The sequence below is a fragment of the Agarivorans sp. QJM3NY_33 genome, from assembly GCF_050870865.2.
GTDB lineage: Bacteria > Pseudomonadota > Gammaproteobacteria > Enterobacterales > Celerinatantimonadaceae > Agarivorans.
In genome coordinates, this window is the sequence record NZ_CP194039.2 from 2,509,285 (window position 1) to 2,566,955 (window position 57,671).

Genomic DNA, 57,671 nt, shown 5'->3' on the forward strand with positions numbered 1-57,671 from the left:
CATCACCAATGGGCAAACTTAATGCCCTTGGCAAAAGCAAGCTTTGATTATTTTTTGTCACAAGCTCCTAGTCTGCCTCTCATGATATGCCAAGCAGCCAGTTACCTACAGCATCAGTCAATACTTCAAGCCCTGTTGCGCTCACCAACTGTAACCAGCGACTATGTCATGTTGTACCGGCCAAAAACGCCCTATCAGCCCAGTTATTTTCAGCTTAAATCAGGGGCTCTACCGTTATTTAAGCAACTCATGCAACAACTAAACGAACTCATCAGAGCTGAGCCTACATCGAGCATAAGCGTACAAGCTGAAGCCAATAAGTCGCTATTTATACAGTTACACAGCTGCCAGCAACAACTCGGCTTAGTTGATGCTGTTCAAGACTTGTATCATGCTTTAATTGAACAACAGCCGGCGAATGATATTTCAGCTTATTACAAAGTTTGGCAAAGCCAACATCAGCCAATACTGTGTCCAGAATTTTCAAGAGCTGCTCTGTTCGGCTCAATTCGCAGTGGTAGCTCTGCTGCCGATTTAACAGGCATCGACTTAGGTTTGTTCCAACAATCCCCGCACGGTGTATTTGTGCTCAATAGTGATGATGTTATAGCAGATCCCGGATTGTGGTTTGAATTAAAGGCTTGCTTAAAATCATCCCGTTTGGATTGGTCTCGAGCGAAGAGTCACAAAGCGACAATGATACCAGAAGCCTCAGACTTCAAACCGAAGCTCGTATTACTCGGTGAGCCGATGGCTATCTCTGCTTTGTTAGAACTCGACCCAGAAATATATCAACTCAGCTTGATTGAAACCGAACTACCCAGTGAAGTTGAACTAAACAGTGTCAATATCGAAGCCTATCTAAGTCAGATTAATGCTACGCTGAGCGATACGAAACTAGCACCACTCGATGCTAAACTTTATACTTCGGTACTTGGTTATGCCTCACGCTTGTGTGAACATAACGACTTGCTCAGCCTCGATATTCACCACATCATCAAGCCACTTCGTTTATTGGCCCATTTACAGCTGAACCATAATGCCGAGGGCTTCGCCAGCGCATTAAATACACTACATAGAAACATCAATAGCCAGCAACAATTTAGTGATCTAGCATATCGAGATCAACAAACTAAGATTGAGCTTTCTGGTGAAAAAATAGGTCAAATCAATGGCTTATCAGTTATTGACTTTAACGGTCTCGGTTTGTCTTTTGGAGAGCCAATCCGGATCACTGCGACCGCTCACCAAGGCGAAGGTGATTTTACCGATGTTGAACGCAAAGCTGAGCTAGGCGGCAATATTCATGCAAAATCCATGATGATTATTCAAGGTTATCTCAGCGAGTTATTTGCCAAAGAACACCATTTCCCGCTGTCTGGTAACATCGTATTTGAACAATCTTACCATGAGATCGATGGTGATAGTGCCTCAATGGCGGGCGCTTTGGTGATGATGAGCGCATTGGCGAACCTTCCCATTAAACAAAGCTTCGCCGTAACCGGAGCGCTCGACCAAAAAGGTAATATTCTCGCAGTTGGTGGGCTTAACGAAAAAATTGAAGGCTTCTATCGGATAGCTCAACAAAGTAAGATTGCTGGTCCCTTTGCATTGATACTTCCCAAAGCCAACCTTAATCAGTTAAATTTGAATCACGATGTGATACAGGCCTGCACTCAAGGTAAACTTAAGTTGTTTGCTATTGAGCATATTGAACAAGCCGTTCAGTTACTCTTTAATCAACCTGCCGGTGATGTATATGATGCGCAAAGTGTCTATGGACAGATCCATAGAAACATTCATCCTGAAGGCCAAAACAACAGTTTTTTCGCTTACTTACTTAGAAAAATACTCGGCTTATTCAAACTCTAACAAATTTATTAGTCATCGGACTTGTTTAGCGCACACCTGTTCGCTAAAGTAGCGGCAAATTTTTTAAAGGTTTAAATCATGACTCAGGTTTCACAAAAAGATCTAGGTAAAACTAGCTATGAACGCCAAGAATTACTCGACTGTAGCCAAGGTCTTTTATTTGGTGAAGGAAATAGTAAGCTTCCTGCCCCCAATATGTTAATGATGGATCGCATTCTCAAAATTAGTCATGAAGGTGGTGAATTTGGAAATGGTGAAATTATTGCCGAATTAGATATTGATCCAGATTTATGGTTTTTTGGTTGCCACTTTCCTGGCGACCCAGTGATGCCAGGTTGTCTCGGGCTCGATGCGATGTGGCAGTTAGTTGGGTTTTTCTTAGGTTGGAGTGGCGGTCCAGGAAAAGGACGAGCACTGGGTGTTGGTGAGGTTAAATTTACTGGACAAGTCTTACCCACAGCAAAGAAAGTGACCTATAAAATCCAAATGAAACGCGTAATCATGCGCAAATTAGTGATGGGTATTGCCAATGGTGTTGTAGAGGTCGATGGGCGAGAAATTTATTCCGCAAATGACCTGAAAGTTGGTTTATTTACTGACACATCAAGCTTCTAAGTAAATCATCTCCTATAAAAAAGCCCTGTTAACCAACAGGGCTTTTTTTATTCATTAATGATTGTCTAATCCTGAAACGCGTTCTTCAAGCGCCTCGCGCCATCCTCCGTACCAATGCCCTCTCGCGTCAACTCCTCCGTACGGACAGGTCTCCTTAGAACGACCAGATAACCCTGCTTGATAACCTTTGGCATGCGCTCTTTCTAAACGATCGCGTTTTTGTCTTTTCATAGACTATTCCTCATCAAGATCAGAAAATAAACCAGCGGTCCGTTTAGGACCACCGTTCTACTATCGCCTATCGTTTTACAAAGATCAAAAACAAATTTTTAAGTATTCGCTAAGCATTTGATCTTTTTGTTACAACCAACAAAAAGATTAACGTTTTTTGAAGCGTCTCACATAAATTAAGGGTAATAACAATAAACCAAACCAAGAAACGCCTGCGCCTTGGCGCTCATAAGACGCTTCTTCAAGCATTGGGCAACTAGCAATATCATTGATATCAGTGACTACAGGGTTACGCTCTAAACGCAATAACACGGGTCTCGGATTAACACCATGAATAAGGTCATCCGGTGTTTCGTAGTGATACCCACTCGCGTAAACAGTGCCGTCATCGAGGATTTGAGAAGCATACTCAATCCGATATAGTGGCATCCGTGGTTGTCCGTCTTGTTCATAACAAGTTAAGGAATTGAGGCTCCAGTTATAGGTACTTTCACCATTCTTATAACGATCAAAATCTAGCAAAATTGCACTCTGCCTACGAGTCGTACCACTATAAGAAGGCTGTTCTTCACCATCTGCATCAACCCAACCGACAATCAAATTATCATTATTAATATCACTAAATTCGCTATTAGCGCCATTAAATGGCAAGTCACGCAGTGGCCAAACCACTTGTTGATAAGAACTAGAAGCTTGATCATTATCATAAACAAAAGCTTCTACTGGGCGATTACGTGATTTCACTTGCGTATAACGCAAGTTGCCAACCATCAATTCCGCATCATTAACGGCATTTGCCCAAGTATGTGAGACCGAGTCTTCAAAGTCTGCACTATCACCACCGATGTTAATGTTAGGGATTTGATTTAGTGAATAACTTCCATCGTCATTTGCGCTATAAAATACCGCTCGTCCGCGAGAACCCGTGGTTGAATCATAAACATCGTCAGAAGAGATCCCAACAAATATATCCGCATGACTGTTGTAGTCCTTGATGAAATTATAATTGGGTGCATCGCCATATTGAGAACGAACGTAACCTTCAACCAAGGGCACGCCTTCCACCGCATCGCCATCGTCGGCGTTAGTAATATCCCACACCCAAGCCTGCGTATTAAAACCAGAACAGCGATAATAATAATCCTGGTCACCAGTTTGACATTCGCCAAAACTATCGCTATTCGAGTAACTAACACTACTCAAACCAATCACAAGCGTCTTACCGTCTTTCTGAATGACTTGTAAACCCGACGAAACACCACCTTTGTCGCTACTCAATTGTCCATCACTACTAAATGGCGTTGGTAATAAAGTAATTTTGGCATCGTCACTAAGGCGCAGCGCAAACCCGCGTTGAATAAACTCTCGAGTATAGACCGAGCTAGAGCCATTACTAAAAGGTGCGGAATCGTAACCGACAGCCCAACCAAGCGAACTATTAATACGATTCACTCGAGTATCTGTCGTATAAGTTTGCTGACTACTATCGTCAAAAATGAACAACTTATCGTTAACGGTGTCCCAGGTCGGGATCTCACTGTTAGTTCCGTTAAGGTGAGCCCCTGTCACATTGCGCTGCGCAATGAATGCTAATACATTAGACTTATATAAGACCGAGGCTTGATTAAATAAACGATGTCGATAGGTACCATAAAAACTATTGTCACCTTCAAAAAACAGATCACATACTTCTACAGCATATTGACAGCCGTAGTCAAAACTAGTGCGGTCGGAGAAATCATAAAAACGAAATGGGTTACGAAAAGTTAAGGCATTGCCCGCAACATACTCCCCATCCTCACTAACAGCGGTGACATTAAAACTGCTATTCGCTTCTGCTAAGCCATTCGCCATTTCAATAGGAATTTCTTCAACCAAATAGTACGCCTCAACTTGCGCGGCATGGACCATACCAGCAGAAAGTAATAAGGGCGCAAATACCAGCGATAACGAACGATTAATAATAGACTTCTTCATGAATTTTTTAATTCTTCCAATTCTTCCCAACGTGAATAAAGCACTTCTAATTCTGTTTCAGCTTCATTCAGTTGGCTTAGGGTGGTCTGAACCAAACTTTGTTCTAAACTATAAAACTCTGGCTCATTTACTTGTTTTTGTAGCTTTTCGAGTAAGTTTTCGGCAGCTTCTAACTTTTGAGGCAATTGGTCAAGCTCAAGTTGTAATTTATAAGATAACTTTTTAGTGGGCTTAACACTACGGCTACCCACTTCTGTTTTCTGTACCGAGTTGCTGCGTTGCCCTTGCTGCTGTTGCTCGATATAAGTCTGTACTTCCGAATAGCCGCCGACATAAGTATCGACTTGCCCTTCACCGGGAAAATACCAAACATGACTGGCAGTATTATCGATGAAACTTCGATCGTGACTCACCAACAGTACAGTCCCCGGATATTGGCTCACTAATTCTTCCAATAACTCCAGCGTTTCGACATCGAGATCATTGGTTGGTTCATCAAGCACCAATAAATTTGCTGGTTTTAAAAATAGCTTGGCGAGCATCAGGCGATTTTTTTCACCACCAGACAATGCCTTGACCGGGGTAAACGCACGTTTTGGGTGAAACAAAAAATCTTGTAAATAGCCCATCACATGGCGCTTCCCACCATTGATCTCGACCTCCTGTTTACCACCGGCCAAATTATCGATAAGTGTTTTCTCGGGATCAAGTTCTTGGCGATATTGGTCAAAGTACGCAACACTGAGTTTTGTGCCTACCTTCACATGACCGCTGCTCGGCTGCAACTGGCCGAGTAATATCTTAATCAATGTAGATTTACCACAACCATTGGCACCCACAAGGGCAATTTTGTCACCGCGCATCACCAATAAATCAACCGGAGAGATAATTGGCTGTTGATTAGGGTAACTAAAACTAATGTTCTCGGCTTCAAAGACTATTTTCCCTGAACGCAAACCATCATCGATTTGCATCTTGCTGGTACCCAAACGGTTAACCCGCTCTCCACGCTCGTTACGCATTGCCTTAAGTGCACGAACGCGCCCCTCGTTACGGGTTCTACGGGCCTTAATACCTTGACGGATCCAACTCTCTTCCTCGGCGAGGCGTTTATCGAATAAGGCATTTTTCTCTTCTTCAACCCGCAACCATTCGATTTTACCTTCGAGATAGGCATCATAGTTACCGGGCCAAGAAGTGAGAACGCCACGGTCAATATCTACAATCCGCGTGGCAATTTTTCGAATAAATGCTCTGTCGTGACTAATAAAGACAATGGTGCCTTTAAAGTTAATCAAAAAATCTTCTAACCACTTAATCGTCGTGATGTCTAAATGGTTCGTGGGTTCGTCTAGCAACAAGATATCCGGCTCACCGGCCAAGGCTTTAGCCAATGCAACTTTACGTAGCCAACCCCCAGATAAACCCTGTAAAGGCTTATCACCATCCAATTTCATGGTTGTAAGTACTTTTTGGATTTCACTATCAAATTGCCAGCCATCAACGACATCAATATGATGCTGAACATCTTGCAAACGTTTTAGTAATTTTTCATCACTACCATCCCCAATATGGTTAGCTAGGTGATGAAACTCACTGAGCAACTTACCGATATGTGGCTTACCTTCAGCAACATAATCAAAAATACGTTGATCACTGGCTTGCGGCGGATCTTGTTGTAATCGAGTAATCACAACATCATTCACCAACTGCCGTTGCCCAGAATCGAGTAATACGGCACCTTCAATCACTTGTAATAAAGAGCTTTTACCTGCGCCATTACGGCCGACCAAACATACTCTTTCTGACTTATTAATTTGTAAATTGGCTTTGTTTAGCAGAGGTGTATCACCATAAGCCAAAACTGCATCTTGTAAGTTAATTAACACGTACAACTCTCTATAAATTGCTCTAACTGACTCGCATCAAAAGGCCAGCTTAACTGTTGCTGGCTAGGCGCATGACACAGCACCGGAATACTATAGCGAAACTGCTCAGTCAAAGCTTCATCATCAATAATATCTTGTTCACTCAGTTCGCTGATATTAGGACTGGCTAATATCAATGCTTTGGCATCTTCACACAAATGACAACCATCGGTACTGTATAACACCCAAGTCATAGCGCTATTCCTTGTGGATCATCCAACAATTGTGGATATGTTTATTGCGTTCGAAATCTGCAGACAAAGACTTCGAGGAGATATTTTCCAGGCTCAAACCATGTTTAACTAAAGCCTCTTGGTCAAGCTTAAAGTGACGTTTATTATTGGAGAATATTAAATCACCCCCCTTATTAAGCAAGCGCGCCACCGACACAATCAAATCAACGTGATCTTTTTGAATATCAAATACTTCATCCATTTTCTTTGAGTTAGAAAATGTGGGCGGATCAAGAAAAATCAGATCCCAGCGCTGAGATATTTGGGTTTTTAACCAGGCCATACAATCAGCACGAATAAACTCGTGTTTATTGATTGGCAATTGGTTTAAACGGAAATTATCTTTGGCCCAGTTCAGATATGTATTCGACATATCAACTGTGGTGACCTTTTTAGCCCCCCCTAAAGCCGCATGCACACTTGCCGAGCCCGTATATGCGAACAGATTAAGCACGCTCTTCGCTTGACTGTGTTGCTGAATATAATGCCGCATATTTCGATGGTCCAAAAAGAGTCCGGTATCGAGATAATCGGTTAAGTTAACGTAGAACTTAGCTCCATACTCTTGTACCACAACCCGCTCTTTTTCATCGCTATGACGTTGGTATTGTTGTTTCCCTTTTTGCTGAGCACGTTGTTTAATCACCAGCTTATCGTTGTCCACTAAACCGCTTTGCAAAAGTCCGGTAAGCAAATCCAGTAAGCGTCTGCGAGCCTTGTTAGGATCAATGGTTTTTGGAGCTCGATACTCTTGGACAATCATATAATCGTCGTAACGATCAACTGCAACATTATACTCGGGTAAGTCTGCATCATATAAGCGATAACAGCTGATCTGCTCGCGTTTAATCCACTTTTGTAACTTTTTTTGATTCTTGGTTAAACGATTGACAAAATCAGCCGCATATTGGCGATTTTCCGCTTGACCACTTTCGGCAATTTGATAAATCTTTAATACACAAGCCAACGAACCATTGAAAAACTTATAGGTTTTATCGGCACGTAAGCGCAAGTAATCAAGTAATTCGGGCGCACCGGTAAATAGCGATAAACGCCAACCACCGTAGTTTTGTCGAACGCTGGCACCAAAAGAAAGAAACAAGCCAATCAATTTGGTTAACTCACCTAATCGCTCCCCATAGGGGGGGTTTGACAAAATTAGCCCTGGTTCACTCGGCGCTACAGGCAAATTGGCAGCATCATGTACATGTACTGAAATCAACTTATCTAAACCTGCACGCTCGATATTGGTTTTGGCTATCGCCACCATTCGTTTATCAATATCGTAGCCAATCAATCTTTGTTTACAATTAGCCAAGCCAAGTTCAGCTCTCGCTTGCGCATCGGCTTTAATATCCCGCCAAGCAGACGCTGCAAAATTACTTAAACGTTCGAAGCCAAACTGGCGCTGTAGACCCGGCGCGATATCGGCAGCCTGCATCGCCGCTTCAATCAGTAAGGTTGCCGAGCCACACATCGGATCGATGAGGTATTTTTCTGTCCAAGCACTTCTTGTGACCAAGGCTGCTGCAAGGTTTTCGCGTACCGGAGCCTCACCCTGTTCGGTTCGATATCCGCGTCTATGTAAGCCACTACCTGATAGATCTAAAGAAATAGCCAAATGTTTACCTGCGATCCGCACCACGATCCGCGCATCTTCATCTATCTTGGCAACATTAGGCCGAGTACCGCAGTTCTCTTTATATTGGTCGACAATAGCGTCTTTCACTTTCAATGCGCCAAACTGACTATTGTCTATGAAATGATTGGTGCCACTACAATGCACGGAGAAGGTTTGATCGACACTAAAGTACTTATCCCAAGGCACTTGATAGGCACTATCGTATAAGTCATCTACTTTGTCCGCTTGGGTTTCCACCAAACGTAACAGGATCCGCGAAGCAAAACGTGTCCATAAACATATTTTATAAGCGGTAGGCCAATCACAGGTAAAACTCACACCCGCGACGGTTTGTTTGCAGTTGTCGGCCCCTAAGGCCACTAACTCATCTAAACATAAGCTTTCTAAACCTTTAGCGGTCGAAGCGAAAAAATCTGCCATTTTGATACTCAATTAAATTAACCCAAGGATTATACCTGTTTTAACGAGGATCAGTAGTAAAAGGGGCTTTCGGACAAATATTCGGCAGTTGGTTAAGAACAGGAAATTATCTCTTGTAATCTAAGCGAGCTCTGCGTAATATCCGCACCTCGTTACGGACGCGGGATGGAGCAGTCTGGTAGCTCGTCGGGCTCATAACCCGAAGGTCGTTGGTTCAAATCCGGCTCCCGCAACCAATTTCTACTTCGGTAGCGATTGACTAGTTTGAATAGCTAGGCCAAATAATTATTCACTATCACTTAACTTTTATAGTTAAGACCGGACGCGGGATGGAGCAGTCTGGTAGCTCGTCGGGCTCATAACCCGAAGGTCGTTGGTTCAAATCCGGCTCCCGCAACCAATCTCTACTTCGGTAGCGATTAACTAGTTTGAATAGCTAGGCCAAATAATTATTCACTATCACTTAACTTTTATAGTTAAGACCGGACGCGGGATGGAGCAGTCTGGTAGCTCGTCGGGCTCATAACCCGAAGGTCGTTGGTTCAAATCCGGCTCCCGCAACCAATCTCTACTTCGGTAGCAATTAACTAGTTTGAATAGCTAGGCCAATTAATTATTCATTATCACTTAGCTTTTATAGTTAAGACCGGACGCGGGATGGAGCAGTCTGGTAGCTCGTCGGGCTCATAACCCGAAGGTCGTTGGTTCAAATCCGGCTCCCGCAACCAATCTCTACTTCGGTAGCGATTAACTAGTTTGAATAGCTAGGCCAATTAATTATTCACTATCACTTAGCTTTTATAGTTAAGACCGGACGCGGGATGGAGCAGTCTGGTAGCTCGTCGGGCTCATAACCCGAAGGTCGTTGGTTCAAATCCGGCTCCCGCAACCAATCTCTACTTCGGTAGCGATTGACTAGTTTGAATAGCTAGGCCAATTAATTATTCACTATCACTTAGCTTTTATAGTTAAGACCGGACGCGGGATGGAGCAGTCTGGTAGCTCGTCGGGCTCATAACCCGAAGGTCGTTGGTTCAAATCCGGCTCCCGCAACCAATTTTTGCCCAATCAAATCCCTTTTTATTTTGACTCGTTCGCTTTCCCTAATATGAATCCGGAAAACTCTTAGCACAAATCAACAGCTTCAATGCTGCCTGGCCACACAGCAAAACTAGTTAAAGACTTCGAACGGCCTCCTTCTATTTAATATTTTCTAATACTAATCTGACTCATTATATGATCAACTTATTGCGCAGAATAAATCTGCCGATAACTAGGCATGGAGCGCAGTCACTCGTGGCTCTCATGACAAGATACATGACGCAGTTAGCGGTGATTCAGACAAGCAAGAATCAAGCGATAATGAGTTCGATTGCTATAATTTACTGCGCAAACTCCCCTTGCCTGGTTAATCGATGCGGTGCATTCCCATGATGATGTTGTTCGCAGTTCTCAAGAGAAGGACTGAACCGTCTGGCAAGCTTAGCTTGACTTAACCATCACCGTGAGACGGGAACTACAGACCAATTGCTGCTGTTGAGTAATATTGATCTGCCAAACTTGAATCGATTTGCCTAACTGGATTGGCTGAGCTTTCGCTGTGACCTCGCCATTCCTAACCGCTTTAATATGATTCGCATTAATTTCCAAGCCGAGTACCATTGCGCCGTCCCCCGCAACACAATAGGCCGCACAACTTGCAATACTTTCAGCAAGAACCACGCTAGCCCCGCCATGTAACAAGCCCATAGGTTGCTTTACTTTGGCTGTCACAGGCATCGTTGCCACCAAATAATCGTCACCAATCTCGATAAACTCAATACCTAAATAAGCGAGCATATTGCCCTCGCCCATGGCATTCAGCTTTTCCAGAGACATCGGTAACTGCCATATACTCAAACTAAAATCTCCAATAATATCTGCAGCGGATGTTTTGGTTTGTGACCTTCGATGCGTTTCACCTGGCTACGACAAGAATAGCCAGTCACCATAATACGTTCTACCGGTAAAGTTGCCATTTTATGTTTCCAGCTTAAATCATAAATCGCTTTAGAAGTTGCCAACTGCTTGGCATCATGACCATAGGTACCAGCCATTCCACAACAACCAACAGCAACATCTTGCAGCTGAGCATCGAAGTATTGAAACACCTGTTGCCACTGAGCAAAAGCATCTGCTTTTAATGCTTTTTCGGTACAGTGACCAAATAAGTACCACGGCTCATGATCACTCACGCCAAAGCTCAAATCTTGAGAAACTTGAACCTGCTGCAGCCATTCTTGAACAACTTGAACCTCAAAGTTGCCGCGTTTATCTCCCAAAGCATGCAAATATTCGTCGCGATAACACAATACCAAGGCAGGCTCTACGCCCACCATTGGTATATTTAATTCACTCACCTGATTCAAAAAGTCAGCCGAAGTTTGCGCAGATTTTTCAAATTTACTTAAAAAGCCTTTAATATGCTGAGGTTTACCATTGGGCTTAAATGGTAACAATACCGGATTAAACCCTAATTTCTGGGCTAACTTTATAAAATCTTCCACCAATTCCGCTTCATAAAAACTGGTAAAGGGATCTTGTACAATGAGTACTGTACGTTGCTTTTGTTGCTCGCTTAAATTTTGCAATATTTTATAGTCATACTGACTAACTAAGGATTCGGGGATCCGTTGTTTTAAGGTTGGAAAACTAAGCTTGGGAATATCAACCATACCAATGGTTTTGGTCACCAAGGCGTCAACCCACTGCGGTGCCATCAACTGATTAAAGAGTCTTGGCGCTTTTGCCATCAGTGGAGCATAGCTTTCAACATAAGCAACAAAATAATCTTTAATAGGTCGTAGATAACGGCCATGATAAATATTTAGGAAGCGCGAACGAAAAGTCGGCACATCAACCTTAATTGGACAGCCCGTAGTACAGGCTTTACAAGCCAAACAGCTTTGCATCGCATCATATACTTCATGGCTATAGTCATACTCACCTTTACTCTTGGCGATGCTATTTCGAATTTTTAACAACAAATTATCCGGAGCAACAAAGCGAGTTTTAAGTTTTTGCTCTTGCTCTAATGGATCTATTTTTAAGTTCGCTAATTGCCGTAACCATTCGCGCATCAAACCCGCACGACCTTTGGGAGAGTAGCGTCGGTCTCCTGTTGCTTTAAAAGATGGGCACATCGGGCTAGCCGTATCATAATTAAAACATAAGCCATTACCATTACAATCCATGGCATTTTTATAGCTATCTCTTACTTCAATGGCGATCTCTCGATCGTATTGACCTCGTTTTGTGCCATCAACTGAGACTAAATGCTCGTCGCTGTGTAAAGGAGTACAGATTTTTCCGGGATTAATTTGGTTATGCGGATCAAAGGCGGCTTTGATTTTACGTAATTCTGCAAATAGCTCATCCCCAAAAAAATCGGGACCATACTCCGACCGAAAGCCTTTACCGTGCTCTCCCCACATTAAGCCTTTGTATTTAGCGGTTAAGGCAACCACTTGGTCAGAAATTTCGCGCATCAAAATTTCTTGCTGAGGATCGCACATATCCAAAGCAGGGCGAACATGCAATACGCCAGAGTCAACATGGCCAAACATGCCGTATTGTAAACCTTTTGAGTCCAATAACTCGCGGAACTCAGTAATATAGTCAGCGAGGTTCTCTGGTGGGACGCAGGTATCTTCGGTGAAAGCAACAGGCTTTGCAGCACCATCGGTATTCCCCAGTAAACCTACAGCCTTTTTACGCATATTGTAAATCGCGTTGATGCTGGTTAAATCGTCACAGCGTTGAAAACCAATCACTCCAAGTTCGCGAGCGTCAGCTTGAGATAGTATCGCTTCCAGTGCCGCAATTTTTTGCCCTTGAAGTTCAATATCGTTTTCGGCAAACTCAACAATATTAATACCTTGCAGATCATGCTCTGGTACATCTCGGATCAATTCTTTTACACTCTCCCAAACGACATCTTGGCGAGCAAGATTAAGCACTTTCGAGTCAACCGTTTCGACCGATAATGCTTGAGCAGCAACCAAACTGGGGGCGTGCTGTAGCGCTGAACTAAAGGCATCATACTTAACCGTAATTAGACTTCTGAATTTGGGAATTTCGGTTAAATCAAGTGTAGCTTCAGTAATGAAAGCTAAAGAGCCTTCAGAGCCACATAAGATACGCGTTAAATCGAGGCTATCACTCTGCGCATGGTAGGCATTTTTTAAATCGTAGCCAGTTAGAAAACGGTTTAACTGAGGAAACTTATCTTCTACGAGCTGCCGTTTATCGATACAGGCATGCTTGACCGCATCAAATATAGGACGAAGCGAAGGACGCTGCTGATCAAGCTGATCAACAGCCAATCTGCCGGTTTTTAGTTCCTCACCATTGGCCAACACCGCAATGACCGACAATACATGATCACTGGTTTTGCCATAAACCATCGAACCCTGTCCTGAGGCATCAGTATTGATCATGCCTCCAAGAGTTGCCCGATTACTGGTCGAGAGTTCCGGCGAGAAGAATAAACCATGGGGTTTTAAAATTGCATTAAGTTGGTCTTTTACGATGCCAGTCTGCACTCTCACCCAACGTTGTTCAACATTTAGCTCTAATACCTGGTTCATAAACTTGGACAAATCAACCACAATACCTTCGGTTAAAGATTGACCGTTGGTACCAGTACCGCCACCACGCGGTGTTAATTTAATACTTTCAAAAGACGAAGCTGAAGCGATCCGACAAAGCTGCTTGATGTCCGCAGTGCCTTTCGGGTACACCACCGCTTGTGGTAAATACTGATACACCGAGTTATCTGTCGCCACAGACAAACGACTCGCGTAAGAGGTTGCTATCTCACCAGTGAAAGATGATTGTTCAAGTTTTTGTAAATAATCTAAATACAGAGACTCAAGAGAATTCTTAGGGCTTAACTTCGGGATCATAAATCCGTTGTCCCAACACAAGGTATTAAAATTTGACGGGATTATATCACGCCAAAAAGCCCTTCTGCATGCCTTTCGTTGTAACAAATCAATCATCTAAAAATCATTTAAACAACAGCGCTTCCTGTTAAGCAGATGGTTGAATATAAAAATTTAACTCTGTAGAAATCAAACCTGATTATATATCATTCAACTTTCTTGCAAATTTATTAAACCAGCTTCCCAGAAACATACGCCCGGGAAAGCGACTGACGACTCATTTTTTTTACCAACAGAACTGCGCGTTGACCGATGGCAACTTTATCATTTGGAAAAACTATTGCTTTCGGACCGTCCTCAATAACGATATTGTTTACGCCATCACGGGCTAATAAATAGCCACTTGGATACTCACTAAAATTGGCTTGTTCTGGGCTAAAATTAAACCGAAATTCTGAACTGGTTTTTTCAATCACATCGCTCACTTCAAACAGCTGAGCCTGCTCAGCTTGAAAATTCCATATATCCAATGGCTCAGCACTCATTAAACGAATCAGGCTGCATTGTAAGTCAGCCAAGTTTGACAAATCATTTTCCCCAAAAGGCTGGACTTTACCCAATTCCACGGTAAATGCTATTGCGCCATGAACAAAACTACTATGGAAACTAAATGTTGCCGCTGCTTGATTTGAGAATAATACGCAATTTACACCACAGGCTTGTAACAGCGCTAAGCTACTAAGCTTCCAAGCTTTTGCATGAGTGTAAGGGTAAACTGCAAACTTAGGGTATTTGGATGCGCGTATTGCGGTGTGTAGATCAAGATGATAACGCGTCAGCTTAGGATATAGCTGGTAAAAATCCGCCACCATTTGTTCCAGTTGTTTTGCCCGATTCACTTCATAACATACCGGGTACTGTTGATATTGTCCGGTAAACAAACGATTGAGGTTCACCGATAATTCTCGTTTTGCTTCAATCATGGCTGGCGGATTTCCCAAAATAATTAAAGTCGGTTGAGAAATAAGCCATTGCTCGCTCAATATCTGAGAAGCCAAAACATCTAAACACTCAATCGGCCCGGTTTCATTACCATGGATCCCCGCAGATAAAATCACCACCCGCTGGGCAGTCGTCTTCGGTTCAAATAAAAATAACCCTGCTCCCTTCACTGTAACCTTGGTTTTATTCTGCAAGTAAAAGCTAAAGGTGTCTGTACTTCGTGGTGATGCGAGCGTATAGGCCAATATACCTTGTTTTAATAATGCGGTTTTTGACACTTCTCATCCCTTCATTTCTGTTAAGAACAACACAGTATGCGGTTTTTATAGACATAAAAAAAGGGAGACCAAGTCCCCCTTTTGTATCTCATAAACTGAGCTTAGTTAGGCAAGACTTTTTCAAGATGCCAGATACGATCAACATAATCTTCAATTGAGCGGTCAGAGTTAAATTTACCGACAGACGCTGAGTTGATAATTGCTTTACGTGCCCATTCTTTTTTGTCGCTGTATAGCTTATCAACTGCGATATTTGCTTCAGAGTAAGACGCAAAATCAGCCAAGCATAGGTAAGGGTCACCACCTTCTAACAGGCTGTGCTTAATCGCTGACAACTCACCTGGTGCGCCAGGCGTAAAGAAGTCAGTTTCTAACCAATCAAGAACCGCTTTCAATTCTGGGTTACCGTAATAGTAATCCCATGGATTGTAGCCAGCTGCTTTAAGTGCCTTCACCTCGTCACAATTTAAACCGAAGATGAAGATGTTGTCTTCGCCCACTTCTTCAGCAATTTCAACGTTCGCACCATCAAGAGTACCTAAAGTTAATGCACCGTTCAGCGCAAATTTCATGTTACCAGTGCCGGAAGCTTCATAGCCGGCAGTAGAAATCTGCTCAGAAACATCTGCAGCTGGGAATAATTTTTCAGCCAGTGTAACCCGGTAATTCGGTAGGAATACGACTTTCAACTTACCTTGAATACGCTCATCGTTATTAACTTTATCAGCGATCTTGTTGATAGCGTAAATGATATCTTTAGCTAGCTTGTAACCCGGTGCCGCTTTCGCACCGAAGATGAACACACGTTTGTTCATTTCATAATTAGGATTTTCCAACAAGCGACGGTATAGGGCCAAAATGTGTAGCACGTTTAGATGCTGACGTTTGTACTCGTGAAGACGCTTGATTTGAATATCGAAAATCGCATTTGGATCGACTTCAACATCACATAGCTCTTGGATTACTTTAGCCAGTTGAACTTTTTTGGTGTGTTTAATATCCATGAATTGCTTCTGGAATTTAGCATCATCCGCAAAAGCGTTGGCTTTACTCAATAAAGTCAGATCACGAGGCCATTGATCGCCAACTAAGTCGGTATACATACTAGCCAACTCTTCATTACAAGCGAGCAACCAGCGGCGAGGCGTGACACCGTTTGTGACGTTTTCAAAACGTTCTGGCCATAATTCACTGAATTCGGGGAATAGATCCTGTTTTACCAATTCAGAGTGCATGGCTGCCACACCGTTGGTTTTGAAACAAGTGACAACACATAAGTAAGCCATGCGGACCATCCGTGTTTCACCTTCCTCGATGATAGACAAATGGCGCTTCATTTCATCGTTACCAGGCCATTTTGCTTCAACTTGATCTTCTAAAAAGCGACGGTTGATTTCATAAATGATTTCAAGGTGACGAGGTAAGACTTTCTCGAACAAGTAAACAGCCCATTTTTCTAAAGCTTCAGGCAATAGAGTGTGGTTAGTATAAGCGAAGGTTTCGCTACATACTTTCCAAGCGTCGTCCCATACCAGCCCTTCTTCATCGATCAGAATACGCATCAATTCAGGAATAGCGACAGTTGGGTGAGTGTCATTTAACTGGATTACCGCTTGCTTAGAAAACTGTGAGAAGTCGGTGTGATTACGTTTATAACGACGAATAATATCTTTCAGTGAACAAGCACAGAAGAAATATTGCTGAATCAAGCGAAGCTCTTTACCTTGTTCACTTTCATCGTTTGGATAAAGTACTTTAGAGACCGCTTCGGCTTGAGATTTTTCCGCCTGAGAATCGATATAACCACCGGCATTAAATACATCCCAATCAAAGAAGTCAGCGGCTTTAGATTCCCACAAACGTAATACGTTCACAGTTTTAGCCTCGTAGCCAACCACTGGAATATCCCATGGCACACCTTTAATTTGACGACCCGCGTGCCAAACTTTACGCATTTTGCCATCTTCACCGAATACGGTTTCTACATAACCGTACAAAGGGACTTCCTGAACTGACTCTGGACGGCAAATTTCCCAAGGATTACCATACTCGCGCCAGCTATCGGGGCGTTCAATTTGGCGACCGCCTTGAATTTCTTGACGGAATAAACCATGTTCATAGTGAATGCCATAACCGACCGCGGGGTAATTTAAAGTCGCTAAAGAGTCAATGAAGCAAGCCGCCAAACGACCTAAACCACCATTCCCAAGGGCCATGTCTGGTTCTTCATCGCAGATGTCATTAATATCTTTTCCTAAATCGCTCAACGCATCACGAGCGGCTTCGAAAACACCAACATTATGCAGATTGTTGACCGTTAAACGACCCATCAAGAATTCTAAAGAAAAATAATGAACAGCCCTTGAATCATTTTCTGCATTTGCTTTTGACGTTTCAGTTAAACGCTCAAAGACCAACTCGTTGACTGACGAACATGTTGCTTTCCACCACGCCTTATTATTAGCGCGTCCTTCGTCAGTACCGAGCGTACTGCGCAAATGCTTCAGGATTGAATCTTTAAATTGCTCTTTCGATAACGCTAATGCGTTTTTTGCTTTTGCCTTTTTAGCGGCCATGTGGATTTCCTTTGTATCTAACCTTTGTGGTGACATCTTCAAACGTAGCATCAGTTGGTTAACCGAACAACAAATGCTAGTCGTGAATTTCAAGTGCCCGGAAAAATTTCCAAGCTCATGTTACCGATGCAAACGAATATTATATACGTTCGACATCACATTTAGTTAAAAAAGCCTCTCGCAACACTAAATTTTTATGCATTTCTTTACAAAAGTACATTTTAACTAAAAGAACTGAAACGAAGTGTAAAGAAAACCCTAGAAAAGCCTAGAGCTTGAAAATGCTTTCATTGGCAAATTACAAAAAATGTTGATCGGAATCAATTAATACGGGGTCTTGGGAGCAGGTTTAAATACATTTTCAGCTTGGTTATTGTAGGAGCACTTTGTAACAAGAATATTACAGTTTGTGCAATTTAATACAGCTGGCATACGTTTTCATCGAATAAAAAGTCACAATATGTGAATTTAAATTCGCATATTGTGACAGAGGGGCTTATAGACCAGCTTTCGCTAAGGCCGCCGAAACGATGCTCTGGGCTTCTTGTTCTATCTGGGCTAAATGTTGTTCACCTTTAAAACTTTCCATATAGATCTTATAGATCGCTTCAGTGCCCGAAGGGCGTGCCGCAAACCAACCATTCTCGGTGACAACTTTAAGTCCTCCGATAGCCGCATCATTACCCGGAGCACGAGTCAACTTAGCGATGATCGGCTCGCCAGCTAAAGTTTGAGCTTCCACCATGGCTGGATCAAGCGCGCTTAGTACTGCCTTCTGCTCGATACTCGCAGGTGCATCAATACGTTTATAACAAGGTTTACCAAATTGATTGACAAAAGCTTGATAGTGTTCACCAGGATCCTTGCCTGTAACTGCAATAATCTCGGCAGCCAGCAGGGCTAAAATGATGCCATCTTTATCAGTACTCCAAACGCCACCATCTTTGCGAAGAAAAGAAGCGCCAGCACTTTCTTCTCCACCAAAAGCGATGCTGCCATCGAACAAACCATCAACAAACCACTTAAAGCCAACTGGCACTTCTTTTAACTCGCGGCCAAGTTTTACGGCAACACGGTCGATCATTGAACTGGACACTAGTGTTTTGCCAATGGCGGCAGTGGCAGGCCATTGCTCGCGGTGAGAAAACAGATAATCAATGGCGACCGCTAAATAATGGTTAGGGTTTAACAGGCCACTGCTTTTGGTGACGATACCATGGCGATCATAATCAGGATCATTGGCAACCGAGACATCAAATTTGTCTTTAAGCGCAATTAAACTCGCCATCGCATAAGGCGACGAGCAATCCATACGGATTTGACCGTCTTTGTCCAAAGTCATAAATGAGAACGTCGGGTCTACCCGTTTATTAACAACTTCAATATCTAAACCGTAAGTCTCGGCAATCACAGGCCAATAAGCAATCCCACTTCCACCAAGAGGGTCAACACCAATTTTAACTTTTGCTTTAGCAATCGCATCCATATCCAATACATTGGCTAGATCGTCTACGTAAGGTTTGATGTAATCAATCGCTTCAATTGACGGCATTTTAATCGCGGCGTCGTAGCTTAAACGTTTCACGTCTTTTAGATCATTGGCTAAAATTTCGTTGGCCCGATCTTGTACAAGCTTGGTCACGTCACTATCGGCGGGGCCCCCATTTGGCGGATTATATTTAAAGCCACCGTCTTCTGGTGGATTGTGAGAAGGTGTAATCACTACGCCATCTGCTTGTTCTTTACCTAAACGATTGTAGGCCAAAATCGCATGTGAAATAACTGGCGTTGGGGTATAGCCCAAGCCTTCCTGATAGCGAACCTCAACACCATTCGCAGCAAACACTTCAATTGCCGAGCAAAATGCTGGTTCAGATAAAGCATGAGTATCCTTACCTATATATAGAGGACCAGTTGTGCCCTGCTCTGCCCTATATTCTGCAATCGCCTGACTGACCGCCAAAATATGGTTTTCATTAAAAGCCCGCTGACTGGAACTTCCGCGGTGTCCTGATGTACCAAATGCCACCTGCTGTTCGCGTACATTCACATCGGGTTCAAGCAAATAATAATCTGCGACCAGACGTGGGATGTTTGCTAGGTGCTCAGCCTGAGCTGGCTTACCTGCTAAAGGATGAATAGCCATGAATAGCGTCTCCGTTGCTTAAGTTATAAAATAAAAAAGTTTAGAGCGCCTCGCATACACGCTCTATTTGTATTGCTTGCAAGCCCATCTCACTAGCGACATGCTGAAGAATGTAACGTTTTCGGGCTGTATTAGTATTGGTGATCACCCAGTAAGGGCTGGCAGGAATGGCTTGGGGCTTACTCGTTTTCCCAGAGGCTAACAATGTTTCTTTCGCTTGAGAAAAGTACTCCCGCTTACTCCCCTTAATCACACAAGCTTTAGCAAAACGAGAGTGGTCTAAGCAGTAAAGTTGAGAGAGTAAAGCTAAAAATCGTTTGGTGGAGCTGCCCGCTTCTGCGATACCAGAAAAATCAAATTCAACATGCTGTATAGAAGAAATAACTTTATCCGCTTCGACATCTTCGCCCATCACTGGTTCTGCTGGCACAGACGGTAGTGCTTGAGAACCAACGCGAGCATCATTTAACTCTGAGCTGGCATTTAATTGGGATTGTGCATCCAGTAAGCGTCTTAAGATATCAGAGGCGCTTTCGCCGATGTGCTGAGTTTGTCCCGCAATGTATAAATACAAGTCATCTTCAATTTCTATAGTCTTCATTGCCATTTTTATTTATAAAGCCAGATTAAATATGGATTTATTATACATAGCAAAGTTAATAACTCATCATTAATCCCTTATAAGTCTATTAAAAGCTGAAATTTTGCCCACTAAACTCACCTTTTAGGGCTTGTAGATACGAGGAGAGATAGGCAGACTAGTCGACGAATGAGCAGAGGGTAAATTTTGAAATTGCACTACAAACAACAAGGAACGGGCTACCCCGTTTTACTAATTCATGGCCTATTTGGCAGCTTATCTAATTTAGGTATATTAGCGAAACATTTGCTTGAAAATGATTATCAAGTGATTAGTGTTGATGCGCTCAATCATGGCTTCTCACCACGCAGCGAATCAATGAATTACCAAACCCAAGCGAATAGCATAAAAGATCTATGCGACCAACTGGCGATTGAGCAATGTGCTATTGTCGGCCATTCGATGGGGGGGAAAGTCGCAATGGCCACCGCCCAGCTTTACCCTGATCTAGTGTCTGCAATTGTGGTGGCAGACATTGCACCTGTCGCCTACCAACATAACCACCAGGCGGTATTTAGCGGTTTAAACAGCTTTGATGTAGCCACCGTAACCAGTCGAAGCGAAGCTGACCAATTGTTAGCCCACTATATTAATGAACCAAGTGTTAGACAATTTCTGCTTAAGTCCTTAATTAAAGCAGAAAATGGTTGGACTTGGTTATTTGATGTCCAACGATTATCTCGGTGCTACCACAACATTATTGACTGGGAACCTTTAGGCGTTTTTAATCAGCCTTGTTTGTTTATCAAAGGACAAAATTCGGATTATATTGTTAGTCAGCAGCAACTCAGTACCGTACAACAGTTCCCCAAAGCTGAATTAAAAGTAATAACGGCGACCGGACATTGGCTACATGCCGAAAAACCTGCTACTTTCAATCGTTTGACTGAGCGTTTTTTAGGCACGCATATTTAACACCTCGCTGTGCTTTGTGATATAGTGCGCGTCGAATTTTCTCCCGAGGATAGCCATGTTTGCTCAATACATCGATCAAATAGAAAGCCTTGCCTTAACGATTGGCTTTGTTATTTTATTTTTTCTTATTGGCATGGCTATTCAAGATGTACTCAAAAAAGGCAATGTTCCCCCCTTCGGCCGCGCCGTTGTATGGTTAGTATTGTTTTTAGGATGTGCAGGCTTTGTCGCAAAAGGCTTAATTCAGCTATCTTGGGAAGGTAGTGGTTTAGGCTAAACGGTTGTTTCTAAAAGTAATGGCAAAACAAAATACAGATCGAACCACAATTGATCTATTTGCGAGCGAAAAAAGAGTGGGTCGGCCAAGAACCAACCCCTTAGAACGCAAAGATCAATTGAAAGCCAACAAACGAAATCAACTTAAACGAGATCGTGCAAATGGGCTTAAAAGAATAGAATTAAAAGTTGAACAACACCTATTCGAAAAACTGAATCAATTAGCTGACGAATCAGGTATTAGCAGAAGTGAATTGATTGAAAAAATATTGAATAGTCAATTTTCAATAAATCAATAGTTTGTAATACAGGTGAAAAATATGGCAAGCGTAGGTATATTTTTTGGCAGTGACACCGGCAACACCGAAGCCGTTGCACAAATGATCCAAAAAGAGTTAGGTAAAAAACTAGTTGAAGTGAAAGATATCGCCAAGTCGACCAAAGAAGACATTGATGAATTTTCACTGATCCTATTAGGGATCCCCACTTGGTATTATGGGGAAGCACAATGTGATTGGGATGATTTTTTCCCTGACCTGGAACAAATTGACTTCTCAGAAAAACTGGTTGCGATCTTCGGCTGCGGCGACCAAGAAGACTACGCTGAGTATTTCTTAGATGCGATGGGTACCATCAACGATATCGTCGTGAATAAAGGTGCTACCGTTGTTGGGCATTGGCCAATTGAGAGTTACGATTTTGAAGAATCTAAAGCCTTAGCTGACGATAAACATTTTGTAGGCTTAGGCATTGACGAAGATCGCCAGCCGGAGTTAACTCAAGAACGCGTGAAAGCTTGGTGTCAGCAAGTCTACCAAGAGATGTGTTTGGCCGAGTTAGAAGATTAAGTGACTGGGCAAAGCCCAGTTTTTCTTTAATAAACTAACACAATTGGCAATAATTATGCTTAACTTTGGCTAGAGGTGTTGAGCATTGCCAAAATTACTGTTATTAATTTCACTGATTGTGTCTTTTTCTAGCTATGCCGATGTTTGGTTTTATCAGGACCAACAAGGGGTTATGCATTTTTCTCAAGAGAAAAAAGACTCAAAATGGCGTTTGTTAATGCGCACCCCGGAAGCATTTGCAAAACCAAAATCCATCGTACAGGCCCCAAATCCACTCAACAACAATGCTTATCAACAACTGATTATTGACACCGCAAAGCGATACAATCTCGATCCGGCCTTAATCCATGCCATCATTGCAACTGAATCTAATTATAAAAACAATGCTGTTTCACGCAGTGGCGCGATGGGCTTAATGCAATTAATGCCTGCAACGGCAAAACGATTTTCAGTCACCGATCCCTTTGTTCCAGAGCAAAATATAGAGGCCGGGAGCCGTTATCTTCGCTGGTTATTAGATGAGTTCCAATCGCTGCAATTAGCGCTTGCCGCATACAATTCAGGAGAAAATACCGTAAAACGCTATGGTTTTAAGATCCCTCCTTACCAAGAAACCCAAGATTATGTCCGTAAAGTCATTAAACGTTACAAACAAAACCTCAGCCAAACTAATTAGCGGTTAAACTAACAGAGCGTTCCATTTTAGCTCCACTTTGATTGCAAGAGTTCACATTTATCTGCAGCGCTTATGTAGAAACAAACTATTACAGCATACTGTTAGAGGGCATAGCGGGAATAAACCTGTCAGTTTTTCCTAGTGACTATAATCGCTAGTCTATGTGCGAGCTTCATCAGTAATCGGCGAGTCACTACGAGTAGTGGTTCATCGCGAAAACGAAGCCAAGTGCACAAATTCGCTGGCTTAACCCACATCAATGCAGCAAGTTTTTAGCTTGGGGCTTTGTGTTTAGTGCGTAAGCCCGTATACTACGGGCAGTTATGGAATGGATAACAGCAAGGGATAAAAATCACCTATGTCTGATAATAATCACGCACTAAAAAAAGCGGGTCTTAAAATTACGCTACCCAGAATGAAAATTCTGGATTTGCTACAAACACCGAATAACCAGCATATCAGTGCCGAAGATTTATATAAATTACTACTTGAACAAGGCGAAGAAATTGGCCTTGCAACCGTTTATCGAGTACTGAATCAATTTGATGATGCAGGTATTGTTACGCGTCACCACTTCGAAGGCGGAAAGTCAGTATTTGAGTTAAATACTCAAAATCATCATGACCACCTAGTTTGTCTTGATTGTGGGAAGGTCATCGAATTTAACGACGAAGTGATCGAGCAACGCCAGCGCGACATTGCTAAAAACAATGGTATTCAACTCACTAATCATAGTCTTTATCTTTATGGGCACTGTATTCAACAAGATTGTACAGAAAACTCTGAAGAAAACTGACAACTCAAACAGGTGTAACAACATACACCTGTTTTCTATTGAGCATATCCCCAACGCCCTACCAGCTGATTATCTACCCCTAAATGATCGAGGATCCTTGAGGCCACATGATCGACGAGTTGCTCAATACTTTGTGGATTGTGATAAAAACCAGGGCAAGCTGGCAATATATCAACCCCTATTCTGGCGAGCTTCAACATATTTTCTAAGTGAATCGCAGAAAAAGGCATTTCCCGCGGCACTAAGACTAAACGTCCCTTTTCCTTAATGACAACATCAGCAGCTCGCTCCAGCAGATTATCTGATAGGCCCATCGCAATTGATGCCAAAGTTCCCATACTACAAGGACACACCAACATCATTTTAGGTGCAGCAGAGCCTGAAGCGACCGGCGAAAACCAATCCGTTTTACCAGGTAACAAAATTTGCCCTTTTTGAGCTTTAAAACGTTCCTGCATGAACTGTTCTACTTTATCTTTTGCGGTTGGCCACTGTTCGCCTAATTCCGTTGCAATAACGACCTTTGCCGCACTAGATATCAATAAATGCACTGTAAATTGCTTTTCGATGAGCAACTCAAGTACCCGGATAGCATAAATAACACCGGACGCGCCAGTAATAGCTAAGGTTATATGTTTGTTTTTCATTCAGTAAATACTGTACTCGATTTTAAGAGCGATCCTGCAAGAGAGGCAGGTTTATACCAAGATTTTCGGCTTGAGGGTAATTGTAACGTCATTAATTCGGCTAAGCGACTAATTATACAGCTTAAAGCATTTATAAAAACTAAGGTATTAACTACAATAAGGAAAAGGAATTTATGTAACGGGCTTATGTCTAAAGTAGAAATCCCCACCAACAGCTTACAGGTTGGTCATTATATTAGCTTACCGATTGGTTGGACTGCCCACCCTTTTATGCGAAATAGCTTCAAAATAAAAAATGAAGAACAATTAACTGTTGTTCGTTCTTTAGGCCTAGATGTGATTACAGTTTTCCCCAATAAATCAACCGTTAACGTTAACTTAGTGACCACGGCTACGACCGACGAGCAAGCACCAGAAGCAATCGCAGAAATCGATCCGGAACAAGCAATACTAGAAGAATTAAGGCACGCGCAAAAACGTGCGAATAAAGCATTCTTACGTAATTCAGAGAGTTTTCGTCTGGCCTTGACTAAATTTACCAATAAACCTGAAGAAGCTTATTACAGTATATTCGAACAAATAAATATCACTTTACAACTGATGTTTAAATCTAAATCACCACATAGTGTTTATGTTATTTTGGAACCCAGTAGCGAAGAAGATATTTTTTTCCACAGCGTAAATGTCGCTGTTCTCTCTGCTTTAGTGGCCAAGAATTTAGGTTTTACTGAGAAAGAATGTTCGATGTTGTGTATTGCGGCGATGGTTCATGACATTGGCGAACTCAAAGTTCCCCAGCAGATCCGCAGAAAACCCAATGAATGGGAATCCGCAGAACAGAGTTTTTTTGAAACTCATCCTAAATTTAGTGCTGACCTGATTAAAAAAGCAGGTTCATTTCCAAAAGAAATTCTGCCGATGGTGCTAAATCATCATGAACGATTAGATGGTAGCGGCTACCCAAAAGGTTTAAAAGCAAAAGAGCTAGATAAAACCACTCAGTTACTGTCGATTGTTGATGCTTTTGAACACCTATGTTCACCTTTACCACATCAGAAAAAACTCACACCTCAAGAAGCCTTCGCCTTTCTCTATAAGTATGCAGGAACAAAATATAACAAGTTATACTTAGAGCAGTTAATGAATACTTTAGGTATCTACCCCCCCGGCTCCATAGTAAGCTTATCCGATCAAACTTATGCAATGGTGATGTCGAGCAACCCTAAACAAAAACTTAAACCGAGAGTTTTACTTTTAGAAAAAGGTAAAAGCTTCAGCAATGCTAGCGTCATCGATCTCAGTAAGTCAGACGTCAAAATTAGTCAAACTGTAAAATGGGAAGACGTACCACAGGCGCTAATTAAGAATTTCGACCCTAAACTTCGCTGTTGTTATTTCTTCGACCCCGAGCAAGAATAATTCAAATCCGTTAGCCCTACTATTTTTAGCTTTACTTCACTTCAAATAAATTCATTTACGCGTGTTCTAGGTAAAAAGCGAAAATCATCAACTGATTTCCGCTTTTTATCTAAGTTAGTCATTGGACTATTATTCGATAATGTCTTGTTTACCTTTTACTTTTTCTCTCATACTTTGCATCATTACGTAAAAAACGGGCACCAGACAAGTCCCAACAAGGGTGGCGGCGATCATCCCGCCCATCACCGCATAACCCAAAGACACGCGACTAGCCGCCCCTGCACCAGTCGCAATCACTAAGGGGATCACCCCAAGAATAAACGAGAAGGCAGTCATCAATACGGCTCGAAAACGTAGGCGAGCAGCTTTTACCGCAGCATCTCGAATTGTCATACCGCTTTCTCGCAATTGCTTGGCAAATTCAACAATCAAAATAGCATTCTTACAGGCTAAACCGATCAATAAAACCAAGCCGATTTGAGTATATAAGTTCACATCGGAACCCATAATCCAAATGTAAACAAAAGCCCCTAAAATCGCGATAGGTACCGCAAGCATCACTGAAATAGGTATCGTCCAGCTTTCGTACTGAGCGACCAAGAACAAATAGGTAAAAATGAGGGCTAGAGAAAAAATAAGCGGTGCCAAATTACCAGCTTTTAACTCCTGATAAGTTTGCCCTGACCACTCGTAGGTATAACCGACCGGAAAACTATTTTCCGCAATTCGTTTAACCGTTTCAATCGCTTGCCCTGTACTATAGCCCGGTGCTGGGAAAGCATTCATTTTCACTGCGCCATATAAGTTAAATTGGTTGATATACTCCGGCCCCAATTTAGGCTCAACAGTCACCAAAGTTGTTAGAGGGACCATTTCATCAAACTTATTGCGAATATAGAAACGAGAAATATCTTGTTCAGAGTTTCTATATTCAGTTTCGGCTTGCATGTATACCCGAAAGACCTTACCAAAACGGTTAAAATCATTGACGTATTTAGAGCCTAGCATCGTTTGCAGCGTGGTAAAAATACTATTCAATTGTACCCCCTGCACTTTTGCTTTCTGTCTATCAACATCAACGAACAGTTGTGGTACATCCGCACGATAAGTACTAAAAGCAGCGGCTAGTTCCGGAACGCCTGCGGCTTCTACTGCGGTAGCCCGCATCACACTGGCCAATTGCGCAGGACTTCGCCCCAAGGTGTCTTGAATATAAAACTCAACACCTGCGACGGTCCCCACCCCCGGTAAAGCCGGCAACGAAAATCCCATCGCTTGCGCTTCGCCATAACGACTCAGCGCAGCATTTGCTTTTGCTAAAATACTCGACTCAATTAATGCGGGATCGTTACGTTCATCCCAATGGGATAAAATCACCACCATAAGCCCCGCATTTGAAGACACCGCGCCTGAAATAATTGAATAACCACTAGCCGAAATAACGTTAGTCACACCATCCAACTGGTTGAGTTCGTCAACCATTTTGCCAATTACGTCTTTGGTTCGGTTAATTGATGCACCATTAGGCAATTGAACATCTACAAAAAATGCCTTCTTATCTTCAGTCGGTACAAAACCAGTCGGTAATGAAGTTGCAAAATAGCCAGTCGCACCAAGCAATAGCACATAAACAATTCCAACAATCGACAACTTTCTGACCATCCCCGATACAAAACCACTATATTTCCCAGTGGCTTTATCAAAATAGCGGTTAAAGACAGCATGAAAGCCCTTTTCATGAACTTTAGGGGTTTTTAATAAAGAGGCACATAGTGCCGGACTCAAGGTTAAGGCATTCACGGAAGAAATGAGTACCGAGATACAAATGGTAATGGAAAACTGAGCATACATTTGTCCAGTGATTCCCGGCATCACAGCGGTAGGGGCGAATACAGCTAACAGTACCAAAGTGGTTGCGACCACAGGGCCTGTCACTTCTTGCATCGATTTGATAGTCGCATCGACAGCGTTCAAACCTTCTTCTTGCATTAAACGGGTGGTATTTTCCACAACCACAATCGCATCATCGACCACAATCCCAATTGCAAGGATCAAAGCAAATAACGAAACAGTATTAATGCTCATGCCAGTTGCCAATAGAAATGCAAAGGTACCAATCAATGAGACCGGTATCGCGATAGCAGGTACTAGGGTTTGCCTGAAATCTTGTAAGAAAACATAAACCACAAAGATAACCAAAGCCACCGCAATCAACAGCGTTTCTAACATCTCATTAATCGAGGTTTGAACAAATTCTGTCGTGTCGTAAAGGATTTTGTAATCCATATCCTCGGGAAACTGAACACTTAAGCGATCCAGTTCTTCTCTAACACCTTTTGCGACTTCTAAAGCATTGGCACCACTGGTTTGATAAATAAACAGTAATGCTGAGTCCTTATTATCCAGTTTTGCTTCAGCATCATAGCTTGCCGCCCCCAATTCAACCCTAGAAATATCTTTTAAATATACGGCGCTCCCATCCGGATTGGAACGAACGATAATTTCTTCAAACTCTTCGGGGTGACTTAAACGTCCCTTCGTGGATAAGGTATATTGAAACTGTTGATCCCGGGGCACAGGTGCTGCACCAATCCGGCCTGCGGCAACTTGAATATTCTGTTCTTCGATAGCCGCAATCGCGTCATCAACGCTAACACCTAAACTAGCCATTCGGTCTGGATTTAACCAAATCCGCATTGAGTAATCCATCCCACCAATAATGCTAACCTTTGATACCCCATTCACTCGGGCAAGGTTATCCTTGATGTTGATCCCCAAATAGTTGTTCAGAAATAAATTATCTAAACCTTCATTGGGTGATATCAAGTTGAGCATCATCAAAATATTGGGATCTTGCTTTTGAACTTTAATTCCGCTGCGCTGGACCTCGTAAGGTAGACGAGGCATAGCCTGCTGAACCCGGTTCTGCACATTCACTTGCGCCATGTCAACGTCGGTACCAACTTCAAAAGTAACGCTTAAGGAGTAACTGCCGTCATTGGCGCCTTTTGACTCCATATAAATCATATTTTCAACGCCGTTAACTTCGGCTTCAATAACCTTGGCCACAGTGTCTGCCACCACATCGGCACTCGCACCAGGATAACTGGTCGTCACCGAAACGGAAGGCGGAGAAATATTGGGAAATTCAGCAACCGGTAATACCGGGATCGACAACAAGCCAGCCAAAGTTAAAACAATAGAAATAACAAAGGCAAATTTGGGTCGATGAATAAAAAACTTACTAATCATCACCGACTCCTTAAGATTGAGCTTCAGTGAAAGGCTGGATAGTATCCATCTCGTGTTCGACTTCAGCACCAATACGAACTTTTTGTAAGCCCTCGCTGATGACTAAATCCCCTTTGTCCAATCCGTTTTTCACTTCCCAGTCAATCCCGTAACGTTCCCCTAACTCAAGGTTTTTTCGTTGAACTATATTTTGTTTATCCACAATTAATGCATATCGACCTTGTTGATCTTCTTGAACCGCACGCTGCGGGATCAGCATCACTTGTTGCATATTAGGTGACTCAATGATCACCGTGACATACAAGCCCGGCACCACCAGATCATCTTTATTGGCAAATTCGGCGCGAATCGCCAAAGTACCCGTCGTTGCATCGACCCGATTATCCACAAAGTCCATCTTGCCCGTTTCTTGATACATGCTGCCATCAGGGAAACGCATTTTGACTGGGAAATCTCCCAATTTGAAAGGTGTAGATATCGATTTATGGGCACGTTGCGCAGCCATAATAGTTTTCTCTGGGATTTGAAAATTTACCCAAACAGGTTCCATTTGCACCAAACTCGCCAATTCAGTTTGTTCCGGCACAATCAAATCTCCGGTAAAAACAGCTGAACGGCTAATCCGTCCGGTAAATGGCGCATATATCTTGGTATACCCAAGTTCTAGCTTGGCATTGTCTAAATCAGCTTGGGCACTCTGTAATGCAGCGGCAGCCTGAAGCTTTTTCGATAATAAATTATCGTAATCAGATTGACTGATGAAGTTATCTTTAATTAAACCTTCACCGCGTTTAAAATTGAGAACCGCGGTATCAAATGCAGCTTTCGCTTGAGCCACTAAAGCTTTTGAAGCGTTAAGCGCGGTAGTATATTGCTCAGGATCAATTTCAAAAAGCAACTGATCCTTTTCGACAATGCTCCCTTCAACAAAATTAATTTTTACTAATTCACCTCTAATTTTTGCTTTTAAAATAATATCTTGGGTGGCTTCAGTTCTGCCAACAAATTCGTTACTTGGCCTGACTTCTCTGGTGGTCACTTCTAAAACTTTAACCTTTGCTATGACCTTTGGTGCTGGAGGTGGTGCGTTATCGCAGCCACTCACAAAAAAGACTGACAAAAGCATCATTCCTAACACCGAAGATATGCGGCCTATTTCCTTGGAACGCTTCATAAATATTCCTTGTTAACAATATAAAAGAGGAAACTATAAGTTTATCATAGTTGCTAACTAACAAACTGAAAACTAGAGAATTTGGAATAATTGATAGTTTTTTTAAATCATCAAAAATAGCGATATAAAAGTCACGGTTTGGTCATATATAATGACTAATAATTTATTAGAATCATTCTCTTTAAATATCGTTGAAGGAACAATAATGCAACTAAAACCAGTAGACAAACAACGTTATCAGACTCGCTCCCGATACTGCTACTTTGGCATATCTACGGTATTAATTATCTCAAGCTTAGTTTGGTCAAGTTGTTGGATTTACTTATTTTCTAAGAATGATGATAATTTTATATTCAATCTGCTTGGAGTCGTGAGCGCAGTGGTGTCGATGTTTCCAATCGTTCGCTATTGCAAAAATCAGCCTTGGTTTGATGAGGTCGTCTATATTTGGAATTTAAAACAAGAACTAAACAAAATTAATCGAAAGATGTCTTCTCTCGTGCAAGCTTGTGATCGAGCTGAATTGAATGCCTTCACTGCAATCAAGTTTAGTTATCAGGGAAGCCGTCAAATTTGGCAACTTGACGACAACACTCTCATGCTAACTGAACTGAATTTATCCGAACAGCAGCTTGATGAGGCAATCGCAAAACAAGGTCTTGTTATTAATATAAACGATTACCACAGCGAGATATTAAAAGCTTACTAGAACTGGTTGATCAAAACACATGTATGACCATCGACCAGCACCGGAGAAATGAGCAAGTCTTCGGCAAAAGCTTTCTTTAGACTACCGTCAATCACTAGCTTGTCACCTACATTCGATTGCTTATCAACTAATTCTGCGGGGTAACCCCACAGATTGCAGCTGGTAAGCTGTGCCGGTTCCGCGTCATCAGTAGCTAGCTGTAACTTTAAATAACTTTGGTTATTCACGCTCTGACGTAATGAAGACTTACTAAGCAATTGGCCAACTAAGGTTAACTTGTTCCAGTACAACTGGGTAGGCGCGCCAATAAAACTTAGTTGTTCTGCTTCTATGGCGCTAATAATCCGCCCTTCAGAGTCTTTTTGATATCTAAGTCGCCCTTTGACAACCACCCCATCTCCGGCTTTGGCATATTGTTTTAAGCGCTCCGCTTCATCTGCGCGTGCAGTAACCGTGAACACATCTACACGTTCCTTGGCTGGCGGTTTCGTTTTTTTCTTTACCAACAAGTCAAATTGAGTGATAGCAGTCCCATCGCTAAAATAACGAAGGGTCACTTGCTTGGTTACAATGTTGCCCAATAATTCAATATCTGAGCGGCATAAAGCGTTTGTTGTCATAGCCAATTTAACGTTATTATCCTCATTTATGCTTATATTAGGGCCATTATGAAATACCCTTGTCGATTAGACAAATACCTTTCAAAAGCAATGTCCATTTCCCGCAGTGATGCTAAAAAACTAATCAAAAATAAGCGAGTGACAATTGACCTCCAATTGAAGGTACAAGCACAACAAACGCTGTATGCGGAGCAACAAGTACATCTAGATGGTCAACCATTAAGCTTAATCTCTCAGCATTATTTCATGCTCCATAAACCCACGGGCTACCTGAGTACTGCCGCGGAAGCGGGTCATCCAAGTGCGCTCTCTTTAATTACCACCGCTGCACCCGTTGCACTCCATGCAGCCGGACGTTTAGACTTAGATACCAGTGGCTTACTACTGCTTACCACTGACGGACAATGGTCCCATCGCGTCACTAGCCCCAACAGTGGGAAATATAAAGCGTACCGAGTCCAACTAGCAGAATCGCTCAGTTTGCAGGATTTAGAGCAACTTCGACAAGGTATTTTGTTGCGTGGTGAAGATAAATTAACCAAACCCGCTTTAATTGAGCCACTCAGTGCAACAGAAGTTGACCTACAAATTACCGAAGGACGATATCATCAAGTAAAACGTATGTTTGCCGCTTTAGGGAATAAAGTGCTTGGTTTACATCGTTGGCAAGTTGGGCAAATAAAGCTCGATGAACAACTTGCACCGGGTGAATATAGAACCTTGACTCCCCAGGAAATCGCAAGCTTTGAACAAGCCAAATGACTCATAAGTCATTAGTAAATTTACAGTGTTAAGCTCAATCTGTTGTTTGACAACGAATCGAACGAAGCAAGATTGCAAACCAGCGAGGTATAGATATGACAAGTTTTAGATTTCATCCGCAAAGCCAAGTCGTTCGACAAGCCGAGCATTACCTCATTACCTTGTATACTGATCCAGCAGAGCAATATGAACAAGTCCTGATTCGAATTGAGCCAGACCATGAGGAACTATTCATGGACATGCAGCCCTGCTCAACCAGTGGCTCTTGGCTAAAATGGCAAGTTAAAATTCCGGTGAGTGTTCATGCTCCCCATACTCTCTACTGCTTTAAATTTGTGTATAGCGATCGACAAGTCTATCTGCATGCGGCAGGTGAGTCGGTGCGCCTTCCTCAAAAACATTATCACTTTAAAATTCATTCTGATGCTCAGCCTCCTGAATGGGTCAAACAACAGGTTTTTTATCAGATATTTCCTGAAAGGTTCGCCAATGGCAAACCCGACATAACCCCGTCCGCCGATACCTATCAATATCACCAAGATGGTCGGCCTGTGGTGCAAAAACAATGGGGAGAGCCAGTAGCAAAAACTCACTCGGGAACCGGCGCTACCGAATTTTACGGTGGTGATTTAATAGGTATCGAGCAACAACTCGATTATCTTCAACAACTGGGAGTCACCGCTCTTTACCTGAATCCAATATTTGCTTCCCCCAGCAACCATAAATATGACTGCGTTGATTACTGGCAAGTTGAACCTCACTTTGGCGGAAACAAGGCGCTAATATCATTAAGCGCAGCCTTAAAAACACGACATATGAAGTTAATGCTCGATGCTGTTGTAAATCATACCTCGAATCAACACCCTTGGATCGACTTCTATCAACAAGGCAAAAACGGCGCTTATAATCATCCCTCCTCTCCCTATCGTAATTGGTATCATTTTGATAACGACGGCCACTACTGGTCTTGGAAGGGGATTACCAGTCTGCCTAAGCTGAATTTTGCTGAGCCAGAAGTTCAGCAAGCGATCTATTCTGGAAAAGACGCCATGCTTAAACATTGGCTCAAACCACCCTATCAAATTGATGGTTGGCGCTTTGATGTGGCACACATGCTCGGTGAACACAACAGCGCTCTAAATAACGCGCATCACATCCGCCAATTTAGAAATGCGATTAAACAAACCAACCCACAAGCCTATATGATCGGAGAGCATTTTTCAGAAGCTAGCCAATGGTTACAAGGAGAACAACAAGACGGCGCGATGAATTATTATGGATTTTGCCATCCTGTGGTTGCCTTTCTCACTGACACCGACGTACCAAGACATGCACCAATTCACCTAAGCGGAGTCGATTTAGCAACCTGGCTTGCCGAGGCCCGAGCCTCAATCCCATTTGCTAATCAACTTGCCCAATATAATTTATTAGACAGTCACGATACCCCAAGATTTTTACATCTAGTCAAAGAAAATCGTCAACTGAAGCAGATCGCCGTAACGCTTTTACTCACTTATATCGGTGTACCGTCTATCTATTATGGGGACGAGGTGGGAGTCACTGGTGGCAACGATCCAGACTGTCGTCGCTGCTTCCCTTGGGATCAAGATCAATGGGATCACAAGCTGTTCAAGCATTACCAAAGCTTAATCGCATTGCGTAAAGAGCGTATAGAACTACAACAGGGGGATCTGATAAGTCTTGCAGAACAAGCTGACATCTGGGTCTATCTACGTTGGATACCTGGTCAACACAGTATTGTGGTCGTCAATCGCGGGCCAGCCCAAGAACTCACCATCTCGTTAGAACATTTCGTACTGGAATCACGCTGCTACCTTGAACGATTATCTGGAGAACAATTAACACTCAATCACAATCAATTAACGATTGAATGTGCCGCCCAATCTTCACAAATACTCAGCTCTATTGAACACCGACCAGCGATGTAGAGTAACATTCAAAGCACTGCCAATACGAATACTTGGCAGTGCTACCCTCACGCCCCTTCATCTGACAATTTATTGTTTTCCAAAAAATTATCCGCTAGCGATTTGCTTGAACTAATTTGTAAGTCTTTCAATTGTTGAGCCTGCCTAATCAAGTTGCCTTTGCCTGAGCTAAGTTTATTCATCGCACTGTGATAGCTATCAGAAGCTCGCTGTATTTGTTGGCCATGTGTCGTTAAATCTTCAGTAAAAGCGACAAACTTATCAAATAACTTACCAGCGCGTTGCGCAATGATTTGTGCATTCTGTTGTTGATGTTCACTGCGCCATAAATTCTGAATGGTTCGCAAGGCAACCATCAAACTACTAGGACTCACTAGCAAAATATTGGCTTCAATCGCAAACTTAATCAACTGGGGATCATGCTCCAGCGCGCTAAGGTAGGCACCTTCAATCGGCACAAATAGTAATACGTAATCTAAAGAGTTCAGCTGATATAAGGTTTGGTAATCCTTTTTACTTAAACCAATAATTTGCTGACGTAGGCTTTTAACATGTGCCTTCAAAGCACTACGCTGCTGCTCTTTGTCTTCACTATTAAAATAGCGCTCATAGTCCACAAGGTTGACTTTTGAGTCGACGATCACCGCTTTGTCATTCGGCAATTTAACCACAACATCGGGTTTTATTTTCTGCCCGTGTTGGTTTACCCCCATCACTTGAGTGTGGTACTCATAACCTTCTCGCAAACCAGAAGATTGCAAAATTTGCTCGAGGATCAATTCTCCCCAATCCCCTTGCTGTTTATTATCGCCTTTAAGTGCTTTAGTTAGTTTTACCGCATCATCACTCATTCGCTGATTGAGTTGTTGCAAAGTGACGATTTGATCTTTTAGTGAATGTCGCTGTTTGGCTTCATTCTCATAACTGCTTTGAACTTGTTGTTTAAAACCGTCTAACTGTTGTTTTAAAGGTTGCAATACCGCTTCGATACTTTGCTTACTTTGTTGTTGTAATTCTTGACCTTTTTCCGAGAAAATTTTGTTAGCTAACAGCTCAAACTGAGCACTCACTCGAGCTTCGCTCTGTTCTAGGTAACGGATCCGGTCTTGTAAGTTAAGGTCTTTTTGTTGCAACAGCGCACAGCGTTGCTGCTCACGTTGTAACAATTGTTGGTTAGCCTGAAATTGCTCTGACAACTCGCGTAAATGATGGAGTTCATTTTCACAAGCTGCATTCTTTAACTGTTGCTGATGAAGATTTGTAGTCGCGTCTTCCAAAGCTTGGCCCGTGGTAACTAATTGAGCACTCGTTTGCTCAAGCTGTAATTTCAATCCAGCGAATTGTTCCTTCATCGAACGTCGAGAAAGCTGCCTTTGTATATAAAGCAAAATCACTAACAACAATAGGCAGATGGTCGATAGACCGCTAAATTGATTAAACTGGGATGAAATAAACTCTAATATCACGGTAATTCCATTGCGCTTAAGATGAGATGCTCGTTATCATGCATCATACCTTAGGGTGAGGGCTAAACGCGCCGTCGCACTAATATTTTTAGTTTAATTTTAGGAAATTCACTAAGATGAGTATTTTTTCGGCATTTAAGAAATTATTTGAATCTACACCCACACCAGCCAAAAGCTACCCTGAGCAAGAATATAAAGGTTTTATTATCGCGGCCTGCCCACAGTCAGCCAATGGTCAGTATCGTGTCTCAGCAATGATTAGCAAAACCATTGCTGATGAAGTAAAACAACATCATTTTATTCGCTCCGATACCTGCGCCAGCGCTGAAGATGCAGCAGAACTGGCGGTGCATAAATGTAAAACTTTCATCGATCAAATGGGTGATCAGATCTTCGAATAATGGCGGAATCACTTATTGATGGTCAAACAAGCTCGCTAAGACTTGTTTGACAACATCAATATCAAAAGGCTTATCGACTAAAGCTGAGACACCACTTTGACGAACTCCATCAAGCTTCGCGCCATTATTTTCCGATGTCACCATCAAGGCAGGAATATCACAAAACCTTGGATGCTGTCGCAAAGACTCAATTAGAGCCGCCCCATCCATCACCGGCATATTGTAATCAGTAATCACTAAATCAACTGGATGCTGTTCAAGCAAAGCTAAGGCTTGCTGTCCGTGCTCAGCCACCAGCACCTGACGAATACCGATGTTTTCCAGCACTTTAGAAATGTGCCGCCGCGCGGTTTGGCTATCGTCGACCACCAAAATTCGTTTGCTTGAATAATCAATATTAGCCAGATAAGAAGCATCCGGTTCTATGTAACTAATCGTCGCCTGTAATGCGGCTAACAAATGAGTAAATTCAAAAGGCTTCGGTAAAATTGCTATCACCCCTGCCTGTTTAATCGCATCTAGGGTATGGTGGCAGGCTTCACTCGAAATCAACATAAAGGCGATATCACGGCTTAAGTCGTTAGCGCGTAACTGTTGCACTAAGTCCGTCGCGGTGCCATCCATAAAGTACATCGAGCTTACGACTAAGTCGGGGGCACTCTGAATTGCTAAGTTCACCGCTTGTTGGCAGTTTTCAGCCATTAAAAAGTTATCAATGCCCGCTTCGTGAAAACGAGTGCGTATGATATTGCGCTGCATATTAGATGGTTCGACCAATAAAATTGTAAGATCGCCTAACGACAAAGATTCCATAACGTCCTGTTAGAATAAATTGAACTGATGCTTAGTTTACCTGTTAAATTTCCGCATTATTATCGCTAATTTGCTAATCTTGGTCTTTGACTTGAAAAACTAGCGATTAATCACCAAATTAAGCTTAAATAATTTTTAGGAAACACTATGCAGCCGAGTACATCTGTTATCGATATTAGTTTCGAAAACGCCCAACAAGTATTAATAGAAGGGTCATTCAATCAAGCCGTGGTGGTTCATTTTTGGTCACCCGCTAGTCCTCAATGTGAAGCACTATTCCAATTATTACAAAATATTCACCAACAAAGCGACGCTAGCTTTATTTTGGCGCGCTTGAACATGGATGAATTAGCCCAATTGGCTCAACAGCTGGGGGTGACTCAAGCACCCGCAGTGGTTATTTTAAAAGAAGGACGCCCAGTGGACGGTTTCGCTGAGATCCCCGCCCCTGAAGTGATTAGTGAAACCATTGGTCGTTATCTGCCTCCCCCTGAAGAACAACTGTTCAATAAGGCAAAGGCTCTGTTAGCAGAAGAACAACCCGTCGAAGCTTTAATGCAGATTCGTCAAGCGCATCAACTTGCTCCGCAACGCAACGACATCATCTTAGTATTGATCCAAGCCTTGTTAAATAATCAGCAGACAGAAGAAGCCGAAGGACTATTAAATGGTTTGCCTTTAGAAGAGCAACAAGCCGATTATCACGCTTTAAAAAGCCAATTGGAATTATTGCAAGCAGCTGCCGACAGCCCCGAAATAAAGGCCTTGGAAGCGAAAATAAACAGCCCTGAAGATAATGAACAGATCCGCTTAAACTTAGCCATTCAATATTCACAAGCAGGGCGTAACCAAGAGGCCTTAGAATTATTGTTTAGCATATTACAAAAAAACCTAGAAAGTCTCGATGGTCAGATCAAAAAGAACTTTTTAGATATTTTGGCGACCTTAAATGGTGATCCTCTGGCCTCTCAATTTAGACGTAAGTACTTTAGCCTACTCTACTAGACAGCTCTGTAATCCAAGCCAATATCTATTTATATTGGCTTGGATCCCGTTTGTTTTTTACTCCAAATGAAACTCATAATAGATGTCCAAGGCACTATTTAGGCCAGAAAAGGCTTCAATAAACAACTTCGGTAATAGCTCATACTTCACGGTCAACTCATTCACCGGATCAAATACTCCCATCCCATAACGCACCTGCACTCCGGGTAAGATATATGCGCTCACCTCAACCTGAGTTGCGCTACCAGAGCCTGCTGTCGCTAAGGACAAATCTTTAACCCCCAGAGTATTCCCAACATTGCCAACCAAACCACCAGCACGATTAACACCAGCGCTCAACAGCATTGCAGAGAGAGCATTACTATCTTGTTCGTTATCGCCTAACGCACGTCCACGTAACAAATATGACAACATTTCATTCTGCGACATCGCAGGATCAGAGTATAAGTTGACTTGAGGCGCATCGGCCAAACCGACAACCTTGACGCCCACCGTAACATCGTCCGAAATTGTGGCGGGATTTCGAATAGCTTGAAAATCTAAGTAAGGTTGATCTAAAGGCCCGGTGAACATTAACCACCCCTTCTCTATGATGAGGTTTTGACCATAAGCCATAAACTTACCGTCAACGAGTTCGATCCGTCCATTTGCAATCAAAGGCTCTGTGGGCTGTTGTTTCAAATTTAACTGCCCCTGCAAGCGAGTATCTAATCCAAGGGCTTGTAAACTCAAACTATCGGACAAGGTAACCGTCACATCCAAAGAGGTATGCTTGGTGGTCGGAGTCTCACTCTGCTCTTCCATCACAATCGCATCACTTGACTCAGTTACCGCCGACTCAGGTAAAGACTTCACTTTTATTTCGCCTTCATCCACCCTAACCGTACCACCAACGGCTATCAAACTATCGCTAATGGCCACCGTTATATTTGGCGAAACAACAAGGTTTGCATAAGGATCAACATTGACTAACAGTTTATCGGCAGTAAAGTCGATGTCTCCGAGTAATTTGTCATTTGGCCATGTAAATTGACCTTGCCAAGTTGCATCTCGGCCGTCGCTACGAAAACTGCCATTTAAACTTGCCGTTTGATTATTAAAGATCAGACGACTTTGCAGCTGCTCTATCGTTAAAGGAATATCGGGGCCACTGAGTACTCCCTCGACAAGATTAATTTCTCCCTGCAACTTCGGTGATTTAAGTTTGCCCGCGACGCTCACAGTTCCATTCACCTGGCCTGACAAATGATTCAACGCTTCAACAAAAGGTAACAAGGGAGATAGCTGCAGATCTTCTAAGCGAAGCTCGGCTGCAAGCTCACCATCACGTAGCAAATCGGCATTCCCCTGAGAGCGAATCGTTCCTAATTGCTCCGATGACAAGCGTGCTTGCCAACGTAAGCGCTGGTTTACGAGATCCACGCTCAGATCCAGTTGTTGATACGCCAAACTTAAATTTTCATTTTCTTGATGCCGTAGCATGCGACCCGGTGAAAATTTGAGCTTAAGTTTCCCTTTTTTTGGTCGCCATCGATTCAAGCTAGAATCGAGGTGCAAGGAGGCGCGGCCTTCTAATGCTAGTCCTTCCGGCATAAACAATTTTAGGCTGGCAAAATCGAACTGTTCAATACTTAAATCGAGTGTACTATTCCCATCACTGCTTAAGGGCGCGTTCAAACACAACTGGCTCGGTCGCTTACTCCAGCAATGAGCACCAACGGTGGCTATCCCCTCAACCAAGGTTAAATCAATCGGCTGAGACAAAGACCAAGTCCCCAGCTCCGCTTCTATATCAGCATCACTGACTTGCCCATTCCATTGCTGCAAATCTCCTTGACCCTGCAATAACATATTTAATTTACGAGCAACTTGCTCAAGCTTAAGGGCTAACTGCTGATGACTTTTGTCACTACTATAGTTGATACTGGCATTGTCAATTACCTGCTCTGCTAACGTTAATCGGGACAAATTCAAACCAAATTTTCCCGTCAAACTCGAGTCTAAATTCAACTGACCTTTACTACTGAGTGAATCGAGACCAAGCTGCTTAGTTTCAATATCATCGGCTTGCAAGGACCAATCGATGAAAGGCTGATTAAGCGGCCCTTTCAGTTTTAAATTTAGGCCTGCGCGCCCCCCACTCAACCAAGGCAGTTCTGCCAACTGGGGGGTATCTAGAGTACTGTTCAAGCGTAGTTTATCACCGACAAGATTTGCGTCGGCAAGTAATTGACTGTGGCCCAAACGCAAGTCTAAATAGCCTTGGTTAGTTTGCCCCTTCAGGTTTCCCTCAGCCGTTAATGATGCGCTTAAGGGTAGCTCAAACCAAAGGCCAGTAAAATCGGCCTGAGAGACTTGCCATTGTTGCTCACTGAGCTGCGCGTTGAGCTTGCCATCTATTTTAGGTAATGCAAACTCATCACTTAGGGCCAACCAATGATGAAGCGCTAATTGCTCTATATTGAGCGAAACGTTGGCTTGCAACTGAGCTTGCCAGGATGCCGAACCTTGTAACTGAAACCCGCCCAGAGATTTAGGCTTCGCTGTCGATTCTGGCGCCACTGTTGACGAATTTTCCGGCGGCGCATCCAACAATTCACCAAGCATTGAAAATTGGTCTATTTGGCTTAAATTTCCTGTCACTTTCCCGTTTAGCCACAAGTCCTGTAAACCCGAAAGCTCACTTTGCCATTGTAAATGATACTGCTTGAGTCCGCCTTCGGCATGAAGCTTGAAACTGGCCAGTGAAAGTTGCTCGGACAATAATGGAAATTTCTGTTGCAACTTGGCGTCTAATTGGAAAGGAATATTTGGCTTAAGCCAAGCGCTCTGTAACTGTAGCTCTGCGGCCAACCAACCACGACTGTGAATATCGCTGACTAAATCAGTACCGTCGCCGTGTAACGAAAATTCGATGTCAAGTGGCTGCTGCTCTACTTGCATCTTCCAAGAGCCGATTAATTGTGAAGCAAAACTCGCTTGAAAACCCTGACGACCACTCAGGTCTAACTCGCCCCAAGGGCTAAGTAAGTGCAGCACCTGAATATCTACCGATGAAAAACCGACTGTCGCGGCGAGTGTCAACTCAGGAAACAGGTAGTCATTCTGACCGTCATTGACCCGCCCCTGACTAAAACGAAGTTGCTTCACATTCACCTGATAAGGCAGGCTAATATCGGGTAATGATATTGTCAATGTATCGGGGAGCGGCGAGCTATTTGGCTGAGTTGAAGTAGTATTAAGCTGAGATTCTGGCAGAACGACTGCCCATTGCTCTAGCAATAATTGCTCAAGCTCGATCGTCTGGTGCTGCCAGTTTGCCCGCAAATCCAACTGATGCCAGCTAAGCGCGACCCCGTCTAGATTGAGTAAGGCATCCCCTGCATTCAATCGCTGTAAAACAAAAGGAACTGGCGGCGTCCATATTGGCGAAGTGCTTGGTGCAGGCTCAGTGGTCGACACGCTAGCCGCCATCACCTCGGAATCAAGATCAAGCCTAATACGGCTTGTATCCAAGTGATCGATACAGAGCTGGGTTTGACTAATGCACACCCAATCAAAACCAAGCTTGAGCTGGTTTAACTGTACAGTCAAACCTGGTTGCTGCCAAACCACTTGCCGGGCTTGAATACCTTGATAGAAATTGCCCTGAGGCTGAAGGATCGTTAAACCATCGACGGCCTTCGACACTTGCACTAACAACCACTCGGTACTTGGACTAAATGATAGCGCAATAATCAAACTAAAAAGCACCGCACTCACGGCGATGACCACAAACTTAATACATTTAAAGATCATAAATCGGGACCTATAGAGAAATGCAATCTCCAGGGTTCGGATTCATTTTGCAAACCCTTAGCGATATCGACACGTAAAGGACCGATTAAAGTGATCCAGCGGATCCCCATGCCAACCCCAACAGATGTTGGCTCAGAAAAGTCATTCGTTGCGGTACCTGCGTCAACAAAAGTGGCGACTCGCCAATTCTTGGCAAATTGGTAATTGTATTCAGCACTACCAGTGACTAGGTATTTTCCCCCAATCAACTGGCCTTGGTTATTTGTAGGCGAAATGGTTTTGTAATCATAACCACGGATACTTTGGTCTCCACCGGCAAAAAAGCGCATCGAGGCTGGAACGTCACTGAGGTTGTCGACTAACACCCCACCTAAATCCACACGCAATAACAAACGATGCTTTTGATATGCGCGTAACCATTTAGCTAACGAGGTATACCGCAGCAACTCAACATCAGAACCCCAGTAAGGGTGTCCAACTTCAATACTGGCTTGTAGATTATCTCCCCAATAAGGGTCAAGACCGCCTCGAGTGCGCAGCCTCGCCCAATTAACCCCAGGTAATACCAAATTACTAACCGATTGTTGATTGGCCTGTACATATTCTTCATGTTGCCATTTTACAAAAACCGACGGAGTCCAACCATTATCCCAACTCCATTGGCGGGTGGTAGAAATCACAATCTTGTCACTCTCGGTATCATTGGTTTTTTCAAGCAGATATCCCGCTTGGATATCGAGATAATCATCCACCGGATTGTTCATAGGAATACGGTAAACAAACAATGCACTCTGCTTCGGTTGCGCAGCTTCCAGCTCAAAGCTAAGACTATGGCCCTTGTCATTGACCCAAGGTCGATTCCATTTCAAACGAACTCGAGGTCCTATGTCGGTGGTGATCCCGCCTCCCACTTCAATAGAGTCTCTGGGCTTCAAGCCCAAGTCAACCAACAGATCAATCTGTTGCTCATGACGATTATCCAGATCCGGTCGCACCGAAATCAGCTGAAAATAGTCAGTTTCCCCTAAACGCTGATTAAATTGGCCCACCTTTTTTGCATCATATTTATCCTCTTGCTTAAAATCAGCAAGATTGGCAAACATTTGCAGAGGTAAATCAGGATTGGAAAAAATAATATCGCCAAAATGGTAACGCGGACCAGAGTCGTAACTCAGAAAAATATCGGCAGTATTCTGCTTGATACTAATTTTAATCTCAGCCTGGCTATAAGCCGCATCAAAATAGCCATAACGAGAAGCCAGACGATTTAACTCTGCTTTCAAGTTATCGTAAGCAACATGAGAAAACGACTGCCCCTTTACCAATCCACTGTTTACAATTACTTTTTTAAAACGACTATCTCGCGTTGCAGCACCAGTTAAATCAATATTCAATTGATTGACCAGCAACGGTTTTCCCACCTCTACCGCCACCGAAAATCGCCCCTCATCGATTCGGCTTACCAAAATTTCACTTTGGTAATAACCTAAAGCACGTAAAGCATTTCTAGTTTGTTCAGTACTGGCGCTGATGATGCGTCGATCACTACTATTCTCGGGGAAAGTTTGCGCCTCGAGGTAAACCTTCACATTGTCTTTCAGTGAACCATCGAGTCCTTGATAGTCAAAGTCTAGCGCTTTTACCGAAAAGGCAATCATCACAACAATTATCGGCAATAAACGACCAAGCAAGCCAACATTCCTTATTAAGTTTTATGCAGCGCTCAGTTTAATGTTTTTTAAGCAGTTTAAAACTACTTATCGAAAGTGAATGGTAAATTCCGACAGAAATTAAACTCGAAAAGTATCCTCCGCCTCGCTAAGCTAGATCGAAACCCTTTCAGGACAGGTTCAATGAGACAAAAATGGCCCAAACCAGTGTTAGGCTTGGCGGGTTATAGTGGCAGTGGAAAAACCAGTTTACTCTGCCAGCTATTACCTTTGTTAAAGCAACGAGATTTGCGAGTCTCCGTGATAAAACACAGTCACCATGAAATCCTTTTAGATAAACCCGGTAAAGACAGTCATCGTTTATTTAACAGCGGTGCCAACGAAGTCATTCTAGCTTGTCCTCAGCAACGTTATCACTTTAGTCAGCAGCATCAGAGCGAGCAGCTAGAACAACAACTACAATGGGTACAATGGCAACAATGTGATTTGGTTTTGGTGGAAGGCTATCGGGAAAGTAACATCGATAAAATTGAAGTTCATCGTCCTGCACTCGGTAAAGCGCTACTCTACCCTAACGACCCCAATATTATTGCCCTAAGCTGCAATGAGGCCCTTAATGCACCTTTACCAGTACTTGATTTAAACCAAGCATCGCAGGTTCTAGATTTTATTATTGATTATCTCAGCCAAATATCCGAGTGAAAGAATATCATTCAGTTAAGGGTCTATTAGGGATAAGCACTTACCATAGAGCAAAATATGAATAAAAATAAATGGGTTGTAGTTGTCATCCTTGCCTTGATTATAGCAACAGCAAGCTGGTTTGACCTAGGGCAATGGTTGAGCTTTTCCACGATTAAGCAGCAACAAGCAGAATTACAAACCATCGTTGAGCAACATTACACCTGGTCTTTGCTTGGCTATTTTCTGCTTTATGTTTTAGTGACTGCCTTTTCGGTTCCCGGCGCGGCGTTATTAACGCTATTAGCCGGCGCCTTATTTGGCGTGGTCAATGGAGTGATCCTCGTGTCATTTGCCAGCACCATCGGAGCAAGCCTTGCTTTTATCGTGGCCCGCTATCTATTAAGAACCAGTTTAGAACGCCGTTATACCCACAAATTAAAAGGAATCAATCAAGGCATTGAAAAGGAAGGAGCCTTTTATTTACTTAGTTTACGTTTGATTCCTATTTTCCCATTTTTTTTAATCAACTTAGTGATGGCACTCACGACCTTGCCCTTGCGTACTTTTTACTGGGCGAGCCAAGTCGGCATGTTTCCGGCAACTCTTGTCTATGTAAATGCTGGCACTGAACTGGCTAAATTAGATGGCTTAGCCGGGATATTATCCCCTTCTCTAATATTGGCGTTTAGCCTGCTTGGTTTACTGCCCTATATCAGCCAAGCTTTGATCAAGCGTTATAAACAGCAACGACTATACGCTCGCTTTGCCAAACCCAAGCAATTTGACAATAACCTCATCGTGATTGGTGCTGGTGCTGGTGGTTTAGTGAGTTCTTATATTGCAGCAGCAGTTAAAGCGAAAGTGACTCTAATCGAAAAACATAAAATGGGAGGCGACTGCTTAAATACCGGTTGCGTCCCCTCCAAAGCGTTAATCCGTAGCGCCAAGTTTGCATACCAAGCGCAACAGGCGCAGCACTTTGGCTATCAACAAGTAACCGCCAAGGCAAATTTTGCAGAAGTCATGCAGCGAGTCCACAGAGTCATAAAACAAGTCGAACCGCATGATTCCATCGAACGTTACACAAATTTGGGCGTTGAGTGTTTACAGGGAGAAGCTCGCATTGTTAGCCCATGGGAGGTTGAAATAAATGGGCAGCGGCTCACCACAAAAAACCTTGTGATAGCGACGGGGGCCCGCCCACTGATTCCTGCAATTGCAGGCTTAGAAAACATCGACTATCTCAGCTCTGATACCTTATGGAAGTTAACTGAATTGCCGCAGCGCTTATTAATCTTGGGCGGAGGTCCAATTGGCTGCGAGCTCAGCCAAAGTTTTGCTCGGCTCGGTTCACAGGTAAGTCAAGTTGAAATGGGCGAGCATTTATTGCTTCGTGAAGATCCTGAAGTCAGTGTTATCATCGAACAACAATTTACCAAAGAAGGTATCCACTTGTACTTGGGGTGGAAAGCGACCCAATTTATCCAACATAACGGCGAACAAAGCGTCATCTTAGAAAAAGATGGACAGCAACAACAACTGGTATTTGATAAAGTTATTTTAGCCCTAGGCAGAACCGCGAATACCCGAGGCTTTGGCCTTGAAGCGCTAGACTTATTGCTCGCGCCACAGGGCACCATAGCAGTCAACCGCAAACTACAGACTAATTATCCGAACATCTATGCCGTGGGAGATGTCGCAGGTCCCTATCAATTTACCCATTTTGCAGCTCATCAAGCATGGTATGCAGCAGTCAATGCACTGTTTGGCCGCTTTAAAACCTTTGCCGCAGATTACTCGGTGATCCCTGCCGCAACCTATAGCTATCCTGAAGTAGCCCGTGTTGGACTCAACGAACAGCAAGCAAAACAGCAACAAATTGCTTATGAAATTAGTCTATTTCAGCTAAAAGAATTAGACCGCGCAATTGCAGACGGTGAAACTCAAGGTTTTATTAAGGTACTTACGGTTCCCGGCAAAGATAAAATCTTAGGTGCAACCATTGTCGCTGAACATGCAGGTGAACTATTAGCCGAATTTACCCTCGCTATGAAACATAAGTTAGGCTTGAACAAAATACTGTCAACTATTCATGCTTATCCAACGCTCATGGAAGCCAATAAATATGTCGCCGGTGAATGGAAACGAAATCATGCACCGCAAAAATTACTCAGTCTATTGGAGAGATATCATCGATGGAACCGAGGGGCTTAAGCTTTAAAAACCGCACCATCAGATCAGGCGGTTTCAGCCTGATCTATAAACAAACGATCTTCAAAGATTTCTGGCTCAAGTGCTTCACTGAAATAGAAGCCTTGATAAACCGTGCAGCGACGATATTTTAAGAATTCCAGCTGATACTCAGTTTCGACACCTTCCGCAATAACTTCAAGCGCTAAGTTCTCAGCCATTGAGATAATCGTGGTAATAATCGCACACTCGCTGCCACCACTATGCAGTTCACTCACAAAAGACTTATCAATTTTAAGACAGTTAATTGGCAATTTATTTAAATAGGCTAAAGAAGAGTATCCGGTACCAAAATCATCCACCGAAAAGCGTACCCCAATATCACGCAGCGCTTGTATTTTGGCCACCGTTTCCTGAACATCGTCCACGAGTACCCCTTCGGTGATCTCCAATTCAATCAGTCGAGGGTCACAGCCAGAACGCTGAATAATATCTAAGGTTTCTTTGATAAAGCTATCGCGATGGAATTGATTAGGACTGACGTTAATCGATAAGGTTTTAAAATTATCGGGTAAACCGCGATCTTGCCAAGTTTTTAAGGTTTCACAGGCGCTGCGCATCACCCATTGACCAAGTAATACAATCAATCCACTCTCTTCCGCCAGAGGAATAAACCGACCCGGCGAAATCCAACCCATTTTAGAATCAAACCAACGCAATAAAGTTTCTGCGCCAACCATTTCATAATTAGCGTTATAACGCGGTTGAAAATAGGCGACCATATCTTCTTTTTCTACCGCTTCACGCATCATGCTCGTAAGCTGATGCCGCTCTTGGATCTCATCTGCCATTTTCGCGGAGAATACATGCACACTAGAACGCGCCAAGTCTTTGCCGTGATACAGCGCAATATCGGCTTGGCGAAGAATTTCTGTGGCATTGCTGTCGAGATTAGGAAATAGAGCGACGCCAGTCGTTAAGTTAAGGCTAATTTGATTCCCTTTAATCACAAACTCTTTATGGATCACCTTAGCTAAATGTACTGCTAACTCTGAAGCTTTTGCCTTCGCTTGTTCACGGTCACTAGATAAGTTGGGCACCAGTAAAGCAAATTCATCGCCCCCTAAACGAGCCACTGTTTCTCCACTATTACGCCCTTCCCTTAAACGATGAGCAATCAGCCTCAATAGTAAATCACCGGCGGCATGCCCCAGCATATCGTTAACGTTTTTAAAATGATCGATATCCAAATAAATCAAGGCACCAATTTGATTACTTCGGCGTCCACGCTCAATTTCCAAATCAAGATTTTCAATCAATTTTCGCCGATTAGATAAGCGTGTAATATCATCATGGGAAGATTGAAAGCGCACTAACTCTTGCGCAGAACGAACCTCAGAAATATTTGTTTGAGTACTGATCACTCGAGAAGGCAAATCCCGTTCTGTGCGCTCAACGACCATACCTCTTGATAAGACCCAAAGATAATGCCCGTCTTTATGTTTAATCCGGTGCATCGCTTCATAAACTTTGGTGTTCTTTTTTAGGTGTTTTCGTAACTCATTCAAAGTTTTATCTAAGTCTTCAGGATGAATTCGCGACTCCCACTCTTCTATCTTTTCGCCAATCTGTCCATCTTGGTAACCCAACATAGACTTCCATTGGGGGGAGTAATAGACCGTATTACTTAATAAATTCCAATCCCAAATCCCATCACCCGAGCCATTCAACGCAAACTGCCAGCGTTGCTCACTACGTTGCAACTGAGCAAAACTACAGTGGATCCCCTCAGCCATTTTACTAATGGCAAGTTCTAAGGCACCGAGCTCTCCTTGACTATTCGCAATAATCGAAGTGCTATTATGGGTTTGTATTTGGGTGGTTTTACCGACCAATTTATTCAATGGATTGACCAGCACGCGACTTAACATTGATACCAACAACAGCATCGCAATCGCCATATAACTAAAACTTTTAATCGCCTGATCAAAAATGATTTGACGCTGCACCAACCAGCTATCTTTAAGATTAAAACTAAAGAAAATTGCGCCCTGCTCTGCTCGGCGTAAACTATCTTCCCGAGGGCCCATATCTAAGGGGAAATACAAATTCACCTGCCACTGTTGCGGTAATATTTGGCTGATAGGAGTGCGCTGCTGTTTGACTTGAGCGAACATCTCAGCATTAAAATAATTGTTATTGTCAGCCGCAAACACATTTTTTTCGGAACGATGGTTAGACAATTGAACCAAACCTTGAGGATCAATCACCTGCAGTGAATCTAAATGTTGGTTTAAAGACACTAAGCTAATTTGACGTTCGGCAATATCCCATTGATGACGCGACAAACTATCAGACAAACTTTGCTGTAGCTGATAACCAATATTGAGTAGACGTTGGGTCGCTTGAGTCGCCAATTGTTGATGCTGTTGGTTAAGTGTGCCAAGCAACAGTAGACCTTGAGCAATCAGTAACAAAACCAGTGCAAAACTTGGAATTACAACGCTAAGAGAGATCCTCTTTAATCTAAACACCGGTTAACTCCATCAACCATTCACTCGAAAAATTATTAGATAAATCAGGAATTCGGTGAATTAACTCGAGCTCAGCCATACGCTGCGCCTTAAGGTGAGCATGTTTGAGAATAGATTGATCTGAATATAAGGCAGCACTTTGCTGAGCATTCAGGACTTGGATCTTACTATAGGCTTGTTTAACTTCTTTGCTATAAAGCTGAGTTCGCTTGGCAATTAATTTAAAGCCTTCCCGAGAATGTTGTTCTAACCAAGAGCTGGCAGAATAAAAGTTATCAAGCAAACTAAGAATATGCTGATGTTGCTGTTTTAATACTTCATTACGAACCACCAACACTCGATAATAAGGCTGTCCATGAGCGGCACTTTGATATAAAACGTTTGCCGAAAGGTTATCGACTAAGCGGCTCTGCAATGGACCAGAAGTCATCACTGCGCTAATTTCCCCTTTACGAAACAAAGCTAATTGCTCATCTAGTTTTGCTTCTACCAACACAAAGTCTTCGGCTTTTAAAGCACTATCTCTGAGCCAATCGTCCATCACCAGTGAAGCCACCGATAGACTTTCGTAGCCAATTCGCTGCCCTTTTAAAGAATCAATATCACGAATCGGCTGCTGTGTGATAAGCGCATCACCACCAACGCTGCGGTCGATCACTGCCACAACTGTAATATCAACACGCTCGGCCAATAAACTAATGACTTCGGTAAGGCTCAAAAAGCCAGCATCCACTTGCCCACTTTTAAGAGCATGCATTACATGACTGGGAGTGGTTAATTCGTTTAGGCTATATTGGTCAAAACCTGGATAAGCAAGTTGCTGAGCGAGATAAATTGATTCAAAGCCGAGCCAAGGCGACACCGCAACGCGCAGAGTTTGAGCTGGTGCTTGGCAAGCTGCCATAACACTTGCCATAAATAGTATAAGCAAGTACCGAATCTGGTTAATCGAAGGTAAGTTAACGCTCATATCCCTAGCTTGTTATGAACTCATCCTGAGTATTTAGTAAAACAGAAGCAACCATTCTGCTTGGCTCAATCGTAAAAAGGAAGCAATCTATTTAAAATTTTCAGTAAACATTACGAACTTAAAAGTTTACAGTTCAAGAATGAGTTCCTAGTCAAAAAAAGCGCCTCACATGCGGCGCTTTATCAAAAAAACATGAATAATTAGTCAAATTAGAGAGCGCGAAGTGCCGCAATACGTTTTTCTAAGGGCGGATGGCTTAACAATAATTCACTCATTGAACGTTTACCGTTAATTCCAAAAGCCATCAACGAACCTTCCATTTCAGGTTCTCGACTTCCACCTAAGCGTTGTAAGGCACGAATCATTTTCTGTTTACCAACCAACTTAGCCGAACCCTCATCGGCGCGATATTCTCGTTGGCGAGAAAACCACATCACGATGACACTGGCCAAGATGCCAAATACCATTTCGAGTACGAACACCGTCGCCATGTAGGCAAACATACCTAAACCTTGACCATTTTGATTATTGTTGCTCATCGTCGAGCTAATCACATTTGCGATAATCCGCGCTAAGAAAATAACAAAGGTATTCACCACCCCTTGAATTAACGTTAAGGTCACCATGTCCCCATTAGCCACGTGACTAATTTCATGGGCGAGAACCGCTTCCACTTCGTCTCGACTCATGTTTTCTAGTAAACCACTACTCACTGCCACCAAGGCAGCGTTACGTTTAGCGCCAGTCGCAAAAGCATTCATGTCTGGAGCATGGTAAATCGCGACCTCCGGCATGCCGATCCCAGCAGCCTTAGCTTGACGCGCTACAGTATTGATTAACCACGCTTCGGTTTCGTTGCGTGGGGCACCAATGACTTGTGCGCCAGTCGATCGCTTCGCCATCCACTTAGACATCAATAAAGAGATAATTGAGCCACCAAAACCAAAAATGGCAGCCATCACCAACAAACCACCGACACTTCGGGTAGAGATCCCCAAAGCCGAAAACACGATGTTCATAACGATACCAAGTATCAATACTACGGCTAAGTTCGTCGCTAAAAACAACAATATACGTTTCATCGTTTGCCTCTATCTTATATGGGAAAATACTACACCATAATATATGGGGTATGGCTCACATTTTTCAATAGTTTAACAAATAATTTCCACTTTATATTGCGCCATGAAAAACCCTCAAATCAAAATAGTTTTCTATTAATTCAGGATTTACCTTTGTTTTATAAGGAATGGTTGCGATGCAAGGTGCCGTAATGGCATTTTTTAAATACTCAATATTTAGCGTCGCTATCTCAGAATCATCACTCAAATGATTGGCAACCCATGCCAATAATTTTACACCGCTAGCCTTAATTGCCTCTACCGTTAGCAAGGCATGATTCAGACAGCCGAGCTTCACGCCAACCACCAAGATCACCGGAAGCTGGTGTTTGACAACCCATTGTGAGAATGTGGCTTGCTGATCGTCAAGCGGAACATGCCACCCCCCAGCCCCCTCAACCAACAAAATGTCTGATTGCGCTTGTAGTAAATCTAAACCGCTGTCCATAGCCGCAATATCAATCGGCGCATTCTCCAAACGGGCGGCAATATGTGGTGCAATGGCCTGTTGTAGTGTCACGGGGTTAACCTGTTGGTAGCTTAAAGGCAACGAAGTGTATTGTTGAATAGCCAAACCATCTTCATTATTCAAACCATCTGGCCCCTGTTCCGCTCCTGCTGCTAACGGCTTGAAACCATTCACCACTAGCTGTGTATTCTGGCGTTGTAAGGCCAGCATCAAAGCGCAACTCACGAGGGTTTTACCCACTTCGGTATCGGTGCCGGTAATAAACACACTTTTAATCATTGATCAGTACTCCATAACACACTTGATAAGTGGCACTCACCTGGTTTTTCTGAGCAAATTGCTGTTGGTAAACTTTCGCTAATTGACGTAGCTTTGCGGCGGTATTTAAGCCTTGTTTTGCATCAACCACATAGTTAGCACCAATTCCCTTTAATTCAGCCAACAAGGCAAAAACATCGGGGTACCACAAAGTACGGGTCTCAGTTTGCACCTGCGGATCAGCAAACCCCGCCAAACGGATTTGCTCATATAGGCAATTTTCAGCCATAAATTGATTTACATGGGGGGTATCGTCAATTTCACACCAAGCTTGTTTAAGTTCCCACAAAGTACCATCAAGTAATGACGAAAAAACACAGATCCCGCCTGGACGTAAAATTCGTTTGATCTCGCGGAGCGCACGACTTAAGTTATTACACCATTGCAGGGCTAAATTCGAAAATACAATGTCTACACTTTGGTCGCTCAAACTAATACATTCCGCATCACAAACCATGGCATAAAAATTATGGTTCTGTTGTTGTGCGTATTGCGCCATTGCGAACGAGAGATCGATGCCCACAACTTGCGATGCTGTCGCTTGCAGCTTGTGCGCAAAATGGCCAGTACCGCAGCCTAAATCAAGTGCCCGAGAGGTCGGTGTTTTAGGCAGATGCATCAATAAATTATCGCCTATATCTCTTTGCAACTGCGCAAAATCATTATAGCTAATCACGGCTTTGGAAAAATGCCGAGCAACCTGCTGCTTATCAATATTCATCATTCAATTCTTAATAAATCAACCAAAGTGTCCAATAAACGAGAGATATCATCAGCCCGATGAGAGCTACTTAAGGTCACTCTCAACCGAGCCGTATTTACCGGAACAGTTGGTGGACGTATTGCACTGACCCAAAAGCCACGCAACTTGAGTTGCTCGCTGATCCATAAAGCGCGCTCACTTGAACCTAAAATAATCGGTTGAATTGCCGTATCTGACTCAAGCAAGGGTAAGCCTAAATCTCTGCCAAGATTTTTAAATAATCGGATATTTTGGTGTAGCGTTTCTTGAAATTCCGGTTCAGTTTGCAGCACTGCGATAGCTTCAGTGACGGCTGCAGCTTGTGCTGCTGGCATTGCGGTAGAGTAGATATAACTGCGATCAAAATTAATCAGATAATCTCGCACCGAACTATCACATAACACCGCCGCACCAGAGACCCCTAAGGCCTTACCAAAGGTTAACATTTGCAATTGAATGTCATCTGCTGCTAAGTCTGCATCTTGAATACTGCCTCGCCCTTGATCACCGAGACAACCCACGCCATGGGCATCATCGACCATTAGCCAAGCATCATGCTGCTTACATAGACGGCTGATTGCATTTAACGGGGCTTGATCCCCATCCATGCTAAATACACCCTCGGTGATCACTAAGCAATTATTCGCCTTACGGCTAGCCAGTAAGGTTTGCAAACGTTCCGTCGAATTATGCGTAAAACGTTTAAACTGAGCAGCGGATAAACTCCCTGCTTCCATTAACGATGCATGATTCAATTTATCTTGCAACAACAAGTCTTGCTTACTGAGCAAAGCTTTAATGATCCCCTGATTCGCGCTAAATCCACTGCTAAATAATAAAGCCGCAGCTTTTCCCTGCCACTCACATAAAGCCTGTTCGAGTTGATGATGTGGTAATTGATACCCGGTCACCAAAGGTGAGCCACCACTGCCCGTTCCGTACTGATCAGCTGCGTTCTTCCAGCCGGCAATAACCTTGGGATGTTGCGACAACCCCAAGTAATCATTACTGGAGAAATTTAAATATTGCTGATCAGAAACCTGAATGAAGCGACCCTGGCCGCTACCGAGGCAAAATCGCTCGCGCACCAGTTGTTTAACTTTACGTTGCTGGACTTGCTGATGAATAAACTCGAAAGCCATTAAGAGGCATCATAAAAGAAAGCATCATCGGCTTGATTCTGTTGTTGAATCAAAGACTGATACAGATCTTGCTCTTGTTCTTCGGTGCCATGCTTGAGTTCTGCCGATTCTGGGCGAATGCCCAATTTATTAAACAACTGTAAATCTTGGTTTTCATCTGGATTTGGTGTGGTTAATAACTTACAACCATAAAAAATGGAGTTTGCGCCCGCCATAAAACAAAGTGCCTGCACCTGTTGATTCATTTCCTCGCGACCAGCCGATAAGCGAACATGAGAGCGCGGCATCATTATTCGAGCGACAGCGATGCAACGAATAAAGTCAAACTGGTCCATGTCTTCAACATCTTCCAACAAGGTTCCCTTGACTTTTACCAACATATTGATGGGTACACTTTCGGGATGACTCGGTAGATTCGCCAGTTGCACTAACAAAGCACTGCGATCGGTGGCGGTTTCTCCCATTCCCATAATGCCACCAGAACAGACTTTCATGCCGGCAGAGCGCACATGTTCTAAAGTATCTAGGCGCTGATCATAGGTACGAGTGGTAATAATTTCTTGATAAAACTCGCGCGAAGTATCGAGATTATGGTTGTAGTAATCTAAACCAGCTTCGGCTAAGCGTTCAGCCTGTTGTTTTTCTAGCATACCCAGCGTCATACAAGTTTCCATTCCCATCTGTTTGACGCCCTCAACCATTTTGACGAGGTAAGGCATATCCCGCTGTTTCGGGTTTTTCCAAGCAGCGCCCATACAAAACCGAGTTGAACCATTCGCCTTGGCTTTTTCGGCTTCTTTAAGGACATGCTCAACTTCCAATAGACGTTCTGTTTTTAGATCGGTCTTGTGGTGAGCACTCTGTGGGCAATACTTGCAATCTTCTGGACAAGCACCAGTTTTAATCGATAGCAAAGTAGAAACTTGAACCTGGTTTGGGTCAAAATTAGCTCGATGTACACATTGAGCTTGAAACATCAGATCATTAAATGGCAGCGAAAACAGCGCATTAACTTCGTTAACAGTCCAATCATGGCGAAGTGTTTGAGTCATAACTAAAACTTTCATTAAATAGAGTATTCGGCTAGTCTATCCACAGCCAGCCAGCTGTCAACTTCAAATTACCCAAAACTTTACTAACGGTTAAATAATGAGCACAGATATTCAGTTCGATCAAGACCATCTTTGGCATCCTTACACCTCATCAATTGCTCCTCTGCCCTGTTATGCGGTGGCGTCAGCATCCGGCTGTGAAATTGAACTCGAAGACGGCCGACGTTTGGTTGATGGCATGGCTTCTTGGTGGGCCTGCATTCACGGGTATCAAGTCAAAGAGTTAGATCAAGCCGCCAGCGAGCAATTAGCTAAAATGTCACACGTGATGTTTGGTGGTTTAACTCATCAACCCGCGGTAGAGCTTGCCAAGCGTTTAGTCGACTTAACACCAGCATCCTTAGAACAGGTTTTTATTAGCGATTCGGGATCCGTCGCGGTGGAAGTGGCCTTGAAAATGGCCTTGCAGTACTGGCATGCTAAAGGCCAAAAACGGACTAAGTTTGCCACTATTCGTCACGGTTACCATGGCGATACATTTGGCGCTATGTCAGTATGCGATCCGCAAGGCGGCATGCATCAGCTTTATCAAGGTTTCCTGCCTGAACATCTATTTTGCGCTGCACCACAAACTCGCTTTGATCAAGCATGGGATCCAAAAGATTTTATACCGATGCAACAGATGTTAGACGCCCACCACTCACAAATCGCCGCGGTAATTATCGAGCCCATTGTACAAGGTGCAGGAGGGATGCGAATTTACCATCCTCAGTATTTAAAACAACTAAGGCGTCTTTGCGACCACTACGGATTACTGTTGATTGCCGATGAAATCGCAACCGGGTTTGGCCGTACTGGTAAACTGTTTGCCTGTGAACATGCCGATATTGCGCCTGACATACTTTGTTTAGGTAAGGGACTTACTGGAGGCTATATGAGTTTGGCCGCCACTCTCACCAGCAAAACCATTGCCAACACCATCTGTAGTGGCGAGGCTGGTGTATTTATGCATGGTCCGACATTTATGGGAAATCCCCTCGCCTGTGCCGTTGCCTGCGCCAGTATCGACCGACTCCAAAATGGGCCATGGCAACAACAGGTCGCGGCTATCGAACAGCAACTAAAAAAACAGTTAGCGATTTGCCAACAGCTTAACGCGGTGGCCGATGTTCGGGTATTAGGCGCGATCGGGGTCGTGGAAACTGAGATGGCGGTAAATGTCGCTGATATTCAGGCCAAATTTGTTGAACTTGGAGTATGGATCAGACCTTTTGGAAAATTAGTCTACATCATGCCGCCCTACGTGATCAGTGCCCAACAACTCAGCAAATTATGCCACGCTATCTATACTGCGTTAGCTGAACTTGATACAAGACATGACTAACTAAGTAGGGTCTTTGGTTGGCGATAACTTGAAGGACAAGGCGCTACAATACTAAGAAAAAACATTTAAGTAGTATGCAAACAAAGTGGTTAACACGATCAAAGCTAATAAGCCCATGTTAATAATGAAATGATCCCCCTTGCGGCGGGATCGACTCCAATTGAAGCCGATCGTGGTCAGAGTAATCCCACAACAAGTCCACAACAAATAAACAAACACCGTTCGCAGGTTTTCTTGCCAGTGATCACGGTAACCCACCCCATCATTAGGTTGAAATGCCGAATAGGCTATTTCCGGACGAGCGTAGTGATAAACGATGAGAGCTGCCAAGAAAGCCCCCCAAGCTAACAAAGAAAACAGCACAAATAATTTTTGTAAGCCGTCTGGGCCCTTTCTTCGCTCGATTCGTTTTTTTGGCATTCGCTTACCTATATTCTGAATACTCAGCAGTTTAATTAAGATAACATAGCGATTTCTAATGTTTTATCAATTTTTACTTGAGTCTTTGGCCTCACCAAGTAACATTGGTTCCCTTATAATTTTAGCACTATCAGATTGGAGCAATTGTTTGCTATGACGCATTCTTCAGTGACAGACGTATTGAGTGGTAAATTCAGCGTTGGTCAACAAGTTACTATCAAAGGGTGGATCCGCACTCGCCGCGATTCTAAAGCTGGTCTTTCTTTTTTAGCCATTCACGATGGCTCATGTTTTGAGGCAATTCAGGCGGTCGCTCCCAATACTCTATCTAATTACGAGAATGATGTGTTAAAGCTTACCGCAGGTTGTTCGGTAATGGTTAGTGGTGAAGTGGTAGAATCCCCCGGACAAGGCCAGTCCTTTGAAATCCAGGCCGAGCAAGTTGAAGTGCTGGGTTGGGTCGAAAATCCCGATAGTTACCCAATGTCAGCCAAACGCCACAGTATTGAATATCTTCGTGAACATGCCCACCTACGACCACGCACCAATGTAATTGGTGCCGTGACTCGAGTCCGAAACTGTTTGGCGCAAGCGATTCACCGCTTCTATCATCAGCAGGGTTATATGTGGGTAAGCACCCCAATCATTACTGGTAGTGATACTGAAGGTGCAGGCGAAATGTTCCGCGTATCCACGCTAGACATGAACAACTTACCTTTAGATGACAAAGGCGAAATCGATTACCAACAAGACTTCTTTGGTAAAGAGACTTTTCTTACGGTATCCGGTCAATTAAATGTGGAAACCTACGCCTGTGCATTATCCAAGGTCTACACCTTCGGACCGACGTTTCGCGCTGAAAATTCGAATACCAGTCGCCATTTGGCCGAATTTTGGATGGTTGAACCAGAAGTCGCCTTTGCCGATTTAAACGATGCCGCCAAACTCGCCGAAGATATGCTTA

Annotated in this window: 45 protein-coding genes and 6 tRNA genes (2 of these 51 only partly in view); 24 read left to right on the forward strand and 27 right to left on the reverse strand. The window is 43.2% G+C overall.

Annotation, left to right across the window (positions count from 1 at the left end):
• Positions 1-1,872: the 3' portion of an AAA family ATPase gene (locus ACRRSY_RS11305; RefSeq protein WP_432463195.1), read on the forward strand. It extends 72 nt beyond the left edge of the window; only the last 1,872 of its 1,944 coding nucleotides appear in the window; its start codon lies beyond the left edge, outside the window; its stop codon occupies positions 1,870-1,872.
• Positions 1,873-1,950: 78 nt separating this feature from the next.
• Positions 1,951-2,487, forward strand: a complete 537-nt coding sequence (gene fabA / locus ACRRSY_RS11310; protein ID WP_432453148.1) for a bifunctional 3-hydroxydecanoyl-ACP dehydratase/trans-2-decenoyl-ACP isomerase — start codon at positions 1,951-1,953, stop codon at positions 2,485-2,487.
• A 54-nt stretch (positions 2,488-2,541) separates the two neighbouring features.
• On the opposite strand, the gene rmf is transcribed toward fabA, so the two are convergent.
• The 5 genes from rmf to rlmKL form a co-directional block, all read right to left on the reverse strand.
• Positions 2,542-2,718 (reverse strand): ribosome modulation factor, encoded by a 177-nt coding sequence (rmf, locus tag ACRRSY_RS11315; RefSeq protein WP_432453149.1) that lies wholly within the window; start codon positions 2,716-2,718, stop codon positions 2,542-2,544.
• Positions 2,719-2,865: 147 nt separating this feature from the next.
• Positions 2,866-4,695 (reverse strand): DUF3466 family protein, encoded by a 1,830-nt coding sequence (locus ACRRSY_RS11320; RefSeq protein WP_432463197.1) that lies wholly within the window; start codon positions 4,693-4,695, stop codon positions 2,866-2,868.
• Complete coding sequence (uup, locus tag ACRRSY_RS11325; protein WP_432459371.1) at positions 4,692-6,584, reverse strand: ATP-binding cassette ATPase Uup; 1,893 nt, start codon at positions 6,582-6,584, stop codon at positions 4,692-4,694. Before uup ends, ACRRSY_RS11320 begins: the two co-directional genes overlap by 4 nt.
• Positions 6,578-6,817: a glutaredoxin family protein gene (locus ACRRSY_RS11330; RefSeq protein WP_432459370.1), complete on the reverse strand. Its 240-nt coding sequence runs from the start codon at positions 6,815-6,817 to the stop codon at positions 6,578-6,580. Before ACRRSY_RS11330 ends, uup begins: the two co-directional genes overlap by 7 nt.
• A 4-nt stretch (positions 6,818-6,821) precedes the next feature.
• Positions 6,822-8,918, reverse strand: coding sequence for a bifunctional 23S rRNA (guanine(2069)-N(7))-methyltransferase RlmK/23S rRNA (guanine(2445)-N(2))-methyltransferase RlmL (gene rlmKL / locus ACRRSY_RS11335; RefSeq protein WP_432463198.1), 2,097 nt, complete (start codon positions 8,916-8,918; stop codon positions 6,822-6,824).
• Positions 8,919-9,077: 159 nt separating this feature from the next.
• Between rlmKL and ACRRSY_RS11340 the strand changes: the two genes are divergently transcribed.
• The 6 genes from ACRRSY_RS11340 (at position 9,078) to ACRRSY_RS11365 (ending at position 9,974) form a co-directional block, all read left to right on the forward strand.
• Positions 9,078-9,154 (forward strand) — tRNA-Met (locus tag ACRRSY_RS11340).
• An 87-nt stretch (positions 9,155-9,241) separates the two neighbouring features.
• Positions 9,242-9,318, forward strand: a tRNA-Met gene (locus ACRRSY_RS11345).
• A gap of 87 nt (positions 9,319-9,405) precedes the next feature.
• A tRNA-Met gene (locus ACRRSY_RS11350) sits at positions 9,406-9,482 on the forward strand.
• Between the two features lie 87 nt (positions 9,483-9,569).
• Positions 9,570-9,646 (forward strand) — tRNA-Met (locus ACRRSY_RS11355).
• Between the two features lie 87 nt (positions 9,647-9,733).
• Positions 9,734-9,810: transfer RNA gene (locus ACRRSY_RS11360), tRNA-Met, on the forward strand.
• Positions 9,811-9,897: 87 nt separating this feature from the next.
• Positions 9,898-9,974 (forward strand) — tRNA-Met (locus ACRRSY_RS11365).
• Between the two features lie 426 nt (positions 9,975-10,400).
• Here the strand turns inward: ACRRSY_RS11365 and ACRRSY_RS11370 are convergent.
• The 6 genes from ACRRSY_RS11370 to ACRRSY_RS11395 form a co-directional block, all read right to left on the reverse strand.
• Positions 10,401-10,817 (reverse strand): hotdog fold thioesterase, encoded by a 417-nt coding sequence (locus ACRRSY_RS11370; protein WP_432453154.1) that lies wholly within the window; start codon positions 10,815-10,817, stop codon positions 10,401-10,403.
• Positions 10,814-13,864, reverse strand: coding sequence for a D-2-hydroxyglutarate dehydrogenase YdiJ (gene ydiJ, locus ACRRSY_RS11375; RefSeq protein ID WP_432463200.1), 3,051 nt, complete (start codon positions 13,862-13,864; stop codon positions 10,814-10,816). The genes ACRRSY_RS11370 and ydiJ overlap by 4 nt, the downstream gene beginning before the upstream one ends.
• A gap of 209 nt (positions 13,865-14,073) precedes the next feature.
• Positions 14,074-15,123: a succinylglutamate desuccinylase gene (gene astE / locus ACRRSY_RS11380; protein WP_432463201.1), complete on the reverse strand. Its 1,050-nt coding sequence runs from the start codon at positions 15,121-15,123 to the stop codon at positions 14,074-14,076.
• Between the two features lie 101 nt (positions 15,124-15,224).
• Positions 15,225-17,699: a glycogen/starch/alpha-glucan phosphorylase gene (locus ACRRSY_RS11385; protein WP_432453157.1), complete on the reverse strand. Its 2,475-nt coding sequence runs from the start codon at positions 17,697-17,699 to the stop codon at positions 15,225-15,227.
• A gap of 496 nt (positions 17,700-18,195) precedes the next feature.
• A complete protein-coding gene (pgm, locus tag ACRRSY_RS11390) occupies positions 18,196-19,845 on the reverse strand; it encodes a phosphoglucomutase (alpha-D-glucose-1,6-bisphosphate-dependent) (protein ID WP_432463202.1) in 1,650 nt (549 codons plus the stop codon).
• Positions 19,846-19,885: 40 nt separating this feature from the next.
• Positions 19,886-20,446 carry a replication initiation regulator SeqA gene (locus ACRRSY_RS11395; protein WP_432453159.1) on the reverse strand — a complete coding sequence of 187 codons (561 nt, stop codon included), beginning with the start codon at positions 20,444-20,446 and terminating at the stop codon, positions 19,886-19,888.
• A gap of 186 nt (positions 20,447-20,632) precedes the next feature.
• Here ACRRSY_RS11395 and ACRRSY_RS11400 point away from each other — a divergent pair, with 186 nt between their 5' ends.
• The 6 genes from ACRRSY_RS11400 (at position 20,633) to fur (ending at position 23,996) form a co-directional block, all read left to right on the forward strand.
• Entirely contained in the window at positions 20,633-21,400 is a 768-nt protein-coding gene (locus ACRRSY_RS11400) for an alpha/beta fold hydrolase (RefSeq protein WP_432463203.1), read from the forward strand.
• 55 nt (positions 21,401-21,455) lie between these two features.
• The gene (locus tag ACRRSY_RS11405) at positions 21,456-21,677 is read left to right on the forward strand and encodes a DUF2788 domain-containing protein (protein ID WP_432453161.1); all 222 of its coding nucleotides are present in this window, start codon (positions 21,456-21,458) and stop codon (positions 21,675-21,677) included.
• Positions 21,678-21,696: 19 nt separating this feature from the next.
• Positions 21,697-21,975, forward strand: a complete 279-nt coding sequence (gene ybfE, locus ACRRSY_RS11410; RefSeq protein ID WP_432453162.1) for a LexA regulated protein — start codon at positions 21,697-21,699, stop codon at positions 21,973-21,975.
• Positions 21,976-21,996: 21 nt separating this feature from the next.
• The gene (fldA, locus tag ACRRSY_RS11415) at positions 21,997-22,524 is read left to right on the forward strand and encodes a flavodoxin FldA (RefSeq protein WP_432453163.1); all 528 of its coding nucleotides are present in this window, start codon (positions 21,997-21,999) and stop codon (positions 22,522-22,524) included.
• An 85-nt stretch (positions 22,525-22,609) separates the two neighbouring features.
• Positions 22,610-23,200, forward strand: a complete 591-nt coding sequence (locus tag ACRRSY_RS11420) for a lytic transglycosylase domain-containing protein (RefSeq protein WP_432459364.1) — start codon at positions 22,610-22,612, stop codon at positions 23,198-23,200.
• A gap of 358 nt (positions 23,201-23,558) precedes the next feature.
• Positions 23,559-23,996, forward strand: a complete 438-nt coding sequence (gene fur / locus ACRRSY_RS11425; protein ID WP_432453165.1) for a ferric iron uptake transcriptional regulator — start codon at positions 23,559-23,561, stop codon at positions 23,994-23,996.
• Positions 23,997-24,031: 35 nt separating this feature from the next.
• Here the strand turns inward: fur and ACRRSY_RS11430 are convergent, their stop codons facing one another.
• Positions 24,032-24,643 (reverse strand): flavin prenyltransferase UbiX, encoded by a 612-nt coding sequence (locus tag ACRRSY_RS11430; RefSeq protein WP_432453166.1) that lies wholly within the window; start codon positions 24,641-24,643, stop codon positions 24,032-24,034.
• 186 nt (positions 24,644-24,829) lie between these two features.
• Here ACRRSY_RS11430 and ACRRSY_RS11435 point away from each other — a divergent pair, with 186 nt between their 5' ends.
• Positions 24,830-26,062, forward strand: coding sequence for an HD-GYP domain-containing protein (locus ACRRSY_RS11435; protein ID WP_432459363.1), 1,233 nt, complete (start codon positions 24,830-24,832; stop codon positions 26,060-26,062).
• A gap of 129 nt (positions 26,063-26,191) precedes the next feature.
• Here ACRRSY_RS11435 and ACRRSY_RS11440 read toward each other — a convergent pair whose 3' ends face one another.
• Together ACRRSY_RS11440 and ACRRSY_RS11445 are read right to left on the reverse strand one after the other, a co-directional pair.
• A complete protein-coding gene (locus ACRRSY_RS11440; RefSeq protein ID WP_432453168.1) occupies positions 26,192-29,314 on the reverse strand; it encodes an efflux RND transporter permease subunit in 3,123 nt (1,040 codons plus the stop codon).
• Positions 29,315-29,324: 10 nt separating this feature from the next.
• A complete protein-coding gene (locus ACRRSY_RS11445; protein WP_432459361.1) occupies positions 29,325-30,488 on the reverse strand; it encodes an efflux RND transporter periplasmic adaptor subunit in 1,164 nt (387 codons plus the stop codon).
• 205 nt (positions 30,489-30,693) lie between these two features.
• On the opposite strand from ACRRSY_RS11445, the gene ACRRSY_RS11450 reads away from it, so the two are divergent.
• Positions 30,694-31,197, forward strand: a complete 504-nt coding sequence (locus ACRRSY_RS11450; protein WP_432463204.1) for a DUF3087 family protein — start codon at positions 30,694-30,696, stop codon at positions 31,195-31,197.
• On the opposite strand, the gene ACRRSY_RS11455 is transcribed toward ACRRSY_RS11450, so the two are convergent.
• Entirely contained in the window at positions 31,194-31,817 is a 624-nt protein-coding gene (locus tag ACRRSY_RS11455) for a single-stranded DNA-binding protein (protein WP_432461112.1), read from the reverse strand. The two genes, ACRRSY_RS11450 and ACRRSY_RS11455, sit on opposite strands and share 4 nt — an antisense overlap.
• Before the next feature lie 48 nt (positions 31,818-31,865).
• Between ACRRSY_RS11455 and ACRRSY_RS11460 the strand changes: the two genes are divergently transcribed.
• Both ACRRSY_RS11460 and malZ read left to right on the forward strand, forming a co-directional pair.
• Complete coding sequence (locus tag ACRRSY_RS11460; RefSeq protein ID WP_432463205.1) at positions 31,866-32,579, forward strand: pseudouridine synthase; 714 nt, start codon at positions 31,866-31,868, stop codon at positions 32,577-32,579.
• A gap of 95 nt (positions 32,580-32,674) precedes the next feature.
• Positions 32,675-34,528, forward strand: a complete 1,854-nt coding sequence (malZ, locus tag ACRRSY_RS11465; protein ID WP_432463207.1) for a maltodextrin glucosidase — start codon at positions 32,675-32,677, stop codon at positions 34,526-34,528.
• Between the two features lie 47 nt (positions 34,529-34,575).
• On the opposite strand, the gene rmuC is transcribed toward malZ, so the two are convergent.
• Positions 34,576-35,994 carry a DNA recombination protein RmuC gene (gene rmuC / locus ACRRSY_RS11470; protein ID WP_432463208.1) on the reverse strand — a complete coding sequence of 473 codons (1,419 nt, stop codon included), beginning with the start codon at positions 35,992-35,994 and terminating at the stop codon, positions 34,576-34,578.
• 116 nt (positions 35,995-36,110) lie between these two features.
• Between rmuC and ACRRSY_RS11475 the strand changes: the two genes are divergently transcribed.
• Positions 36,111-36,395 (forward strand): HlyU family transcriptional regulator, encoded by a 285-nt coding sequence (locus tag ACRRSY_RS11475; RefSeq protein WP_432453174.1) that lies wholly within the window; start codon positions 36,111-36,113, stop codon positions 36,393-36,395.
• A 12-nt stretch (positions 36,396-36,407) separates the two neighbouring features.
• Here the strand turns inward: ACRRSY_RS11475 and ACRRSY_RS11480 are convergent, their stop codons facing one another.
• Positions 36,408-37,208 carry a response regulator gene (locus tag ACRRSY_RS11480; RefSeq protein ID WP_432453175.1) on the reverse strand — a complete coding sequence of 267 codons (801 nt, stop codon included), beginning with the start codon at positions 37,206-37,208 and terminating at the stop codon, positions 36,408-36,410.
• A 147-nt stretch (positions 37,209-37,355) separates the two neighbouring features.
• Here ACRRSY_RS11480 and ACRRSY_RS11485 point away from each other — a divergent pair, with 147 nt between their 5' ends.
• Positions 37,356-38,213: a tetratricopeptide repeat protein gene (locus ACRRSY_RS11485; RefSeq protein ID WP_432459356.1), complete on the forward strand. Its 858-nt coding sequence runs from the start codon at positions 37,356-37,358 to the stop codon at positions 38,211-38,213.
• Positions 38,214-38,270: 57 nt separating this feature from the next.
• Here ACRRSY_RS11485 and tamB read toward each other — a convergent pair whose 3' ends face one another.
• Both tamB and tamA read right to left on the reverse strand, forming a co-directional pair.
• Entirely contained in the window at positions 38,271-42,011 is a 3,741-nt protein-coding gene (tamB, locus tag ACRRSY_RS11490) for an autotransporter assembly complex protein TamB (RefSeq protein WP_432463209.1), read from the reverse strand.
• A complete protein-coding gene (gene tamA, locus ACRRSY_RS11495) occupies positions 42,008-43,702 on the reverse strand; it encodes an autotransporter assembly complex protein TamA (RefSeq protein ID WP_432463210.1) in 1,695 nt (564 codons plus the stop codon). The genes tamB and tamA overlap by 4 nt, the downstream gene beginning before the upstream one ends.
• A 162-nt stretch (positions 43,703-43,864) precedes the next feature.
• Here tamA and mobB point away from each other — a divergent pair, with 162 nt between their 5' ends.
• Positions 43,865-44,383, forward strand: coding sequence for a molybdopterin-guanine dinucleotide biosynthesis protein B (mobB, locus tag ACRRSY_RS11500; RefSeq protein ID WP_432459352.1), 519 nt, complete (start codon positions 43,865-43,867; stop codon positions 44,381-44,383).
• Between the two features lie 57 nt (positions 44,384-44,440).
• The gene (locus tag ACRRSY_RS11505; protein ID WP_432453180.1) at positions 44,441-46,579 is read left to right on the forward strand and encodes an FAD-dependent oxidoreductase; all 2,139 of its coding nucleotides are present in this window, start codon (positions 44,441-44,443) and stop codon (positions 46,577-46,579) included.
• Positions 46,580-46,602: 23 nt separating this feature from the next.
• Here the strand turns inward: ACRRSY_RS11505 and ACRRSY_RS11510 are convergent, their stop codons facing one another.
• The 7 genes from ACRRSY_RS11510 to bioB form a co-directional block, all read right to left on the reverse strand.
• The gene (locus ACRRSY_RS11510; protein WP_432459351.1) at positions 46,603-49,089 is read right to left on the reverse strand and encodes a putative bifunctional diguanylate cyclase/phosphodiesterase; all 2,487 of its coding nucleotides are present in this window, start codon (positions 49,087-49,089) and stop codon (positions 46,603-46,605) included.
• Positions 49,082-49,993 carry an ABC transporter substrate-binding protein gene (locus tag ACRRSY_RS11515; RefSeq protein ID WP_432453182.1) on the reverse strand — a complete coding sequence of 304 codons (912 nt, stop codon included), beginning with the start codon at positions 49,991-49,993 and terminating at the stop codon, positions 49,082-49,084. Before ACRRSY_RS11515 ends, ACRRSY_RS11510 begins: the two co-directional genes overlap by 8 nt.
• Positions 49,994-50,268: 275 nt before the next feature.
• The gene (gene htpX / locus ACRRSY_RS11520) at positions 50,269-51,141 is read right to left on the reverse strand and encodes a protease HtpX (RefSeq protein ID WP_432453183.1); all 873 of its coding nucleotides are present in this window, start codon (positions 51,139-51,141) and stop codon (positions 50,269-50,271) included.
• Positions 51,142-51,232: 91 nt separating this feature from the next.
• Positions 51,233-51,928: a dethiobiotin synthase gene (bioD, locus tag ACRRSY_RS11525; RefSeq protein WP_432453184.1), complete on the reverse strand. Its 696-nt coding sequence runs from the start codon at positions 51,926-51,928 to the stop codon at positions 51,233-51,235.
• A complete protein-coding gene (gene bioC, locus ACRRSY_RS11530; protein WP_432453185.1) occupies positions 51,921-52,691 on the reverse strand; it encodes a malonyl-ACP O-methyltransferase BioC in 771 nt (256 codons plus the stop codon). Before bioC ends, bioD begins: the two co-directional genes overlap by 8 nt.
• Complete coding sequence (gene bioF / locus ACRRSY_RS11535; RefSeq protein WP_432453186.1) at positions 52,688-53,851, reverse strand: 8-amino-7-oxononanoate synthase; 1,164 nt, start codon at positions 53,849-53,851, stop codon at positions 52,688-52,690. The genes bioC and bioF overlap by 4 nt, the downstream gene beginning before the upstream one ends.
• Positions 53,851-54,903, reverse strand: a complete 1,053-nt coding sequence (gene bioB / locus ACRRSY_RS11540) for a biotin synthase BioB (protein WP_432453187.1) — start codon at positions 54,901-54,903, stop codon at positions 53,851-53,853. Before bioB ends, bioF begins: the two co-directional genes overlap by 1 nt.
• 97 nt (positions 54,904-55,000) lie before the next feature.
• On the opposite strand from bioB, the gene bioA reads away from it, so the two are divergent.
• Positions 55,001-56,287 (forward strand): adenosylmethionine--8-amino-7-oxononanoate transaminase, encoded by a 1,287-nt coding sequence (bioA, locus tag ACRRSY_RS11545; protein ID WP_432453188.1) that lies wholly within the window; start codon positions 55,001-55,003, stop codon positions 56,285-56,287.
• Between the two features lie 51 nt (positions 56,288-56,338).
• On the opposite strand, the gene ACRRSY_RS11550 is transcribed toward bioA, so the two are convergent.
• Positions 56,339-56,707 carry a hypothetical protein gene (locus ACRRSY_RS11550; protein ID WP_432453189.1) on the reverse strand — a complete coding sequence of 123 codons (369 nt, stop codon included), beginning with the start codon at positions 56,705-56,707 and terminating at the stop codon, positions 56,339-56,341.
• 153 nt (positions 56,708-56,860) lie between these two features.
• Here ACRRSY_RS11550 and asnS point away from each other — a divergent pair, with 153 nt between their 5' ends.
• Positions 56,861-57,671 carry the 5' portion of an asparagine--tRNA ligase gene (gene asnS / locus ACRRSY_RS11555; protein WP_432453190.1) on the forward strand. 590 nt of this gene lie beyond the right edge of the window, so the window shows 811 of its 1,401 coding nt (coding positions 1-811); it begins with the start codon at positions 56,861-56,863; its stop codon lies off the right edge, out of view.

Coding starts and splice junctions, on each gene's coding strand:
- fabA (WP_432453148.1), top strand. CDS start 1,951: ATGACTCAGGTTTCACAAAAAGATCTAGGTAAAACTAGCTATGAACGC.
- rmf (WP_432453149.1), bottom strand. CDS start 2,718: ATGAAAAGACAAAAACGCGATCGTTTAGAAAGAGCGCATGCCAAAGGT.
- ACRRSY_RS11320 (WP_432463197.1), bottom strand. CDS start 4,695: ATGAAGAAGTCTATTATTAATCGTTCGTTATCGCTGGTATTTGCGCCC.
- ACRRSY_RS11330 (WP_432459370.1), bottom strand. CDS start 6,817: ATGACTTGGGTGTTATACAGTACCGATGGTTGTCATTTGTGTGAAGAT.
- rlmKL (WP_432463198.1), bottom strand. CDS start 8,918: ATGGCAGATTTTTTCGCTTCGACCGCTAAAGGTTTAGAAAGCTTATGT.
- ydiJ (WP_432463200.1), bottom strand. CDS start 13,864: ATGATCCCGAAGTTAAGCCCTAAGAATTCTCTTGAGTCTCTGTATTTA.
- ACRRSY_RS11385 (WP_432453157.1), bottom strand. CDS start 17,699: ATGGCCGCTAAAAAGGCAAAAGCAAAAAACGCATTAGCGTTATCGAAA.
- pgm (WP_432463202.1), bottom strand. CDS start 19,845: ATGGCTATTCATCCTTTAGCAGGTAAGCCAGCTCAGGCTGAGCACCTA.
- ACRRSY_RS11395 (WP_432453159.1), bottom strand. CDS start 20,446: ATGAAGACTATAGAAATTGAAGATGACTTGTATTTATACATTGCGGGA.
- ACRRSY_RS11405 (WP_432453161.1), top strand. CDS start 21,456: ATGTTTGCTCAATACATCGATCAAATAGAAAGCCTTGCCTTAACGATT.
- ybfE (WP_432453162.1), top strand. CDS start 21,697: ATGGCAAAACAAAATACAGATCGAACCACAATTGATCTATTTGCGAGC.
- fldA (WP_432453163.1), top strand. CDS start 21,997: ATGGCAAGCGTAGGTATATTTTTTGGCAGTGACACCGGCAACACCGAA.
- fur (WP_432453165.1), top strand. CDS start 23,559: ATGTCTGATAATAATCACGCACTAAAAAAAGCGGGTCTTAAAATTACG.
- ACRRSY_RS11430 (WP_432453166.1), bottom strand. CDS start 24,643: ATGAAAAACAAACATATAACCTTAGCTATTACTGGCGCGTCCGGTGTT.
- ACRRSY_RS11435 (WP_432459363.1), top strand. CDS start 24,830: ATGTCTAAAGTAGAAATCCCCACCAACAGCTTACAGGTTGGTCATTAT.
- ACRRSY_RS11440 (WP_432453168.1), bottom strand. CDS start 29,314: ATGATTAGTAAGTTTTTTATTCATCGACCCAAATTTGCCTTTGTTATT.
- ACRRSY_RS11445 (WP_432459361.1), bottom strand. CDS start 30,488: ATGAAGCGTTCCAAGGAAATAGGCCGCATATCTTCGGTGTTAGGAATG.
- ACRRSY_RS11450 (WP_432463204.1), top strand. CDS start 30,694: ATGCAACTAAAACCAGTAGACAAACAACGTTATCAGACTCGCTCCCGA.
- ACRRSY_RS11455 (WP_432461112.1), bottom strand. CDS start 31,817: ATGACAACAAACGCTTTATGCCGCTCAGATATTGAATTATTGGGCAAC.
- ACRRSY_RS11460 (WP_432463205.1), top strand. CDS start 31,866: ATGAAATACCCTTGTCGATTAGACAAATACCTTTCAAAAGCAATGTCC.
- malZ (WP_432463207.1), top strand. CDS start 32,675: ATGACAAGTTTTAGATTTCATCCGCAAAGCCAAGTCGTTCGACAAGCC.
- ACRRSY_RS11475 (WP_432453174.1), top strand. CDS start 36,111: ATGAGTATTTTTTCGGCATTTAAGAAATTATTTGAATCTACACCCACA.
- ACRRSY_RS11480 (WP_432453175.1), bottom strand. CDS start 37,208: ATGGAATCTTTGTCGTTAGGCGATCTTACAATTTTATTGGTCGAACCA.
- ACRRSY_RS11485 (WP_432459356.1), top strand. CDS start 37,356: ATGCAGCCGAGTACATCTGTTATCGATATTAGTTTCGAAAACGCCCAA.
- tamB (WP_432463209.1), bottom strand. CDS start 42,011: ATGATCTTTAAATGTATTAAGTTTGTGGTCATCGCCGTGAGTGCGGTG.
- mobB (WP_432459352.1), top strand. CDS start 43,865: ATGAGACAAAAATGGCCCAAACCAGTGTTAGGCTTGGCGGGTTATAGT.
- ACRRSY_RS11505 (WP_432453180.1), top strand. CDS start 44,441: ATGAATAAAAATAAATGGGTTGTAGTTGTCATCCTTGCCTTGATTATA.
- ACRRSY_RS11515 (WP_432453182.1), bottom strand. CDS start 49,993: ATGGCAGCTTGCCAAGCACCAGCTCAAACTCTGCGCGTTGCGGTGTCG.
- htpX (WP_432453183.1), bottom strand. CDS start 51,141: ATGAAACGTATATTGTTGTTTTTAGCGACGAACTTAGCCGTAGTATTG.
- bioD (WP_432453184.1), bottom strand. CDS start 51,928: ATGATTAAAAGTGTGTTTATTACCGGCACCGATACCGAAGTGGGTAAA.
- bioC (WP_432453185.1), bottom strand. CDS start 52,691: ATGATGAATATTGATAAGCAGCAGGTTGCTCGGCATTTTTCCAAAGCC.
- bioF (WP_432453186.1), bottom strand. CDS start 53,851: ATGGCTTTCGAGTTTATTCATCAGCAAGTCCAGCAACGTAAAGTTAAA.
- bioB (WP_432453187.1), bottom strand. CDS start 54,903: ATGACTCAAACACTTCGCCATGATTGGACTGTTAACGAAGTTAATGCG.
- bioA (WP_432453188.1), top strand. CDS start 55,001: ATGAGCACAGATATTCAGTTCGATCAAGACCATCTTTGGCATCCTTAC.
- ACRRSY_RS11550 (WP_432453189.1), bottom strand. CDS start 56,707: ATGCCAAAAAAACGAATCGAGCGAAGAAAGGGCCCAGACGGCTTACAA.